Consider the following 54,409-nt stretch of genomic DNA (forward strand, 5'->3'; position numbering starts at 1 on the left):
GGAGACCACCACGGTGTGGGACACCCCAGGGGTGTTGTCCACGAAGTTGGTGATCAACCAGTTCAGGTTCTGTGCCGCCTGGCTCATCGAGCTCAACTATCGCTCCTGCTGGTAAGTGGGGTCGATGTGGTAACTGCCGGTCGCCGGGCCGCTGTTGCCCGCCTGACGACCCTGCTGGATACCGCGTCGGAGGTTGGTCAGCCGGCCGCGGACGTCGTCCGGCGCACGCGAGACCTGAGGACCGGCCTGGGCCTCGGACTGCTGCTGCGCGGTGCCGGCCACGAGGTTCGCCCGCGGGACCCGGCGGGGCAGCCCCGAGGTCGTGATACCGCCGGCGGCGGGCTGGCGCACGCGCTCGGCCTGCCGCATGAGCTCGTCGTTCGGCGAGGACCGCCAGCTGACGGTCGGCATGCTTCCGGTCGCCGCCGGGGCGGGCTCGGCCGCACGCTCCTGACCGCGCTGCTGCGCGGCCGGGGCGGACTGCTGCGGCTGCTGGGGTACGGCCAGTCCGTTCGCGGGAGGCTGCTGCCCCTCCTCGCGGAACCAGTTCGACTCCAGCGTGTCGAAGATCGGGCTGCGGCCGTCGCCGGAGCCGGGCGCCGCGGGCAGTGCCTCGGGCCGGTGGGCCTGCGGCAGCCGGGGAGCCTCGGGACGCGAAGGCGGTACGGGTGCGTAGTCGCCGCCCGGCTGCGGAGCCTGGGGCTGATGAGCGAAGCCGCCGACCCCGGGACCGCCGGGACGCTGCGCCTGGGAACCCGGGCGGGCGAACTGTCCGGTCGAGGACGGGTCCGCGGGTCCGCGCAGCTCCGGACGCTCGTACTGTCCCCCGGACGCGCTGTTGCCGCCGTCCGCCTGGGGCAGCGGGGCGTTGAAGTCCGGACGGGCGAACTCGGCCGTCGAACCCGGGCCCGACAGCTCGTCGTGGCCGCGCGCCTGGTCGGCGCCCCAGCTGGTGGTCTGCGGGCCCGGAAGCTCCGGGCGGGTGGGGGCGGCGCCGGCGCGCGGCGGCAGCTGCGGCCGGGAGCCGCGCGAAGCGGGAGCCGAGGGAGCGGCGCCCTGCTGCGACTGCGGCTGCGGCCGCTCGAAGCCGTTGCCCTGCGGGAAACCGGCCTGACCGGACGTGGTCGGCGCGGAGGGCGCCGACGCCGGACGGGCCTGCGGACCACCGGCGGGACCACCCGCCGGACCACGGCCCGGCAGCGGCGCGCCGGAGCCGAAGGCACCCGGACCGCCCTGGGCGCCCGGACCGGCGGTCGGCGCACCCTGCTGCGGGCGGGCACCGGTGGCACCGGGGCCGCCCTGCTGCTGGGGCCGACCGCCCTGCGGTCCCTGCGGTCCCTGCGGACGCTGCTGACCTGTGGCGCCGTCGCGCCCGGGCAGAGCGGCCCGCTGGGCGCCACCGGCGACCTGGCCGCGCTGCGGGCCCGTGCCCACGGGCGGACGTCCGCCCGCACCGGCCATGGAGGCCTGCCCACCGGGAGCACCCTGGCCGCCCGTCGGGCCGCCCTGGCCACCCGGACCGCCCTGGCCCGCCGTCGGAGCCGGCTTCTTGCCGCCCTGGGCGACGTCCACCGGCAGCATGACGAGGGCCGTCGTACCGCCCGAGTCGGAGGGGCGCAGCTGGATGCGGATGCCGTGTCGCAGGGACAGGCGGCCGACCACGAACAGGCCCATGCGGCGGGAGACGGAGACGTCTACGGTCGGCGGCGAGGCGAGCCGCTCGTTGATCGCGGCGAGGTCCTCGGGGGAGAGGCCGATACCGGTGTCGTGGATCTCGACGAGCACACGGCCGTCGGGCAGCGCGTGACCGGTGACCTTGACCTTGGTCTGCGGGGAGGAGAACGAGGTGGCGTTCTCCAACAGCTCGGCGAGGAGGTGCACGAGGTCGTTGACGACGCGGCCGGCGACATCGGTGCCGGGCACGGAGGACAGTTCGATGCGCTCGTACTGCTCCACCTCGGACGCGGCGGCACGGAGCACGTCGACGAGCGGGACGGGGCGGGTCCACCTGCGGCCCGGCTCCTCGCCCGCGAGGACGAGGAGGTTTTCGCCGTTACGGCGCATGCGGGTCGCGAGGTGGTCGAGCTTGAAGAGCGAGGACAGCTGGTCGGGGTCCGCCTCGCGCGACTCCAGCTCGGAGATGAGCGAGAGCTGGCGCTGGATCAGACCCTGCGAGCGGCGCGAGAGGTTGGTGAACATCGCGTTGACGTTGCCCCGGAGGAGGGCCTGCTCGGCGGCGAGGCGAACGGCCTCGCGATGCACGTCGTCGAAGGCCGCGGCCACCTGGCCGATCTCGTCGCGGGTGTGCAGGCCGACCGACTCCACGGTCGTGTCGACTTCCTGCGGGTCGGACTCGGACAGCTGCTTGACGAGCTCGGGCAGCCGGTCCTGGGCCACGCGCGTCGCGGTGTCCTGCAGGCGGCGCAGCGAGCGGATCATCGAGCGGGCCATGACGAAGGCACCGACGAGGGAGACACCGAGGACGAGGAGGATCAGGGCACCGTTGATGATGGCGTCCTGCTGCGACTCGCTCTTGAGCTCGCGGGCCTTCTGCTCCATCTCCTCGAGCAGGGAGCGCTCGATGCGCGTCATGGTCTGGAGCTTGGTGCCGTCGGCGTCGTACCAGTCCATCCAGGACCGGTTCTTCTCCTTGGCGAACTGCCCCTCGGTGCTCAGGACGCGGCGCGCGTAGTGGTTGGCGGCGCTGATCTCCGAGTTGCCCTCGCCGAGCGCTGCGAGGAGTTCCTCGGGCCGGCCCTGGTAGACGAGCTCGAAGGTCGTCTTCGCCTGTGCCTCGCCCTTGAACGCGGAGAGCGCGTACAGGCGGTCGTTCTCCTTCAGGAGGCCCTGCTCGGTGTTGCTCGCAGGGAGCGAGGCGGCGATGATCGCGCGCTGGATGGAGGCGTACTCCTTGGCGGAGGAGAAGGCCGCGAGGGCGCGCGTGCGCTTGATCATCTCAGGGTTGGAGGTGGCCTGGGCCATGTCCTGGGAGAGCGAGAGCAGTCCGACGATCAGAGAGTTGTACTCGGTGACGGTCTGCTGGGCGCCGCTGGCGTACGCCTTCCTGCGGATGTCCTCGATGCCGGTGAGCTGGCGACCGATCTGCAGGATGTTGTTGCGGATCGACTTGAGGGTCTCGTCCTTGTCCTGCGCGCTGTCGACCTTGTCGGTCGCCGCGGCGAAGGCGGTGACGGCCTGGTCGGTCTGCTCGCGGACGTCCTGTACGAGGCTGTTGGCCTTGCCCGACTTGTCGACCGACAACGGACCCGCGGACTTGTCCCGCTCCTCCTGGAGCATGGCCGCGAGGTTGGTCGCCTGCCGGGTCATCGTCGTCAGGAGCTGCATGTGCTCCATCTGCGAGATGTCGTTCAGCGAGTCGTTGATGCGGAAGCCACCGAGCGTGGTGGCGGCGACGACCGGCAGGGTCAGCAGCGACACCAGTCGCGTGCTGATGCGCCAGTTCTGCATGGCGAGGCGAGAGCCGGACCCACTGGGGGCCTTGGGTATCGCCACGTCCTGCTCGACCGGGCCCGCTTTGGCCCTGGCCTTGACGGACTTCCCGCGGCCCTGCGCCTTCAGCGCGGAGGAGGAGTCGCGGCCTGCGCCTTCGACAGCCGGCCCGCGGTTCTGGGCGTGCTGGGGCGAGGAGCCACGGTCGGTCCCGCCACGCGGCTCCTGCTCGGACGCAGCGTCCCCTCGGCCCTGGCGGGCCTGGGGAGACCCCATTCCATCCCTCTTGAATCGTCCCTGCACTAGCGTCGCAACCTCTGGACCAGGCGTCCCGCCGGGCGACCGGTGGGACGGTGTCGAGTCGTGGGGCACTACCGGCCCCATGGTGGTCGTCGGTGACCGGCGCGTCTCCCTCTCCTTGCCGCCGCGCTCGGCGCTGAGTCGCGCCACCTGCGCGCCGGCTGATTCCCGCGGCGGTCCCGCGAATTCCAGCACAGAGGAGGATCTCCAACAAGGTGCGCGTGTCGGCCCGGAGGGTCCGTGACGGCTTGTGACGGTCGCGCTACAGCACGTGGTTCTGTTTCGGGATGAATCGGACTTACACCGCCCAAACATCGCGCCTGTCAAGGTGTCCCAGTCGAGATGATCAGGAGCGGAATGACGCATTCAGTGGCGCAATGTCCGTTTCGGCATGCGGAGTTGACTGTCCGTTATGCCGCTAATGCCTGGCCGTGGGTGAGCAAACTCACATAGCCGTGGCCATTACTTCCCGGTTCGACGGGGGATTCAGATGTTTAGCCTTGCCTCTTAAAGGGTTGGCGCCAGGGTTGGCGCGTGCCACAACCGACATCCACAGATCAGACCGAGGGCCCCAGACTCAGATGAAGACGACGACGATGTTCCGCAACATAGCCAACCCGCGCCGCACCACCCTCGCGCACCTCAAGGACGCCGAGGAGATGCAGGCCCCGCCGGCGCCGGAGCACGCCGTCGAGCTGCCCACCCAGACCGCCAACCCGCGCCGCACCATCCTGATGGACGCGCCCGTCGCCGCCTCCGCGCTGTAGCCACGCGCACAAGGAGCGCGAAGCGCCCCTGCCCGCCGCGTTAGCCTGGGGACCACAGACTCCAGCCAGCGGAAATACAGAGGGGCAGACGCAACACGTGCGCATCGCCAGGTTCTCGATCGACGGTAACGTCGCGTTCGGCGCGGTCGAGGGCAGCACTGCCCCCGGCGACGCGGGGGAGCTCGTCCTCGACATCATCAAGGGCATCCCGTTCGCGGACTTCGAGCTCTCCGGTACGAAGGTCCCGCTCAGCAAGGTCCGGCTGCTGCCGCCCGTGCTCCCGAACAAGGTCGTGGCCGTCGGTCGCAACTACGCGGAGCACGCGGCGGAGCTCGGCAACGCCATCTTCGACGATCAAGGCCGTCTGGACGCCCCCATCATCTTCTTCAAGCCCTCCACCTCGGTGGTCGGCTCGGGCGACCCGATCACTTACCCCTCCTTCTCCCAGGACCTCCACCACGAGGCGGAGCTCGCCGTGGTCATCGGCCGTATGTGCCGCGAGGTCCCCAAGGAGCGCGTCAAGGACGTCATCCTCGGCTACACCTGCGCCAACGACGTCACCGCGCGCGACGTCCAGCAGCGCGAAAAGCAGTGGGCCCGTGCCAAGGGCTTCGACAGCTCCTGCCCCCTGGGCCCCTGGATCGAGACCGATCTGGACCCGAGCGACCTGACCATCCAGTGCACGGTCAACGGCGAACAGCGCCAGCTCGGCCGCACCAGCGACATGGTCCGCTCCATCGAGGACCTGATCGTCCACATCAGCGAGGCCATGACGCTGCTCCCCGGCGACGTCATCCTCACGGGGACCCCGGCCGGAGTCGGCCCCCTCAACGTCGGCGACGAGGTCGCCGTCACCATCGAAGGCATCGGCACTCTCACCAACAAGGTGATCAAGCGTGGTTAACGGACCCTCCCCCAAGCTCTCGGCTCCGCTCGAGCAGGGGGTACCCCCTCGCGTACGTTTCTGTCCCTCCCCGACCGGCAACCCCCACGTGGGCCTGGTCCGCACCGCCCTCTTCAACTGGGCGTTCGCCCGCCACCACGGCGGTACGTTCGTCTTCCGCATCGAGGACACGGACGCGGCCCGCGACTCCGAGGAGTCGTACGACCAGCTGCTCGACTCGCTGCGCTGGCTCGGCTTCACCTGGGACGAGGGCCCCGAGGTGGGCGGTCCGCACGCCCCGTACCGCCAGTCCCAGCGCATGGACATCTACGCGGACGTCGCGAAGAAGCTGATCGACGGCGGCTACGCGTACAGCTGCTACTGCACCACCGAGGAGCTCGACGCCCGCCGCGCGGCCGCCCGGGCGGCCGGCAAGCCCTCCGGTTACGACGGCCACTGCCGCGAGCTGACCACCGTGCAGGTCGAGGCGTACCAGGGCGAGCACCGCGCCTCCATCGTCCGCTTCCGGATGCCCGACGAGCCGATCACCTTCACCGACCTCGTGCGCGGCGAGCTGACCTTCACCCCGGAGAACGTGCCGGACTTCGGCATCCTCCGGGCCAACGGCGCCCCGCTGTACACGCTGGTCAACCCGGTCGACGACGCGCTCATGGAGATCACCCACGTGCTGCGCGGCGAGGACCTCCTCTCGTCGACCCCGCGCCAGATCGCCCTCTACAAGGCGCTGATCGAACTGGGCGTCGCGCAGCGGATCCCGTCCTTCGGCCACCTGCCGTACGTGATGGGCGAGGGCAACAAGAAGCTCTCCAAGCGCGACCCCGAGTCCTCGCTCAACCTGTACCGCGAGCGCGGCTTCCTCCCCCAGGGCCTGCTGAACTACCTCTCGCTCCTCGGCTGGTCCTTCTCCAAGGACCAGGACGTCTTCTCGATCGAGGAGATGGTGGCGAAGTTCGACATCGACGGGGTGAACGCCAACCCGGCGCGCTTCGACATCAAGAAGGCCGAAGCGATCAACGCCGACCACATCCGCATGCTGGACCCGAAGGACTTCGCGGACGCCTGCGCCCCGTGGCTCCGGGCCCCGCACGCCAACTGGGCGCCCGAGGACTTCGACGCCGAGGCCTGGGCGCGCATCGCGCCGTACGCCCAGACCCGCGTGACCGTCCTGTCGGACATCACGGCCAATGTCGACTTCCTCTTCCTGAAGGAGCCGGTCTTCGACCAGCCCTCCTGGGACAAGGCGATGAAGGGTGAGCCGGCCGCGCTGCTCACGACGGCGCGCGAGAACCTGTCGAGCGCCGACTGGTCGGACCCGGAATCCCTCAAGCAGGCCGTCCTGACCGCCGGCGAGGCTCACGGTCTCAAGCTCGGCAAGGCCCAGGCCCCGGTCCGCGTGGCCGTCACCGGCCGCACGGTCGGCCTGCCGCTCTTCGAGTCCCTTGAGATCCTGGGCAAGGACAGGTCCCTGGCCCGCATCGACGCGGCCCTGGCCAGGCTCACGGCCTGAGGCCTCCCGTACGTCCCGCAGGGGGGCGGCGGCCGGATCCCGGCCGCCGCCCCCCTGCGGCATGTCCGGGGTGCCGGCCGCCGGGCGGCCGCCCGCCCGCCGGCTCCTTCCGCATCACCGCACATGAGAGCCCCGCGGTGTCGTAGCGTCGGAGGCATGCAGATCCGCGCCGTGCTCTGGGACATCGACGACACGCTGTTCGACTACACGGGCGCGGATACGGCCGGGCTCGCGCGGCACCTCGCCCAGGAGGGGCTGGGGGAGCGGTACGCGTCCCCGGGCGCGGCCCTCGCGCTGTGGCGGGAGACCACCGACCGGCACTGGGCGCGCTTCGCCGCCGGTGAGGTCACCTTCCAGGGGCAGCGCCGGGACCGGGTGCGGGACTTCCTCGGGGCGCCCGCGATGACCGACGAGGAGAGCGACACCTGGTTCGACCGGTACGTCGAGCACTACAAGGCCGCTTGGGCGGTGTTCCCCGACGTGGTGCCCGTACTGGACGCCCTGGCGGCCGGCTACCGGCACGGGGTGCTCTCCAACTCCTCCACCGCGAACCAGGACCCCAAACTGCGTCACCTCGGGCTGCGCGAGCGTTTCGAGGTGCTGGTCTGCGCCGCCGAGCTGGGAGTGAGCAAGCCCGAGGCCGCGGCCTTCCTCGCCGCGTGCGAGGCGCTCGGACTGCGTCCGGCAGAGGTGGCGTACGTGGGGGACCAGCCGGAGATCGACGCGCGCGGCGCCCGTGACGCCGGGCTCGTGGCGGTCTGGCTCGACCGTGACGGCGGGCGCGGACCGGGGCCCGACGGCGTGCACCGGATTGCCGGGCTCGACCTGCTCCCGGAGCTGCTGGCACGGGATACCCGTTTTGGAGCACGGTCAGGCATCCGGTAATGTTCTTTCTGCGCCGCCGGAGCGGGCCGAAAGGCCGGACGGAGGCGCCACCCGAATGAAAGCCCTCGCAAGGGTTGACTTTTGGTGGGGTATGGTGTAATTGGCAACACGAGGGTTTCTGGTTCCCTTATTCTAGGTTCGAGTCCTGGTACCCCAGCGCAGTGCAGTAGCAGTGCTTAGCCCCCGTTGTGTAGCGGCCTAGCACGCCGCCCTCTCAAGGCGGTAGCGCCGGTTCGAATCCGGTCGGGGGTACAGATCCTTCCCGCGAGATCTCCTGGGTCGCACCCGGACGTCTTGACGCAGGATCGCTAGGGCCCCCGTTGTGTAGCGGCCTAGCACGCCGCCCTCTCAAGGCGGTAGCGCCGGTTCGAATCCGGTCGGGGGTACGTTGGTCTGGTCTAGACCACTTTGGGCTATAGTGTAATTGGCAACACGAGGGTTTCTGGTTCCCTTATTCTAGGTTCGAGTCCTGGTAGCCCAGCGCAGTAACAGCAGCACCAGCTAGCCCCCGTTGTGTAGCGGCCTAGCACGCCGCCCTCTCAAGGCGGTAGCGCCGGTTCGAATCCGGTCGGGGGTACGCACGGAAGAGGCCTTTCGCGATCATCGCGGAGGGTCTCTTCGCTGTTCCCGGCACAGACGCGGCGGACGCAAGTACGGGCCTGGAGGCGCGTGTTCGGACGTGTGCGGCGTCGTACGCGCCCCCGGACCCGGGGGGAGTGGAGGTGGGTCGGCGGACCGGGAGGGGATCAGCCGGAGCGGCGCAGGGCCTCCGTGAGGCGGGCGGCCGCGTCGATGACGGCCTGGGCGTGCATCCGGCCCGGGTGCCGGGTCAGGCGCTCGATCGGCCCGGAGACCGACACCGAGGCCACCACGCGGTTCGACGGCCCGCGCACCGGAGCCGAGACGGACGCCACGCCGGGCTCCCGCTCGCCGATCGACTGCGCCCAGCCGCGGCGCCGTACGCCCGAGAGCGCGGTCGCCGTGAAGCGCGCACCCTGAAGGCCGCGGTGGAGCCGCTCGGGCTCCTCCCACGCCATCAGGATCTGCGCGGCCGAGCCGGCCTTCATCGGGAGCGTGGAGCCGACCGGGACGGTGTCCCGCAGGCCTGACAGCCGCTCCGCGGCCGCCACGCAGATGCGCATGTCTCCCTGACGGCGGTAGAGCTGCGCGCTCTCCCCCGTCACGTCCCGGAGGTGGGTGAGTACCGGTCCCGCCGTGGCCAGCAGGCGGTCCTCGCCGGCCGCGGCGGCGAGCTCCGCCAGCCGCGGGCCGAGGATGAACCGGCCCTGCATGTCCCTCGCCACCATCCGGTGGTGTTCCAGTGCCACGGCAAGGCGATGTGCCGTGGGTCGTGCGAGCCCTGTCGCCGCGACCAGCCCGGCGAGGGTGGCCGGACCGGACTCCAGTGCGCTCAATACCAGAGCTGCCTTGTCGAGAACGCCGACGCCGCTAGAGTTGTCCATGAAACGATATTCGCGTCTCACACTGTGAAACGCAAGTTCAATTTTTCCAAGAACGAGCGAGTCTGTATGTGCGGGTCCACGAACCACTGGGTCCGAGCCGTCGCCCGGCACGTGGGGTACGGGCGATCAGGCGCACCACATCTCTAAGAAGCGCCGGCACAACCGGCCGGCCGGAGGGAAAGCGATGGGTAGGACACTCGCGGAGAAGGTCTGGGACGACCATGTCGTCCGGCGCGCCGAAGGCGAGCCCGATCTCCTCTTCATCGATCTGCACCTGCTGCACGAGGTGACCAGCCCCCAGGCCTTCGACGGCCTGCGCCAGGCCGGCCGTCCGGTCCGGCGCCTCGACCTCACCATCGCGACCGAGGACCACAACACCCCCACGCTCGACATCGACAAGCCGATCGCGGACCCGGTCTCCCGGGCCCAGCTGGAGACGCTGCGCAAGAACTGCGCCGAGTTCGGCGTGCGCCTGCACTCGCTGGGTGATGTCGAGCAGGGCGTCGTCCACGTCGTGGGACCGCAGCTGGGCCTGACCCAGCCCGGCACCACCGTGGTCTGCGGCGACTCGCACACCTCCACGCACGGCGCCTTCGGCGCGCTGGCCTTCGGCATCGGCACCAGCCAGGTGGAGCACGTGCTGGCCACCCAGACGCTGCCGCTGGCCCGCCCGAAGACGATGGCGATCACCGTCACCGGCGCGCTGGCCGACGACGTCACCGCGAAGGACCTGATCCTGGCGATCATCGCCAAGATCGGCACCGGTGGCGGCCAGGGGTACATCCTGGAGTACCGCGGCGAGGCCATCGAGCGGCTGTCGATGGAAGCCCGCATGACCATCTGCAACATGTCGATCGAGGCCGGCGCCCGCGCGGGCATGATCGCTCCCGACCAGACCACCTTCGACTACCTGCGGGGACGCGACCACGCGCCCGCGGGCGAGGACTGGGACGCGGCGGTCGCGTACTGGAAGACCCTGCGCACCGACGACGACGCGGTCTTCGACGCCGAGGTCGTCATCGACGGCACGACGCTGGCCCCGTTCGTCACCTGGGGCACCAACCCGGGCCAGGGCGCGCCGCTGTCCGCCCGTGTCCCCGACCCGGCTTCGTACGAGGACGCTTCGGAGCGCATGGCCGCCGAAAAGGCCCTGGAGTACATGGGGTTGACCGCCGGGCAGCTGCTGCGCGACATCAAGGTCGACACCGTCTTCGTAGGTTCCTGCACCAATGGCCGCATCGAGGACCTGCGCGCCGTCGCCGGGATCATCGAGGGCCGCAAAGTCGCCGACGGCGTACGGATGCTGGTCGTCCCGGGCTCGGTCCGGGTCGCCCTGCAGGCCGTGGAAGAGGGCCTGGACAAGGTCTTCAAGGAGGCCGGCGCCGAATGGCGGCACGCGGGCTGCTCGATGTGTCTGGGCATGAACCCCGACCAACTCGCGCCCGGTGAGCGCTCCGCGTCCACCTCCAACCGCAACTTCGAGGGCCGGCAGGGCAAGGGCGGGCGTACCCACCTGGTCTCCCCGCAGGTGGCCGCCGCCACCGCGGTGCTGGGCCATCTGGCCTCGCCCGCCGACCTGTCCGACGCCAACGCGACCGCCGGAGTCTGAGAACCATGGAAGCCTTCACCACGCACACCGGCCGGGCCGTCCCGCTGCGCCGCAGCAATGTCGACACCGACCAGATCATCCCGGCCCACTGGCTGAAGAAGATCACTCGCGACGGGTTCGAGGACGGGCTCTTCGAGGCCTGGCGCAAGGACCCGCAGTTCATCACCAACCAGCCCGAGCGGGCCGGCGCGACCGTGCTGGTCGCCGGCCCCGACTTCGGTACCGGCTCCTCGCGCGAGCACGCCGTGTGGGCGCTGCAGAACTTCGGCTTCAAGACGGTCATCTCCTCCCGCTTCGCCGACATCTTCCGGGGGAACTCGCTGAAGAACGGTCTGCTGACCGTCGTGCTGCCCCAGGAGACCGTCGAGCGGCTGTGGCAGCTGACCGAGGCGGATCCTACCGCCGAGATCACGGTCGACCTGGTCGACCGCCAGGTGCGAGCGGAAGGCGTCGTCGCGGAGTTCGAACTCGACGACAACGCCCGCTGGCGACTGCTGGAGGGGCTGGACGACATCTCCATCACCCTTCAGAACGAAGCGGACATCTCCACGTACGAAAGCACCCGCCCGGTCTTCAAGCCGCGCACGATTAGGGTCTGATTCCAGCCTGATCAGCGCTTATTCGCCCTTGAGTGATCACATCGGCAACACCGTGCCCCCCGCCTTCCGGCGGGGGGCACAGGCGTTTGTTGAGGCCCCGTGAGGCGACAACTCGCCCCAGATGGCACAATCTGTGCATGGAACGCGACAGTCAACTCGAGCTCTACGAACTCGTCGCGGACCGGCTGAAAGAAGCACACACACGGGTGCGCTCACTGCAAGTCCCGGAGGGCGTAAGGATGGCGCTGTCCCGGAAGCTGTTGGTCGTCACGGCCGCGGCGAAGCATGATCTCGCCGATGCGGCAAGGCGCCTGGACAGGTTGATGAAGGACCTCGACGAGGGTCGATTCCCTGAAGGCGACTGATGCGAAGGAACTCCGTAACGGCCTACAGCGTTGCGGCACTAGGGTGATTAGCCCGTTTCGTGTTTGATTTGCGGTATATATCCGCCTAACGTGCGAAATAAGCTTGAACACATTCGTTCTGGCGAAGTCTCCGAAGGGGAAGACGTTGAACAAGGCGCAGCTCGTAGAAGCGATTGCCGACAAGCTGGGCGGCCGCCAGCAGGCCGCGGACGCTGTCGACGCGGTACTGGACGCGATCGTCCGCGCGACCGTCGCGGGCGACCGTGTCTCGGTCACGGGCTTCGGCTCGTTCGAGAAGGTCGACCGTCCGGCCCGCTACGCCCGCAACCCGCAGACGGGTGAGCGCGTCCGGGTCAAGAAGACCTCGGTCCCGCGCTTCCGTGCGGGCCAGGGCTTCAAGGACCTGGTCAGCGGCACCAAGAAGCTGCCCAAGGGCGGCGAGGTGTCGGTGAAGAAGGCGCCCAAGGGCAGCCTTTCCGGGCCGCCCCCCACCATCGCGAAGGCGGGCAAGAAGGCCGCCGCGAAGCGGACCACGGCGAAGGCGGCGGCCTCGAAGACCACGGCGGCGAAGAAGACCACCGCCAAGAAGGCCACGCCGGCCGCGAAGAAGACCACGGCCAAGACCGCCACGGCCAAGAAGACCACGCCGGCCGCGAAGACCGCCACGGCCAAGAAGGCGACCCCCGCCAAGAAGGCCACGGCGACCGCCAAGAAGACCGCTCCGGCGGCCAAGAAGGCCACCGCGACGAAGGCGCCCGCCAAGAAGACGGCGACGCGCAAGGCCACCGCGAAGAAGACCACCGCCCGCAGCAAGTAAGGGCACGAGTCACACACGCCGGGCCGGCTTCCCCCCGAGGGGAAGCCGGCCCGCGGTGCTGTCCGCGCCGGCCGGGCCGCCCCGGCCCCTACGTCAGAAGGTCTGCAGGGTCACCAGGGTGATCCGGAGGTCCGCGCCCTCGCCGTCGGTCTCGATCCGCACCCGCTGCCCCGGGCGCAGCATCAGCAGGCCGCCCGCGTCGAACGCCGCGGCCTCGAAGGGCACCGGAGTGCCGTCGTCCAGCAGCACACTGCCGCTGCGGGTCTGGGAGTCGTACGTGTACGCGGTCGCCTGCATACCGGCACTGTATCGGGCCGTGTGAAGGCCGACGCCGAGGGCGAGGGCCGTCCGTAGATCAGCCGCCGTGTCCACGTCCCGGCGCACGCTGTCGACGCCCGACAGCGCGATTTCCACAGCCCCCGACGCCGAATGCCGGGCCCGCGACGGGCCACCGAACGAGGGGGTCAATTCCTCGTCCGGAGCAGCGGAAAGCAGGGTCGTCCCGATTCCCTCCGCGTCCGCCAGAAATGCCCGCGGAAATGCCGAAGCGGTATCGAGCACGCGTAGCAATTCCGGCGGGCGCAGCGCGGGCAGATCCGCGTTCATCGCGGCCACCGCGGCCCGCGGCCGGGCCGTGCGTATCGCCCGCGCCCCGTGGGCCAGCGCCGCGTTGAGTCCGGCGCCCGGGGCGTCCGGCACGATGCGGGCGCCCAGCCGGGCCAGTTCCGTCCCGGCCAGCCCGTCGTCCGTGACGACCACCACATCCGCCACGGAGGCACAGGCCAGCGCCCCGGCGACGGTGTCCTGGGCGAAGGCCAGCGCGAGCCCCGGACGGGACGCGCCCACGGCCCCCGCGAGACGGCTCTTGGCCAGCGCCAGGGGCTTGAGCGGGACCACCAGACTCCAGACGGCGTTCGTGGCCGACCCCTTCCCTCCGGTGCGCCACGGCGCGCTCGCAGCCCGTGACCGGATCGCGGCCGGGCCGTGTGTCGGCCCATTGTCACCTCTGTCCCGGCAGCCCGGGAGTCCCGTGGTGTGAGCGGGGCGTACGGTGTTCTCGACAGAGACCGGGCCTGGAGCCACACTTGTCCGGCCGACGAGGTGCCCACACCGCGCACCGGTCCTAGAGGAAGGTGTCCGAGTGTCCCGCCGCAGAATCGGCTTCTGGTACCGCCTGGCGGCGGTCATCGCGAAACCGCCGCTGGTAGTGCTCTTCAAGCGGGACTGGCGGGGAATGGAGCACATTCCGGCCGAGGGTGGATTTATCACCGCCGTCAATCACAACTCGTATCTGGACCCGCTCTCCTACGCGCACTTCCAGTACAACACCGGCCGGGTGCCCCGATTGCTCGCGAAGGCGGCCCTCTTCAAGGTCCCCATTGTCGGCGCGATCCTGCGCGGCTCCGGACAGATCCCGGTCTACCGGGAGAGCACCAACGCCCTGGACGCATTCCGGGCCGCGGTGGACGCGATCGAGCGCGGTGAATGCGTGGCCTTTTACCCGGAAGGCACCCTCACCCGCGACCCGGACATGTGGCCGATGGCCGGCAAGACCGGCGCCGCCCGTGTCGCATTGATCACCAAGGCACCCGTCATTCCGGTGGCCCAGTGGGGCGCGAACCTCGCGATGCCGCCGTATGCCAGGAGGAACAGGGTCCGGCTCTTCCCGCGCAAGACCCTCCAGGTGCTCGCCGGACCGCCCGTGGACCTCACCGCCTTCTACGACCGGGAACCCACACCGGAAGTGCTCAAGGAGGCCACCGAGGTCATCATGGCGGCCATCACCGGGCTGCTGGAGGAAGTGCGGGGCGAAATCGCGCCCGGGCAGCTGTACGACCATCGCAAGGCCAGAGCGGAACAGCGGCGCAAGGCCGCAGGGGAGGGCATGAAGTGACACGTCCCGTGAAGGCAGCCGTCTACGGAACGGGCTCCTGGGGCACCGCCTTCGGCATGGTGCTCGCCGACGCCGGGTGCGAGGTGACCCTGTGGGGCCGCCGTCAGGAGCTGGTCGACGCCGTCAACACCGGCCGGACCAACCCGGACTACCTGCCCGGAGTGGAACTCCCCGCGAACATCCGCGCCACCACGGACCCGGCCGAGGCTGCGCGCGGCGCCGACTTCACCGTGCTCGCCATCCCCTCCCAGACCCTGCGCGGCAACCTCGCCGAATGGGCGCCCCTGCTGGCCCCCGACACCGTGCTCGTCTCCCTGATGAAGGGCATCGAACTCGGCACAGCGAAGCGGATGAGCGAGGTCATCGAGGAGGTGGCCAAGGTCCCGGCCGACCGCGTCGCCGTCGTCACCGGGCCCAACCTGGCCCGCGAGATCGCCGCCCGGCAGCCCGCGGCCTCCGTGGTCGCCTGCGTGGACGAGGCCGTGGCGCAGCGCCTCCAGGCCGCTTGCCACACCCCGTATTTCCGCCCGTACACCAACACCGACGTCGTCGGCTGCGAACTCGGCGGAGCCGTCAAGAACGTCATCGGCCTCGCCGTCGGCATCGCGGACGGCATGGGACTGGGCGACAACACCAAGGGCTCGCTCATCACCCGCGGCCTCGCCGAAACGACCCGTCTGGGCCTGGCGATGGGAGCCGACGCGCTCACCTTCTCCGGCCTCGCGGGCCTCGGCGACCTGGTCGCCACCTGCTCCTCGCCGCTCTCCCGGAACCACACCTTCGGCACCAACCTCGGCCGCGGGATGACCCTGGAGGAGACCATCGCGGTCACCAAGCAGACCGCCGAGGGAGTCAAGTCCTGCCAGTCCGTGGCCGATCTGGCGCGCCGGTACGGAGTGGACATGCCCATCACGGACACCGTGGTGGACATCGTCCACCACGGCAAGCCGACCCTGGTCGCTCTCAAGGAACTGATGGGACGCAGCGCCAAACCGGAACGCCGCTGACTCCGTTCCGGACGTCTGAGCGGGTACCCTCGTGGCGATATGAGCAGCGAGAACCTCCCCCAGACCCCTGAGCAGCAGGGCCGCAAGCCCCGCGTGGCCGTCGTGTTCGGCGGCCGCAGCTCGGAACACGCCATCTCGGTCGTCACGGCGGGCGCCGTGCTGCGCTCCATCGACCGGTCCAAGTACGAGGTGCTGCCGATCGGCATCACCACGGACGGCCGGTGGGCGCTGACCGCCGACGAGCCGGAGCGGATGGCCATCGCCGACCGCCGGCTTCCGAGCGTCGAGCAGCTCGCCGAGTCCGAGGAAGGCGCCGTCGTCCTCTCGGTCGACCCCGCCAACCGCGAGGTCGTCTACACCGAGCCGGGCGCCGTCCCCAAGGCCCTGGGCGAGGTCGACGTCGTCTTCCCCGTACTGCACGGCCCGTACGGCGAGGACGGCACCCTGCAGGGCCTCCTGGAGCTCTCCGGCATCCCGTACGTCGGCTCCGGTGTCCTCGCCTCGGCCGTCGGCCAGGACAAGGACTACATGAAGCGGGTGTTCACCTCCTTCGGGCTGCGCGTGGGCCCGTACGTGACCATCCGGCCCCGCGAGTGGGAGGCCGACCGGGACGCCGCCCGCGCCCGGATCCTGGACTTCGCCGGTGAGCACGGCTGGCCGCTGTTCATCAAGCCCGCCCGCGCCGGCTCGTCCATCGGCATCACCAAGGTCGACGACGCGTCCGGCCTCGACGACGCCGTCGAGGAAGCCCGCCGCCACGACCCGAAGATCATCGTGGAGGCGCTGCTGCGCGGCCGCGAGATCGAGTGCGGCGTCCTGGAGTTCGAGGACGGGCCGCGAGCGAGCGCGCCCGCCGAGATCCCGCCGGTCTCCAGCCACGACTTCTACGACTTCGAGGCGAAGTACATCGACTCCGCCTCCGGGATCGTGCCCGCCCCGCTCACCCCGGAGCAGACCGCCGAGGTGCAGCGGCTCGCGATCGAGGCCTTCGACGCCGCGTCCTGCGAGGGCCTGGTGCGCGCCGACTTCTTCCTCACCGAGGACGGCACCTTCGTCATCAACGAGATCAACACCATGCCGGGGTTCACGCCGATCTCCATGTACCCGCGGATGTGGCAGGAGTCGGGCATCGAGTACCAGGAGCTGGTGGACCGCCTGATCCAGGCCGCCCTGCGCCGCTCCACCGGGCTGCGCTAGCCGCCGCCGAGGGCCCCGTACAGCCGACCGCCCGCCGCCCGCCCTCACCAGCATGGCCGGCGGGCGGCGGTGTGCGGGGTCAGGGGTGTCGGGTCAGTACGAGGAGATGCCCTCGGGCACCGTCCCGGCCACGGCGGTGGAGAGCCCGACCAGCATCCCCGCATCCGTGGCATGCTCCTTGTCGACCCGGACCTCCGTGTACGCCAGCCGCATCCCGGTGGTGAAGCGGAAACCGCCCCCGGCGTCGGCGGGGAGTTCCTCCAGCAGCCAGGCCACACCGTTGACGTGGACGCCCTCCTGCTTCGGATCCGCCATCTCGGGGGGCTTGGGGATACCGCACCGCAGTACGATCGCCGAGCCGCCCCACGCGGCAGTCAGAGGGGACCGGGGTTCGACCGTGGTCCGCGCCAGGCCGGCCACCGTCTCCGGAAGCTCCGCGTGCAGTGCTGCACAGAGCTCCGCGACGTCGGCGGGCGGCGTGGGCGGCGGATCCACCCGGGCCTCGGCACCGCCCGGGGTACAGCCCGCGAGGGCCAGCAGGGCCATCAGGGCGGGTAGACGCAAGGGCCGGCGGTGGAGGGACATCACCGGCCAAGAGTAGACGGGGCTACAGATGGACCACCGGGCAGGTCAAGGTGCGGGTGATGCCCTCCACCTGCTGGACCTTGGCGACGACCATGCGGCCGAGGTCGTCCACGGTGTCGGCCTGGGCGCGCACGATCACGTCGTACGGGCCGGTCACGTCCTCGGCCTGGATCACCCCCGGGATCTCTGCGATGGACTCGGCGACGAACGACGCCTTGCCCACCTCGGTCTGGATGAGGATGTACGCCTGTACCACGGAACCTCCAAGGCGGCCACGAGGATCATTTCCCCTAACCTTCGGGTGGGCCCTGGCAGATCGGCCGGGCCCGGGGAAGAAGGGACGCCACGGTACCGCGTCACCGAGCGCCGCGGGGAGACCCGCGAGCCCGGCGCCGCGCACGGCGGGGCGTACGGAGAGCAGAAGTTGACGTATCTGTTGACGGTACCCAGAGCTGTGACGGCTCGCGACCGCAAGCGGACTGGGCAAGAAGGGGCACAGCGATGAAGGGCACTGTGGGCGAGCTGGGGGAGTTCGGGCTCATCAGAGAGCTCACCTCACGGCTCACCACCACCCCGGCGGTCCGGCTCGGACCGGGCGACGACGCCGCGGTCGTGTCGGCCCCCGACCGGCGGGTCGTGGCGAGCACCGACATCCTGCTGGAAGGCAGGCACTTCCGGCGCGACTGGTCCACGGCCTACGACGTCGGCCGCAAGGCCGCCGCGCAGAACCTCGCGGACATCGCGGCCATGGGCGCGGTCCCGACCGCGCTGCTCCTGGGCCTGGTCGTTCCGGCCGAGCTGCCGGTCACCTGGCCCACCGAACTGATGGACGGCATCCGCGACGAGTGCCAGGTCGCCGGCGCCGCCGTCGTGGGCGGGGACGTCGTACGCGGGGACACCATCACCGTGGCGATCACCGCCCTCGGCGACCTGCGCAACCACGAGCCCGTCCTGCGCTCCGGCGCCCAGCCCGGCGACGTCGTCGCCGTCACCGGCTGGCTGGGCTGGTCCGCCGCCGGGTTCGCCGTGCTCTCGCGCGGCTTCCGCTCCCCGCGGGCCTTCGTCGAGGCACACCGGCGCCCCGAGCCGCCGTACCACGCGGGCCCCGCCGCCGCCGGACTCGGAGCCACCGCCATGACCGACGTCAGCGACGGTCTGATCGCCGACCTCGGGCACATCGCCGAGGCCAGCAAGGTACGGATCGACCTGCGCTCGGGGGCCGTCGACATCCCGACCCAGATGCACGACATCGGGCAGGCCGTCGGCGTGGACCCGCTGCAGTGGGTGCTCACCGGGGGAGAGGACCACGCGATCGTGGCGACCTTCCCGCCCGACGTGAAACTCCCGGCCCGCTGGAAGGTCATCGGGGAGGTGCTCAACCGGTCCGCGCTGCCCCAGGTGACCGTGGACGGCGCGCCCTGGACGAGCACCGGCGGCTGGGACCACTTCGGGGCCGACCCCGCGGCCGAGGAGACCACGCGATGACGCGGCCGCCGCTGTGCCTGACCGTCGCCGGATCCGACTCCGGCGGTGGCGCGGGCATCCAGGCCGACCTCAAGACCATGCTGGCGCTCGGCGTGCACGGCATGAGCGTGGTCACCGCTGTGACCGCCCAGAACTCACTCGGGGTACGCGGAGCCTGGGAGCTGCCCGCCGAGGCCGTGAGGGCCCAGTACCGGGCCGTGGTGGACGACATCGGCGTGGACGCGGTGAAGACCGGGATGCTGTCCTCCACCGCACTCGTCGAAACGGTCGCGGAGCTGCTGGCCGGCACCCGGGCCCCGGTCGTCGTGGACCCGGTCGGGGTCTCCAAGCACGGGGACGCGCTGCTCGCCGCCTCGGCGCTGGACGCCGTACGCAAGGAGCTGCTGCCGCGGGCCACCGTGGCCACGCCCAACCTCGACGAGGTGGAGCAGCTGACGGGCCTGGTCGTGGAGACCGAGGACGACATGCGGCGGGCCGCCGACGCGATCCTCGGCTACGGGCCGAAGTGGGCGCTGATCAAGGGCGGGCACCTGACGGCCGGGCACGAGGCCGTCGACCTGCTGACCGACGGCGACCGGCACACCTGGCTGCGGGCCCCCCGGAACGGCAACCGGCACACCCACGGCACGGGCTGCACCCTCGCCAGTGCCATCGCCGCCGGACTGGCCAGGGGACGGGACGTGCCGCAGGCCGCCCTGGAGGCCAAGGAGTACGTCACCGGCGCCATCGCGGCCGGCTTCGCGCTCGGCGGCGGCATCGGCCCGGTGGATCACGCCTGGCAGTGGCGCTGAGCTTCCCCCCGGGCCCCGGACAAGGCAAAAGGCCGGTTCACCAGAGGTGAACCGGCCTTCTTGGCAACCGGAAGGGGCTGCGCTACGACGGGAGGCGTCAGCGCGAGACCTTGCCGGCCTTGATGCACGAGGTGCAGGCGTTGAGGCGCTTCGGCGTCCCATTGACCACGGCACGGACGCGCTGGATGTTCGGGTTCCAGCGACGGGACGTACGGCGGTGCGAGTGGGAGATGCTGTTGCCGAAGCTCGGCCCCTTGGCGCAAACGTCGCAGTTGGCAGCCACAGGTCACTCCAAAGACTTCAGATGCACTTACAGTGAAACCCGGCGCACCGGATCAGAGATCTGAAGTGGTTTGCCGGGGGGAAAGTCCCGACTCTCATCGGGCAACCGGAGCAGCATACAACGACTGCCTCGGTCCAAGAAAACTACCATGGCCGCCGCCGCCCCCGCCCCGCGGTCCCGACCCCCCGTCCGTCCTTGGTTACCCTGCGGTGAACCATGGCCCGCACAAGGAGGAACGCCCGGTGCCGCACGAGCCGCAGCCGCACACCCTCGACGCCGAAGCGGTGCGCACCTGGAGCTCGCTGACCGTGGCCGCACTGGGCCGGGCCCGCGAGGACATCGACGCGATCAACGTCTACCCGGTCGCGGACGCGGACACCGGCACCAACCTCTACCTGACCGCCAAATCGGCCGACCGCGCCCTGGAAGAGGCCTTCGGGAAGGCCGGTCCCGGGGTGACCGACGCCATAGCCCGGACCCCCGTGGCCGATACCTCCCTGGCGCGGGCCGTACGGGCCTACGCGCACGGCGCGCTGATTGGGGCCCGCGGGAACTCCGGGACGATCCTGGCGCAGTTGCTGCGCGGAGTGGCCGACGTACTGGGCGACGAGCCCGGGGGGCGGGGGCCCGGCCGGCTGCTGGCCCAGGCGCTGACCCGGGCCGCGGAGGAGGCGTACACGGCCGTCGCGCACCCGGTGGAGGGCACCATGCTCACCGTCGCCGCGGCCGCGGCCCGGGCCGGTGAGGCGGCGCAGGCCCAGGCCGGGACCGCCGCGGACGTGGCCCGGGCCGCCTACGACGGCGCCCGCGCCGCCCTGGCCGAGACCCCCGGGCAGCTGGCCGCGCTGCGCCGGGCCGGGGTGGTCGACGCGGGGGGCTGCGGGCTGGTCGCCGTACTGGGCGCCCTGTGGCAGGCGCTGTCCGGCCAGGAGCCCGCCGCCGAACCGGTGCGCGGCCGGGCCGTACCCGTACCGCAGCTGCCAGAGCCCTGTGCGCAGGAGCCGGAGGGACCGGCGTACGAGGTGATCTACCTGCTGGAGGCCTCCGAGGCGCAGGTCGGGGAACTGCGCGCACGGCTCGACGCGCTCGGTGACTCCCTCGTCGTCGTCGGCGGCGACGGGCTGTGGAACGTCCACGTCCACGTCGACGACCCCGGAGCCGCAGTGGAGGCCGGGGTGGTGGCCGGCCGGCCGTACCGGATCCGGATCACCCACTTCGGCGACGAGCGGCGCCGGGCGCGGGGCGAGCGCGCCCAGCGCGCCGTGGTCGCCGTGGTCCCGGGCGAGGGACTGGCCGTGCTGTGCGGCGAAGCGGGCGCGACCACCGTGCTCGCGCGGCCCGGGGACGTACCGGCCGTCTCCGAACTGGTCGCAGCCATCCGGCGCGCGCACGCCCGCGAGGTGGTGCTGCTGCCGGGCGGCACCGAGCTGCGCGCGGTCGCGGCCGCGGCGGCCGAGCAGGCCCGCGCCGACGGCGTACGGGTGGCCGTGATCCCCACCCGGTCCGCGGTCCAGGGCCTGGCTGCCCTCGCCGTGCACGACGGTGACGCCAGCTTCGACGAGGACGTGGTCGCCATGACCTCGGCGGCCGGGGCCACCCGGTACGGCGAACTGGCCGTCGCCGAACGGCAGTCCTTCACCTCCGCCGGCATCTGCCAGGCCGGCGACGTGCTCGGGCTCATCGACGGCGACGTCGCCGTCATCGGCACCGGCCTGCCCGAGACCGCGGAGGCCGTCCTGGAACGGATGCTCGGCTCCGGCGGTGAACTCGTCACCCTGGTCCTGGGACCCGAGGTGCCGGACGCCCTCGCGGAGCGCCTGGAGGCGTACGTCCAGCACGGGCACCTGGCGGTGGACACCGTCACCTACCGGGGTGGGCGGTACTCGGCGCCGCTGCTCATCGGCGTCGAATAGTCGAATAGCCGGCCCTCGTCCGCAGCGCCCTCGTCCGCAGGGCGTATGCCCCGGTTGTCGGTGCCATGGTGTGCAATGGAAAACGTGCCCGCGCTCGACGAAGACCTCAAGAAGACGCTCGGACCCGCCACCGCGAAGGTGCTGGCCGAGCAGCTCGGCCTGCATACGGCCCTGGACCTGCTCCACCACTACCCCCGGCGGTACGCCGAGCGCGGCGAGCTGACCCCCCTCGCCGGACTCGCCGACCAGATCGACGAGCACGTGACCGTCGTCGCCCAGGTCGCCGACGCCCGGATCCTGACCTTCAACGGCGGCCGCGGCAAGCGCCTGGAGGTCACCATCACCGACGGCAGCGGGCGGCTCCAGCTCGTCTTCTTCGGCGCGGGCGTCCACAAGCCGCACAAGGACCTGCTGCCCGGCAGCCGCGCGATGTTCGCGGGCAAGGTCTCGATGTTCAACCGCAAGCTCCAGCTGGCCCACCCCGCGTACGAGCCGCTCGGCACGGAAGCGGACGACGGCGGCGCGGACGCGGCGGCCGCCTTCGCCAACCAGCTCATCCCGATCTATCCGGCCTGCAAGCAGCTGGAGTCCTGGAAGATCTCCAAGGCGGTCGACGCGGTGCTGCCCGGCGTCCGGGAAGCCGTGGACCCGCTGCCTCCCTCCCTGCGCGAGGGCCGCGGGCTGATCCCGCTCACCGAGGCACTGGTGAAGATCCACCGGCCGGCCACCAAGGCCGACGTCGACGACGCCCGCCAGCGCCTGAAATGGGACGAGGCCTTCGTCCTCCAGGTCGCCCTGGCCCGCCGCCGCCACGCCGACTCCCAGCTCCCGGCCGTCCCCCGCCGCCCGGCGCCCGGCGGTCTGCTCGACTCCTTCGACGCCAAGCTGCCCTTCACCCTCACCGAGGGCCAGCGAAGCGTCTCGAAGGAGATCTTCGACGACCTGGCCACCAGCCACCCCATGCACCGCCTCCTCCAGGGCGAGGTCGGCAGCGGCAAGACGTTGGTCGCGCTGCGGGCGATGCTCGCCGTCGTCGACTCCGGGGGGCAGGCCGCGATGCTCGCGCCCACCGAGGTGCTCGCCCAGCAGCACCACCGCTCCATCACCGAGATGATGGGCGAGCTGGCCGAGGCGGGGATGCTCGGCGGCTCCGACCGGGGAACCAAGGTGGTGCTGCTCACCGGCTCGATGGGGGTGCCCGCGCGCCGGCAGGCGCTGCTCGACCTGGTCACCGGTGAGGCCGGGATCGTGATCGGCACGCACGCGCTGATCGAGGACAAGGTGCAGTTCCACGACCTCGGTCTGGTCGTGGTCGACGAACAGCACCGCTTCGGGGTGGAGCAGCGCGACGCGTTGCGGTCCAAGGGGAAGCAGCCCCCGCACCTGCTGGTGATGACCGCGACCCCGATCCCGCGCACGGTGGCGATGACCGTCTTCGGCGACCTGGAGACCTCCGTCCTGGACCAACTGCCTGCCGGGCGCTCGCCGATCGCCACCCATGTGGTGCCCGCCAAGGACAAGCCGCACTTCCTGAGCCGGGCCTGGGAACGGGTCCGCGAGGAGGTCGAGAAGGGCCACCAGGCGTATGTGGTCTGCCCGCGCATCGGCGACTCCCTCGACGAGGCGGCCGACGCCAAGAAGAAGAAGGCCGCCGAGGAGGAGGGCGACAAGCGCCCGCCGCTGGCCGTCCTGGACATCGCCGAGCAGCTGACGCGCGGCCCCCTGGCCGGACTGTCGGTCGAGGTGCTCCACGGCCGGATGGACCCGGCCGACAAGGACGACGTCATGCGGCGGTTCGCCGCGGGCGAGGTCAAGGTGCTGGTCGCCACGACCGTCATCGAGGTCGGTGTGAACGTGCCGAACTCCACCGTCATGGTGATCATGGACGCGGACCGGTTCGGCGTCTCCCAGCTGCACCAGCTGCGCGGCCGCGTCGGCCGCGGCTCCGCGCCGGGCCTGTGCCTGCTCGTCAGCGAGATGCACGAGGCGAGCCCCGCCCGTGCCCGCCTCGCCGCCGTCGCCGCCACCCTCGACGGATTCGAGCTCTCCCGGATCGACCTGGAGCAGCGCCGCGAGGGCGATGTCCTGGGCCAGGCCCAGTCGGGCGTGCGCTCCTCGCTGCGGATGCTCGCCGTCATCGAGGACGAGGAGGTCATCGCCCAGGCCCGGGAGGAGGCCACCCGCGTCGTGGCCGAGGACCCCGGGCTGGAGCGGCTGCCCGGCCTGAGGACCGCGCTGGACGCCCTCCTGGACACCGAGCGGGAGCAGTACCTGGAGAAGGGCTGAGCGGCACGACCTATCGTTGAAGCTCCGCGGGAGAACCGCGGGCCCCCGACCGCCGTACCGAAGGACCCCAGATGACCCGCGTGATCGCCGGCAGCGCCGGCGGGCGACGGCTGGCCGTGCCCCCCGGCACCGGCACCCGGCCGACCTCGGACCGGATGCGCGAAGGCCTCTTCTCGACCTGGGAGTCGCTCCACGGCGTCGAAGGGGCCCGGGTGCTCGATCTGTACGGGGGCTCCGGCGCCGTCGGCCTGGAAGCACTCTCCCGCGGCGCCGCCCACGCCCTGCTGGTCGAGGCCGACGCCAAGGCCGCCAAGGCCATCCGGGACAACATCCGGACGCTGGGCCTGCCGGGCGCCGAGTTCCGGGCGGGCAAAGCGGAGCAGATCGCGGCGACCCGGGCGGGCGGGGAGCCGTACGACATCGTCTTCCTGGACCCGCCGTACGCCGTCGACCATGACGATCTCCGGGAGATCCTCCTCACACTCCGGTCCAATGGCTGGCTCACGGACGACGCGCTCGTCACCGTGGAGCGCAGTACCAGGAGCGGCGCCTTCCCGTGGCCCGAAGGGTTCGAACCGCTCCGGTCCCGGAAGTACGGCGAGGGCACCCTTTGGTACGGTCGCGCCGCCTTCACCAGCGAAGATTCATGATGCCCGCACCGGAGAGCGAGGAACATCAGTTGCGCCGCGCCGTCTGTCCGGGGTCGTTCGACCCCATCACCAACGGACACCTCGACATCATCGGCCGAGCCTCCCGGCTCTACGACGTGGTCCACGTCGCCGTGATGATCAACCAGTCCAAGCAGGGACTGTTCACCGTCGAGGAGCGGATCGAGCTGATCCGCGAGGCGACCGCCGACTACGGGAACGTGGAGGTCGAGTCCTTCCACGGCCTGCTCGTCGACTTCTGCAAGCAGCGGGACATCCCGGCCATCGTCAAGGGCCTGCGCGCCGTCAGCGACTTCGACTACGAGCTCCAGATGGCCCAGATGAACATGGGCCTGTCGGGCGTCGAGACGCTGTTCGTCCCGACCAACCCCACGTACAGCTTCCTGTCCTCCTCGCTGGTCAAGGAGGTCGCGGCGTGGGGCGGCGACGTCGCCCACCTGTTGCCGGCGCACGTGCACACGGCGCTGCTGGCACGACTGCGCGACCGCTGACCGCCTGACGCCCCCTCAGTCAGTGTCGGGGGTCCGCCCGGTGGCCTTACAGTCGTCCCGTCCGTCTCAGGAACCGCCTGAGGCCGAGAGAGTGCGAGCCCCCATGGACGTGCAGAAGAAGCTCGACGAGATCGTCGCGGCCGTCGGCGGCGCCCGGTCCATGCCCATGTCGGCCTCCTGTGTGATCAACCGCGCCGAGCTGCTCGCCCAGCTCGAAGAGGTGCGGAGCGCGCTCCCCGGCTCGCTCGCACAGGCGCAGGAGCTCATCGGCGGCCGCGAGCAGCTGGTCGAGGAGGCCCGCCGGGAGGCGGAGCGGATCATCGAGTCCGCCCACCACCAGCGGGGCTCGCTGATCTCCGACACCGAGGTCGCCCGCCGTTCCCAGGCCGAGGCGGACCGGATCCTGGAGGAGGCCCGCCGCGAGGCCGAGGAGATCCGGGCCGAGGCCGACGACTACGTCGACAGCAAGCTCGCCAACTTCGAGGTCGTGCTCACCAAGACCATCGGTTCCGTGGACCGGGGCCGGGAGAAGCTCCTGGGCCGCGGCCCGGCCCTGGACGAGCAGGGCTACCCGGACCCGGAGGCACCCGAGCGCAGCCTCGACCCCGAGACGCAGCGGCGCCAGGCGGACGCCTACGTGGACACCAAGCTGGCGACCTTCGAGGCGGTGCTCGCGAAGACCCTGGAGGCGGTGGGCCGGGGCCGGCAGAAGCTGCTCGGCCGGGGCCCGTCCGACGACCTCGGCCTCCACATGGCCGCCCAGGACGCGGCAGGCGCGCAGTCGTCCCGCTCGGCGAGCGACGCGGACTTCCTGGCGGGCCTGGCCGAACCGGCGGCCGCGCCGGTGGCGGCGCCGGTCCCCGCGCAGGACCGGCCGGAACCGGCGTACGACGCGTACTCCTACCAGCAGCCCGCCGCCCAGCAGCAGGACGCGTACCCCGGCGCGAGCACCGGCTCCACCGGAGCGGCCTACGGCGCGCCCTACGTCGACCCGTACGGGGGCTACCAGCAGCAGCCCGACCCCTACGCCGCGTATCAGCAGCAGCCGCCGTCCGACCCCTATGCCGGCGCGGGCACCGGCTCCGCCGCAGCGGCCTACGCCCCGCACTATGACGCGCAGCAGCCGCAGGCCCAGCACGGCCGGCAGGCGCAGCAGCCCGCGCTCGACGAGACCAGCCTCTTCGACACGAGCATGATCAACCTGGATCAGCTGCGCCAGTACGAACAGGGGCGCTAGGACCGATTGGGCGCAGAGCGCGGCGGCGGGTATCCTGGCTCTTCGGTCGCGCGTATGCACCGCGATCCATGCTGCCCTTAAGCGGCGGGAACTTTGATCTTCAGCGATCTGTGAAAGCAGGAACGGCCCTGAATACCCACCTCGACCACCGCAACCCTCTCGTGTTCGATACGCACGAGCTGGGCCGGCGTCCTGGTGCCATGCAGCGGCTGTTCCGTGAGATCGCGGCACCGGCGGACCTCGGTCTCGCCGGCGTCATCGGAGTACCGGAAGGCACCCCGATGAAGCTCAAGCTCCGCCTGGAGTCGGTCATGGAAGGGGTGCTTGTCACAGGCACCGTCCGTGCATCGGCCGTGGGGGAGTGCGTAAGGTGTCTGGAGTCCGTGGAGCGCGAGCTCAAGGCGGATTTCCAGGAGATGTTCTCGTACCCTGACGCCGACGACCGGACCCGCTCCAAGGCGGAGCCGGCCGACGACGCCGAGGACGACGAGGACACGCTCCACCTAGAGGACGGCTTGTTCGACCTCGAACCCGTGCTGCGCGACGTGGTGGTGCTCGCACTGCCGCTGCAGCCGGTGTGCCGGGAGGACTGTCTCGGACTGTGCCCCGATTGCGGACTCAGTCTGAACGACGACCCGGACCACCACCATGACGCCGTCGACATCCGTTGGGCGGCATTGCAGGAACTCGTCGTGACCGATCAGGACGACGAGAAGGACAACATGAGCGGCACTGCATCTGACGACGTTCAGAGCGCCGCCGAGAAGCAGGAGAAGTAGCCGTGGCTGTTCCGAAGCGGAAGATGTCGCGCAGCAACACGCGCCACCGCCGGTCGCAGTGGAAGGCTGCGGTCCCCACCCTGGTTTCGTGTGAGCGTTGCCAGGAGCCGAAGCTCCAGCACATTGCGTGCCCGAGCTGCGGCACCTACAACAAGCGCCAGGTCCTCGAGGTCTGAGCGGCTGGTGAGAGGCGCAATGTCTGAGCTGTCCAACGCTGAGAAGCAGGCAGACAGTAAGAACGCGGCCTCGTCCCACACGCTTCTGGAAGGGCGGCTCGGGTACAAACTCGAGTCCGCCCTTCTGGTGCGTGCGCTGACGCACCGCTCGTACGCGTATGAGAACGGCGGTCTGCCCACCAACGAACGGCTGGAGTTCCTCGGGGACTCCGTGCTGGGCCTGGTGGTCACGGACACGCTGTACACGACCCACCCCGACCTGCCCGAAGGCCAGCTGGCCAAACTGCGGGCCGCGGTGGTCAACTCGCGCGCACTGGCGGAGGTCGGGCGCGGCCTCGAACTCGGTCTCTTCATCCGGCTCGGCCGGGGCGAAGAGGGCACGGGTGGCCGGGACAAGGCCTCCATCCTCGCCGACACCCTTGAAGCGGTGATCGGTGCGGTCTACCTCGATCAGGGCCTCGACGCGGCCTCGGAGCTGGTTCACCGGCTCTTCGACCCACTCATCGAGAAGTCCTCGAACCTCGGGGCCGGCCTGGACTGGAAGACCAGTCTCCAGGAGCTCACGGCGGCCGAAGGTCTTGGTGTACCGGAATACCTGGTCACCGAGACCGGTCCGGACCACGAGAAGACCTTCACAGCTGCCGCTCGCGTCGGTGGTGTCTCGTACGGCACCGGCACCGGCCGCAGCAAGAAGGAAGCGGAACAGCAGGCGGCGGAGTCCGCATGGCGCGGGATCCGCGCCGCGGCGGACGAGCGGATCGCGGCAGCGGCCGCGGGCGCACCGGCCCCTCCGGTAGGGGTGCGGGCAGCGGCACCGGCTCCGGCCGACGTCGATGCTCCGGCCGGTGCCGAAGCTCCGGCCGAGGCCGGCGGGTCGCCGACGCCCGCCGACCCGACGCCGAGCGTCTGACCCTTCCTTCCGGGTTTCCCCGCCCCGCCACCTGCCCCGCAGGTGGCGGGGCGGACCCGTTTCCGGGACCCGCGGACACGGCCGGTACGCTCGCCGGGAGCGACCGGATCCGTATCCCCACCGGAGGAACAGCGTGCCCGAACTGCCCGAAGTCGAAGTGGTGCGGCGGGGGCTGGAGCGGTGGGTGGCCGGGCGGACCGTCGAGGCCGTCGAGGTGCTGCATCCGAGGGCCGTACGGCGCCACCTCGCGGGCGCGGCGGACTTCGCGGCGCGGCTCGCGGGCCGGACGATCGGGGTGCCGCAGCGGCGCGGGAAGTACCTGTGGCTGCCCGTGGAGGGGCTCGACCTGTCCGTACTCGGGCATCTGGGCATGAGCGGGCAACTGCTCGTGCAGCCGCAGGAGGCCCCGGACGAGAAGCACCTGCGGATCCGCGTGCGCTTCGAGGACCGGCGGGGGACCGAGCTGCGCTTCGTCGACCAGCGGACCTTCGGTGGGCTCTCCCTGCACGAGAACACTCCGGACGGGCTGCCCGACGTCATCGCCCACATCGCGCGGGACCCCCTGGACCCGCTGTTCGACGAGGTCGCCTACCATCTCGCGCTGCGCGCCCGGCGGACCACCGTCAAGCGGGCGCTGCTGGACCAGTCCCTGATCAGCGGGGTCGGCAACATCTACGCCGACGAGGCCCTGTGGCGCGCGAAGCTCCACTACGAGCGCCCCGCGGCTGCCCTGACACGCCCCCGGAGCGCGGAACTCCTCGGCCACGTCCGGGACGTCATGAACGCCGCGCTGGCGGTCGGCGGTACGAGCTTCGACAGTCTCTACGTGAATGTGAACGGGGAGTCGGGATACTTCGACCGCTCGCTCGACGCCTACGGGCGCGAGGGCGAGCCCTGCCGGCGCTGCGGTACGCCGATGCGGCGCCGGCCCTGGATGAACAGGTCGAGCTACTTCTGCCCGCGCTGCCAGCGGCCGCCGCGGGTCCCGTCGTAGTTCAGAAAGCTCAGCGTGCGGGGCGTCCGTCAGAAGCCGAAGTCCTGCGTCCACCAGGGGCCGCCGGCGGCGAAGTGGGCGCCGACGCCCAGGGTGCGGAATTCACAGTTGAGGATGTTCGCCTTGTGGCCGGGGCTGTTCATCCAGGCCTTCATCACGGCGTCGGCGTCACCCTGGCCGCGGGCTATGTTCTCGCCGCCCATACCTGAGATGCCCGCCTGGGCCGCGCGGTCCCACGGGCTGTCCCCGTCGGGGTCGGTGTGGCTGAAGAAGCCCCGGGTGGCCATGTCCTTGCTGAAGGCGCCGGCCAGCGCGGCGAGCGGCGGGTTCGCCCGGACCGGACCGCAGCCGGCCTGAGCGCGCGCCTGGTTCACCAGGGTCACTACGGCGGCCTCCTCGGCGGAGTGACCGTCCACGGCGGTCGGCGCCGGCGGAGCGGACGGCGCCGGGGCGGCGGGCTTCGACGGCGCCGGGGCGGGACTCTTCCGCAGGGCCTTGGTGGAAGGGGCCGGCGCCGGCTTGGCCGAGGGAGAGGCGCTCGGCGAGGCCGAAGCGGACGGGCTCGGGGACGCCGAGGGCGAGGACGACGGGGAGGGGGAGGCAGACGGGGACGGAGCGGCCGACGGGGCGTCGGGGGTGCGGCCGGACAGGTTGGGCAGGCCGCGCTGCTGCCGCGGTGCGCCGTCGGGGCTCGGCGAGGCCTTGGCCTTCGCCTCCGCCGTGGCGCCGGCGCTCGAACCGCTGACTCCGACGTAGGGGAAGGACCCGCCGACCGGCACCATGCCCGTGGTGACGGCCGCCGTGCCGAGGGCCACCGCCACGGCGACGCCCAGCAGGCCGGTGCGCACGACGGCGGCGCGTCGGCCGTCGCGGGGCGAGGCGGCGTGGAGTCGGTGGCGTCCCATCGGCGTCGTGCCTTCCGTGCAAGGTCAAGATCATCCTTTACCCACCCGAATGGGTGAGCTCATTGGAGCGCGACTGTACGCCATGACGCCGGGGGCCGATGCGCGCCAAAAATGTTTGCCCGGTTAGCGTTCACACATGAATGAAGACGTCCGTCTGACCGCCTGGGTGCGCGGTCGTGTACAAGGAGTGGGCTTCCGTTGGTTCACCAGGGCCAATGCCCTGGAGATCGGCGGAGTCGTCGGCTTCGCGCTCAACCTGGACGACGGGCGAGTGCAGGTGGTGGCCGAAGGTCAACGTGAGAATTGCCACCGACTGCTGGAGTGGCTGCGGTCCGCCGACACGCCCGGGCGGGTCGACGGGGTGACGGAGATCTGGGGCACACCGAGGGGTGGCTACGACGGCTTCGCGATCCGGTGACGGATCGACCGATCATGGACTGATCACATCCCGTGGTGGTCCGCACACGGTCGGATCTGCGCATTCTCCGCCGACGCGTTGCCGCGGCGGGCGATCCGTGGAAGGCTCGGAGACGAGGATGATCTCCACGCACCCCACGCGGGGCCGGGATGCCCGCCGATACGGGGCGTGATCGTGTTGACCGTCAAACTTTTTGGTGAGACGCTGGAAGCCCCGCGCACCTGAGCTGTTTGGCAGTGCTGGCAGTAGTAAGCGCAGTGACTGACAGTCGCTGCCGGACATCCGCGGGTGCGATTCCCTCACGACCCACACCGCTTCGGTCGGTCACTCAGTGTGGAGGACCATCCATCATGGCAAAGGCGCTTCTCGGTTACGTCGGCGGTTCCGATCCGCGGCTCCTCGCCGAGATGCGACGGCTTCAGCAGCGCGTCCAGGACCTCGAGTCCGAGCTCGTACGGATTCAGTCTGAAAACGACGCGCTGAACGCGGCCGCCGCTCAGCACGGAGACTCGTTGCTGGACAGCATCGACATCGACGTACCCCAGGCGGAGCCTGCGCTCACCTGATCCGGCGATCACCTGTCGCTCAACTCCAGCCCGCATGATCTGCAAGGGACGCTTCGGCGTCCCTTCTTTCTTGGGCTTTCTCGGGCCGTCTCTCCTGGGGCCACGGGGGGAGGTGTTTCCTTTAACGTCTGTTGTGCCCTGCACCTTCATGGGTGAAACCGCCCGTGAAAGGTAGAGTCCGGCGGCGTGCACCTCAAGTCCCTGACCCTGCGCGGCTTCAAATCCTTTGCTTCCGCCACCACCCTGCGCTTCGAGCCCGGCATCACCTGTGTGGTGGGACCGAACGGCTCGGGCAAGTCCAATGTGGTGGACGCGCTGTCCTGGGTCATGGGTGAACAAGGCGCCAAATCCCTGCGCGGCGGGAAGATGGAAGACGTCATCTTCGCCGGGACCACGGGACGTCCGCCGCTCGGTCGCGCCGAGGTCTCGCTGACGATCGACAACTCCGACGGCGCGCTGCCCATCGACTACGCCGAAGTCACCATCACCCGGATCATGTTCCGCGGCGGCAGCAGCGAGTACCAGATCAACGGCGACACCTGCCGCCTGCTCGACATTCAGGAGCTGCTCTCCGACTCCGGCATCGGCCGCGAGATGCATGTCATCGTCGGACAGGGGCAGCTGGACTCCGTCCTGCACGCCGATCCCATGGGGCGCCGCGCCTTCATCGAGGAGGCGGCCGGCGTACTCAAGCACCGCAAGCGGAAAGAGAAGGCGCTGCGGAAGCTGGACGCGATGCAGGCCAACCTCGCCCGCGTACAGGACCTGAACGACGAGCTGCGACGGCAGCTGAAGCCCCTGGGACGGCAGGCCGCGGTGGCCCGGCGGGCGGCCGTGATCCAGGCGGACCTGCGGGACGCGCGGCTGCGGCTGCTCGCCGACGACCTCGTCGTGCTGCGGCGCGCGCTGGATGCGGAGATCGCGGACGAGGCGGCGCTGAAGGAGCGTAAGGAGGAGGCCGAGGCGCGGCTCGCGGACGCGCTGCGGCGCGAGGCCGAACTGGAGGAGGCGGTACGGGAGCTCGCGCCGCGGCTGGGGCGGGCGCAGCAGACCTGGTACGAGCTGTCGCAGCTCGCCGAACGCGTACGGGGCACCGCGTCCCTGGCTGACGCGCGGGTGAAGAGCGCCTCGGCTCCGGTGGAGGAGGAGCGGCGCGGCCGCGATCCCGACGATATGGAGCGGGAAGCCGCCCGGATCCGCGAGCAGGAGGCGGAACTGGCGGCCGCACTGGAGGCGGCCTCACGGGCGCTGGAGGACACGGCCGCGCACCGGGCGGAGCTGGAACGCTCGCTGGCCGATGAGGAACGGCGGCTGCGGGACGCGGCGCGCGCCATCGCCGACCGTCGGGAGGGGCTGGCCCGGCTGACGGGACGGCTGGGCGCGGCCCGGTCCCGGGCGGGGGCGGCGCAGGCCGAGATCGACCGGCTGGTCGCGGCGCGGGACGAGGCGCGGGCGCGGGCGGCCGCCGCGCAGCAGGAGTACGAGGTACTGGCGGCCGAGGTCGGGTCGCCGGACGACGATGCCGAGCAGGAGGCGGCGCTGGAAACGGCGCGGGGCGGGCTGGAGGCGGCAAAGGCCGCGCTGGCCGCAGCCCGGGACGCCGTGACGTCCGCGGAGCGATCGCGGGCGGCCGTTTCGGCGCGGCGGGACGCGCTGGCGCTGGGGCTGCGGCGCAAGGACGGTACGGGGTCGCTGCTCGCGGCGCGGGAGCGGCTCGCCGGGCTGCTGGGACCGGCGGCGGAGCGGCTGTCGGTGACCCCGGGGTACGAGGTGGCGGTGGCGGCGGCGCTGGGTGCGGCGGCGGATGCGGTGGCCGTGGCGTCGGCCGAGGCGGCGGCCGGGGCCATCCGGCACCTGCGGGATGCGGACGGGGGGCGGGCCACCTTCCTGATCACCCCGCCGTTGCCGCTCGGGGGGCGCGTACCGGCCGACGCCCGGCCGGGGAGCCCTGCGGCTCCCTCCGGGCCCGTCCCCGGGCAGGCCTCTGCGACCAGCGGACCCGTTCCCACCCGGCCCACGCCGGCTTCGGCCCCGGCCCCCACCGAGGCCCGGACCCCCACTGAGGCCCGGACCCCCACTGAGGCCCGGACCCCCGAGCCGGCCCCTGCCCAGGGCCCGACCCAGGCCCCCGCCCAGGCCCCGCCCCCGGGCGCGGCTCCGGGCGCCGGACCCGTGGTGCCGGGGCAGGCCTCGGCCGAGCCGGCCACCGGGCAGGGCCCCGTGGCTGCCGTGGACGGGCCGGGCGGAGTCGTCCCCCGCCCCGCCCACCGCCCGGTTGGCGATGTGCGGCTCCGTCACACGGGTGAATCCGCCCCGGAATCCGGCTCCGCCGGGGCGAGGGCGCTGGAAGGCGGCGCCGGGGCGGGCGGTGGCGGCGGTGTGCGGCGGTGGGTGAGCGCCGGGGAGCTGGTGCGGGGGGATGCCGCCGCGGCGCGGGCCGTCGGGTGGGTGCTGCGGGACTACGTCGTGGTGGGGACGCTCGACGAGGCGGAGGCGCTGGTCGCGGAGCGGCCCGACCTGGTGGCCGTGACCGAACTGGGTGATGTGCTCGGGGCGCACCTCGCGCAGGGTGGTTCCGCCGGCGCGCCGAGCCTGATCGAGGTGCGGGCCGCCGTCGACGAGGCGGAGGCGGAGCTGGCGCGGCTGGACGGGCAGTGCCGGGAGCTCGGCGCGGCCCAGGAGGCCGCCCGGGCGCGTCGGCAGGATGCCGCGGCCCTGGTCGAGGAGCTCGCCGAGCGGCGGCGGGCCGCCGAGCGGGCGAGGGCCGGGTTCGCGCAGCAGCTCGGACGGCTCGCCGGGCAGGCGAAGGGGGCCGCCGGCGAAGCCGAGCGCAGCGCCGCCGCCGCGGCCAAGGCGCAGGACGCGCTGGAGCAGGCGCTGGCCGAGGTGGAGGAGTGCGCGGAAAGGCTGGCGAGCGCCGAGGAGATGCCGGGGGAGGAGGAGCCGGACACCTCCCAGCGGGACCGGCTCGCCGCGGACGGGGCCAACGCCCGGCAGACCGAGATGGAAGCCAGGCTGCAGCTCAGAACGCACGAGGAGCGGGTCAAGGGGCTGGCCGGCAGGGCCGACTCGCTGGACCGCGCGGCCCGGTCGGAGCGTGAGGCCCGGGCGCGCGCCGAGCGGCGCCGGGCGCGGCTCCGGCACGAGGCGGAGGTGGCCCGGGCGGTGGCCGACGGGGCCCGCCAGTTGCTCGCGCACGTGGAGGTCTCGCTCCGCAGGGCCGACGAGGAGCGCGCTGCGGCCGAGTACGCCAAGGGCCTGCGCGAGCGGGAACTCGGCGAGGCCAGGAACCGCGGTCGCGACCTGAAGGATGAGCTCGACAAGCTCACCGACTCCGTCCACCGGGGTGAGGTGCTCGGTGCGGAGAAGCGGCTGCGGATCGAGCAGGTGGAGACGAAGGCGCTGGAGGAGTTCGGCATGGAGGCCGCCGGGCTCGTCGCCGAGTACGGCCCCGACCAGCCGGTGCCCCCGTCCCCGCTCGCCGAGGGGGAAGAGGCCTCCGAGGATCCGGACGATCCGCGCAACCGCCCCGGCCCCTTCGTCCGCGCCCAGCAGGAGAAGCGGCTCAAGTCGGCCGAGCGTGCCTACCAGCAGCTCGGCAAGGTCAACCCGCTGGCGCTGGAGGAGTTCGCGGCGCTGGAGGAGCGCCACCGGTTCCTCAGCGAGCAGCTTGAGGACTTGCGCAAGACCCGCGCCGATCTGCTTCACGTGGTGAAGGAGGTCGACGAGCGGGTCGAGCAGGTCTTCACCGAGGCGTACCGGGATACGGCCCGGGAGTTCGAAGGGGTCTTCTCCCGGTTGTTCCCCGGCGGTGAGGGCCGGCTGATCCTGACCGATCCCGGCAACATGCTGGCCACCGGCGTCGACGTGGAGGCCCGGCCGCCGGGCAAGAAGGTCAAGCGGCTGTCGCTGCTTTCCGGAGGGGAGCGCTCCTTGACCGCCGTGGCCCTGCTGGTGTCCATCTTCAAGGCCCGGCCCAGCCCGTTCTACGTGATGGACGAGGTGGAGGCCGCGCTCGACGACACCAACCTGCAACGGCTGATCCGGATCATGGAGGAGCTCCAGGAGAGCTCTCAGCTGATCGTCATCACGCACCAGAAGCGGACGATGGAGGTCGCCGACGCGCTCTACGGCGTCTCGATGCAGGGGGACGGCGTCTCGAAGGTCATCAGTCAGCGCCTCCGCTGACGCCGAGACGCGGCGACAGAGCAGCACCATTCAAGAGGTGAACCGATCATCGCCCGAGTGGACTCCTCACACGGTCTTGACTTCAGGAATTGAACACATAGGCTCGCTCCCGCGTCCTCTCCTTTCGGGTGGTGCCCGATCTTGAACTGTGCGCCACTGAGAGGAATCACCCCCACCCCCGCCCGCCACCGCAGCCGGGCAAGCAGGAGCAGACCTTGACCAGCACCGCGCAGGCATCCGCGTCAGGCGGCGGACGCGCAGCCCAGCCCGACCACCTCGGGCACGTCATCTTCATCACGGCGGCCGCCGCCATGGGCGGCTTCCTCTTCGGCTACGACAGCTCCGTCATCAACGGCGCCGTCGTCGCCATCCGCGACCGGTTCCAGGTCGGCTCCGAGACGCTCGCGCAGGTGATCGCCGCCGCGTTGATCGGATGCGCGCTCGGCGCCGCCACCGCCGGCCGCATCGCCGACCGGATCGGCCGTATCCGCTGTATGCAGATCGCCGCCGCCCTCTTCACGGCGAGCGCCATCGGCTCGGCCCTCCCCTTCGCCCTCTGGGACCTGGCCCTGTGGCGGGTGATCGGCGGCTTCGGCATCGGCATGGCGTCCGTGATCGGTCCCGCCTACATCGCCGAGGTGTCCCCGCCCGCCTACCGCGGCCGGCTCGCCTCCTTCCAGCAGGCGGCCATCGTCATCGGCATCGCGGTCTCCCAGCTCGTCAACTGGGGCATCCTGAACCTCGCCGACGGCGACCAGCGCGGCGAGATCGCCGGCCTGGAGGCCTGGCAGTGGATGCTCGGCGTCATGGTCGTCCCGGCCGTGCTCTACGGGCTGATGTCCTTCGTCATCCCGGAGTCCCCGCGCTTCCTGATCTCAGTCGGCCGCACCGAGCAGGCCAAGCAGGTGCTGCGCGAGGTCGAGGGCTCGAAGGCCGACCTCGACGCACGCGTCAGCGAGATCGAACTGGCCATGCGCTCCGAACACAAGTCCACCTTCAAGGACCTGCTCGGCGGCCGCTTCGGCCTGCTGCCCATCGTCTGGATCGGCATCGGCCTCTCGGTCTTCCAGCAGCTCGTCGGCATCAACGTGATCTTCTACTACAGCTCCTCGCTGTGGCAGTCCGTCGGCATCGACCCGACCAGCTCGTTCCTCTACTCCTTCACCACCTCGATCATCAACATCGTCGGCACGGTGATCGCGATGATCTTCGTCGACCGGATCGGCCGCAAGCCGCTCGCCCTCATCGGCTCGGTCGGCATGGCCGCCTCACTCGGCCTGGCCGCGTGGGCGTTCTCCTACAAGACCGGCACCGGCGAGAACATCTCCATGCCCGACACGCAGGGCACGGTCGCGCTGATCGCGGCGCACTCCTTCGTCCTCTTCTTCGCCCTCTCCTGGGGCGTGGTGGTCTGGGTGCTGCTCGGCGAGATGTTCCCGAACCGCATCCGGGCCGCCGCGCTCGGCGTCGCCGCGGCCGCCCAGTGGGTCGCCAACTGGGTCATCACCGTCTCGTTCCCGTCGCTGTCGGACTGGAACCTGTCCGGTGCGTACGTCATCTACACGGTCTTCGCCGTGCTCTCGATCCCGTTCATCCTCAAGTGGGTGCCGGAGACCAAGGGCAAGGCGTTGGAGGAGATGGGGTAACCACCCCCGCCAACACCCCCTCTCCTCTTCGACAGGTGCTGCCCCCGCTCAGTCCTTGAGCCGGGGCAGCACCTGTTCGCACAGCAGGTGCAGGCTGCGCCAGCCCTCGTCCACCGGCATCCCGCCGCACAGCGGGTGCAGGACCAGGTTTCCCGCCCCGCCCGCGGCCCGGCCGTACGCGACCGCCTCGTCCGGGGTGAGGACGCGGTACACGCCCTCCGCGCGGAGCTCCGCCACCGACCGCGCGGCCGACCGTACGGCGCTGCGGATGTCCTTCGACTGCCAGGACGCGTACGTGCCCGCCTCGTGCAGGAAGCACGCGCCGTGCTCGGCCCAGACCCGGTCCGGGTCCTGCGCGATGTGCAGCAGCGGGGTCTCGGCCGCGGGCATCATGCAGAAGCCCTCCGTGCCGTACTCCGCGCGCCGCGCGTGGTAGTACGCCTCCAGCTCCGGCAGGTGCGCGCTAGGGAAGAACGGCAGCCCCAGCCGGGCCGCGCGGCGGGCCGCCGCCTCGGAGCCGCCGCCGACCAGGAGCAGCGGGTGCGGCCGGGTGAAGGGCCGCGGGGTGACCCGTACCGTCCGGCCGCGGAACGCGAAGGGCTCGCCGGTCCACGCCTTCAGGAGGGTTTCCAGCAGCTCGTCCTGGAGCCTGCCGCGCCGGCCCCACTCCACGCCGTGCTGCTCGTACTCCTCGGGCCGGTAGCCGATGCCCGCGACGGTGACCAGGCGGCCACCGCTCAGCAGGTCGAGGACGGCGATGTCCTCGGCGGCCCTCAGGGGGTCGTACAGCGGGCCGATGATCGCCGAGACGGTGACCGCGATCCGGCGCGTGGCGCCGAGGACCGCGCCCGCGAAGGCGAGCGGCGAGGGCAGCCAGTTGTTGCCGGTGCCGTGGTGTTCCTCCGTCTGGACGGTGTCGACGCCGCGGTCGTCCGCGTACGCCGCCATCTCCAGGGCTGCCTTGTAGCGGGCGGAGAGGGACTCGGGAGTGCCGTTCGGGTCGACGAGATTGAACCGGGCCACGGTGACGGGCATGGAGGAGTCCCCTTCGCCGGATGCTGGGTGGGCGGGCGAAGGGGGACGTTAGCTGACGCTGCGTCAGTTGGACAGGGGTCCGGTGAGCGCGGGCTCCGCGGCCGGACCGGCCTGGGCGGGCGCGGCCGGGGCAGCCGTGCGCGGCAGTACGGCGTAGAGCACGCCCGAGGTCACGATGCCGGCCACCCAGCCGAGGCCGTTCTGCCCGATCCAGGTGCTGGCCAGCGGTCCGCTGAACCAGTCCACCTTGGTGAACAGCAGGCCCACGGCCAGGGCGGCGGCCCAGGCGGTCATCGCCTGCCAGGCGAAACCGCCCCTGTACCAGTAGGCACTGGTCCGCGTCGTGTCGAGCAGCGCGGCGCCGTCGTAGGTCTTCCTGCGCAGCATGTCCACGCCGAAGACGCCGATCCACGCCGAGAAGGCCACGGCCAGCAGGGTCAGGAAGGAGATGAAGGAGCCGAAGAAGCTGGTCGCGACCACCATCAGCAGGAAGCCGAAGACCAGGCTGATGACGGCGTTGACGCTGACCGCCCAGGTGCGCGGCACCTTGATGCCGAGGGTCTGCGCCGTGAAACCGGCCGAGTACATGGACATCGAGTTGATCAGCAGCATGCCGACGAGGGCGATGAGCAGGTACGGGACCGCGATCCAGGTCGGGAGCAGTTCGCCGATGAAGGAGACCGGGTCCTGCGCGGTGGCCAGGTCCGGGGTGCCTACGGCCATGACCGCGCCCATCAGGACCATCGGCAGCACGACGACGCCGGCGCCGCCGACCGTCGCGCCGACCATGCCCTTGGAGGAGGCGGTGCGCGGCAGGTAGCGGGTGAAGTCCGGACCCGAGGGGACCCAGCTGATGCCGCCGGCCGCGATGGTGCCGATGCCCGCGATCATCATCGCGGTGGAGCCGGCCGGCTTGCCGAAGACGGCGGACCAGTCGGTGGTGAAGACCAGGTAGCCGAGGACCAGCACGCTGAAGGCGCCGAAGAGGTACGTCGACCACGTCGAGCAGACGCGCAGCGCGTTGATGCCGAGGCCCGAGACCACGAAGGTGCAGCCCACGAAGAACAGCAGGGTGACGACGATCAGAGTGGTGTTGCTCTTAATGCCGAAGAGGAGGTCGAGCACGGTAAGGACGGCGTAGGCGCCGCTGACCGCGTTGATGGTCTCCCAGCCCCACCGGGCCACCCAGATCAGCGAGCCGGGGAAGAGGTTGCCGCGCTGCCCGAAGACGGCCCGCGAGAGGGCCATGCCGGGGGAGCCGCCGCGCTTGCCCGCGATGGAGATCAGGCCGACGATCCCGTACGAGACGATCGGCGCGGCGATCGCGACGACGAGCACCTGCCAGATGTTGAGCTTGTTGAAGATCACCAGGCCGGCGCCCATGGTCAGCAGCAGCACGCTGATGTTGGCGGCGACCCAGGTGGGGACGAGCTCGCGGACCCGGCCGCTGCGCTCGCTGTCCGGGACGGGTTCCAGACCGCGGGTCTCGATCGCGGTCTCTTTTCCGCCGTCGGCGGGCTCGGCAGGCATGCGGTACTCCGTGAGGGTGCGGGGCAAAGGGGGGAAGTCGCCCATCATCGTATATTCACGCTGAACGGGGGATTCCCGCCGACGGCAGCTGAGCGGCGGACCGGCCCGGCCGGCGGTCGGACACCCTCGCCCGGGAACGGGGGGTCGTCCACGAGGTCACGCATACTGGACGGGATATGGAAATCCTCATCCTTGCCGTAGTCATCGCCCTGGTCGCGGTCGGCGCGATCAGCGGGCTCGTGGTCAGCAGCCGCAAGAAGAAGCGGCTGCCGCCCCCGGCTCCGTCGAGCACGCCGACCATCACAGCCCCGCCCGCCGAACCCCAGGTGGGGGAGGACGCCGCACCGACGGCGGAAGAGCCGCGCCGCACCATCGAGGAGGTCGACCTCCCGGACGCGGAGACCGCCCTCGCCTCCCCGGTCGCGGTCGAGGACCCGGTCGTCGAGGCTCCGCCCGCGCCCGAGATCGAGATCCCCGAGCCCACCGCCGGCCGTCTGATCCGGCTGCGCGCCCGCCTCGCCCGGTCGCAGAACTCGCTCGGCAAGGGGCTGCTCACGCTCCTCTCCCGCGAGCATCTCGACGAGGACACCTGGGAGGAGATCGAGGAGACCCTCCTCATCGCCGACGTCGGCGTCGTACCCACCCAGGAGCTCGTCGACCGGCTCCGCGAGCGGGTCAAGGTGCTCGGCACCCGCACCCCGGCGGACCTGCGCGCGCTGCTGAAGGAGGAGCTGCTGACCCTGCTCGGCACCGACTTCGACCGCTCGGTGAAGACCGAGAGCGGCGTCGACACCCCCGCCGTCGTGATGGTCGTCGGCGTCAACGGCACCGGCAAGACCACCACCACCGGCAAGCTGGCCCGGGTACTCGTCGCCGACGGCCGCAGCGTGGTCCTCGGCGCGGCCGACACCTTCCGCGCCGCCGCCGCCGACCAGCTCCAGACCTGGGGCGAGCGGGTCGGTGCGCGCACCGTGCGCGGTCCCGAGGGCGGCGACCCGGCCTCGATCGCCTATGACGCGGTCAAGGAGGGCATCGCCGAGGGCGCCGACGTGGTGCTCATCGACACGGCCGGCCGCCTGCACACGAAGACCGGGCTCATGGACGAGCTCGGCAAGGTCAAGCGCGTGGTGGAGAAGCACGGCCCGCTGGACGAGATCCTGCTGGTCCTCGACGCCACCACCGGGCAGAACGGCCTGACCCAGGCCCGCGTCTTCGCCGAGGTCGTGGACATCACCGGCATCGTGCTGACCAAGCTCGACGGCACCGCCAAGGGCGGCATCGTCGTCGCCGTCCAGCGCGAGCTGGGCGTCCCGGTCAAGCTCATCGGACTCGGCGAGGGCCCGGACGACCTGGCCCCCTTCGAGCCGGAGGCGTTCGTGGACGCCCTGATCGGCGACTGAGCGCCGTCCGTACGCATGCCGGTGCCCCCGCGTTCCGTCCGGAACGCGGGGGCACCGGCATGCGCGGGGCTACCTGCGGAAGCGGTGGCAGAGATAGGCGAGGGTGCCCAGCAGCAGCCGTGCCTGCGGCGGGCCCCCGGCGGAATCGAGCGCGGGCGACCGCAGCCAGCTGACCGGGCCGAGCCCGGCCCGGTCGGACGGCGGGGCGGTCACGAAGGCGCCCTGGCCGAAGGCCCGCAGATCGAGGTCGGCGTCGTCCCAGCCCATCCGGTACAGCAACTGCGGCAGCTCGGCCGCCGCCCCCGGAGCCACGAAGAACTGGGCCCGGCCGTCCGGGGTCACGATGACCGGGCCGAGGGGCAGGCCCATCCGCTCCAGCCGGACGAGCGCGCGCCGCCCGGCCTCCTCGGAGACCTCGATGACGTCGAAGGAACGGCCCGCTACGAGGAGGACCGCCGCGCCCGGATACTCGCCCCACGTCGCCGTGGCCTCGTCGAGGGTGGCTCCGGCCGGAACCGTCGGGGCGAAGGCCAGCGGGTGCGCTCCTGGCGCACCGCACCGCGTGTCCCCGCAGGAGCAGTCGCGGGCGGGGGCCCCGGCGCGGGCCCCGGGGACCACGTCCCAGCCCCACAGCCCGGTGTACTCCGCCACCGCCGTGCACTCCGAGGTCCGGCCGCGGCGCCGGGTACCGGAACGGAACTCCCTGGTGCTGCGGCTGCCGCCGATCGTGAAGCCCATGCCCATGCCCCCTCCAACGGGTCGGACGCGCCGGTGGTTACGACGTCGGCGAGACCTGCTGCCGGACCCGCCGCCGGCTGTCCGCGCGGGGTTGCCCTGCGCTGCTGCCCGGCGCACTCCTCGCCGCGCACGCCCCGCTCGCACTCCCGTGCAACCGATCCTTTTCGGCTTGGTGTCAAGTGAATCGCGCCTGGCGGGTGGCGGGTTCATTCAAAGGGGTGGCGAATGGTGGCGATTCCGGGAACCGCCTCGCCGGACGGGTGATCGTAGGATTACTTTCGGTGCACGAACCCCGAAGGCGGACCCGTCCGTGGGTATGCCGGAGGCAATGCGTGGAGGACTTGTGAAGGTCCGTGGCGGCGCTCGCCGCCCCAGCCAGGGTTTCGTGAGGAAGAGGCTGAGCGGATGGGGGCGTTCCAGTGAGCGGCAGCGGCGCAAGCGGAACGAGTGACGAATCCGTCGACCGGAATGTCCAACTGACCTCGTGGTTCGTCTGCAGCGGATGGTCCAAGGGCGAACTCGCCCGCCAGGTCAACCGCCGAGCCCGCCAGATGGGCGCCCACCACATCAGTACGGACACCTCCCGGGTCCGCCGCTGGCTCGACGGCGAACAGCCGCGCGAGCCCGTCCCGCGCATCCTCTCCGAGCTGTTCTCCGAGCGCTTCGGCTCCGTCGTCGCCATCGAGCAGCTGGGCCTGCGCACCGCCCACCAGACACCCTCCGTCTCCGGCGTCGACCTGCCCTGGGCCGGCCCGCAGACCGTCGAGCTGCTCGGCGAGTTCTCCCGCAGCGACCTGATGCTGGCCCGCCGCGGCTTCCTCGGGACCTCGCTCGCCCTCGCCGCCGGCCCCGCCCTCATCGAGCCGATGCAGCGCTGGCTCGTCCCGGTCCCGGCCGCCGACCCGGGACCGCGGGCGGCGGGGCCGGCGGGCGCCCCGGGCGGCCACCGCCCGCCCCGGCTCTCCGAACCGGAACTCGACCTGCTCGACGCCACGACCGTCATGTTCCGCCAGTGGGACGCCCAGTGCGGAGGCGGCCTGCGCCGCAAGGCAGTCGTGGGCCAGCTCCACGAAGTCACCGACCTGCTCCAGGAGAACCACCCGGCGCCGGTCATGAAGCGGCTCTTCAAGGTCGCCGCCGAGCTCGCCGAGCTGGCCGGCTGGATGAGCTACGACATCGGCATGCACCCCACCGCGCAGAAGTACTTCGTGCTCGCGCTGCACGCCGCGAAGGAGGGCGGGGACAAAGCGCTCGGCTCGTACATCCTCTCCAGCATGAGCCGCCAGATGATCCACCTGGGCCGCCCCGAGGACGCCCTGGAGCTGGTCCACCTCGCGCAGTACGGCAGCCGCGACTGCGCCGGCCCGCGCACCCAGGCCATGCTGTATGCGATGGAGGCCCGCGCGTACGCCAACATGGGCCAGCCCAGCCGGTGCAAGCGGGCCGTGCGGATGGCCGAGGACACCTTCGGAGACGTCGGCTTCGGGGGCGAGCCCGAACCCGACTGGATCCGCTTCTTCTCCGAGGCGGAACTGAACGGCGAGAACTCCCACTCGTACCGTGATCTGGCCTACGTCGCCGGGCGCAGCCCCACGTACGCCTCCCTCGCCGAACCCCTCATGGAACGGGCCGTCGAGCTCTTCGAGAAGGACGAGGAGCACCAGCGCTCCTACGCCCTCAACCTCATCGGCATGGCCACCGTCCACCTGCTCCAGCGCGAGCCCGAGCAGGCCGCCGTGCTCGTCGGCCGGGCCCTCGACGTGGCGGGAAAGGTACGGTCCGAAAGGGTGAACACCCGGCTGCGCAAGACCGTCGACAGCGCCGCCCGTGAATACGGCGACGTCGCCGACGTGGTCCGGCTGACCGACCACCTCGCCTCCCGGCTCCCCGAAGCCGCGGAGGCCGTCTGACGGCCCGCGCGGCCGTCCCCGAGGCCCCCGGCCGCGGCAGTCACCCCGAAGCCCGATCAGGCTCCCCCAGCCAGGTCATCCGGGTACCGCCGCGGCCGGGTTCGTTCCGGCCCCTGTTCATGGACGCGTAACACGCCCGACCTCTTCGTCATCGGTTCGAAACACCTGGCGGCGCCGCCGGAAACCGGCCTGCGCGAATCTCAAGGCCAATAACCGGCCAGTCCCGACCGGCCCCCCACCCGGCCGGACACCCCTTAACGCCGCTCAGGTTTTCACGATCGCCCGCACGCGAACGTACCGACGACGAGGAGACGCCGATGGCATCAGCCATCACGACCCTCGCGGCAGACGCCCCGACGCTGTCTGCCGCGAACACCGGGTTCATGCTCATCTGCTCCGCCCTGGTCATGCTGATGACCCCGGGACTCGCCTTCTTCTACGGAGGCATGGTCCGCGTCAAGAGCAGCCTCAACATGCTGATGATGAGTTTCATCAGCCTTGGGATCGTCACGATCCTCTGGGTGCTCTACGGCTTCAGCCTCGCCTTCGGCGCCGATTCCGGCGGCCTCATCGGCTGGTCCTCCGACTACGTGGGCCTCAGCGGCATCGGCATCACCGAGCTGTGGGACGGCTACACCATCCCGGTCTACGTCTTCGCCGTCTTCCAGCTGATGTTCGCCGTCATCACCCCCGCCCTGATCAGCGGAGCCCTCGCCGACCGCGTCAAGTTCAGCGCCTGGGCCCTCTTCACCGCCCTGTGGGTCACCGTCGTCTACTTCCCCGTCGCCCACTGGGTGTGGGGCGCCGGCGGCTGGCTCTTCGAGCTCGGCGTCATCGACTTCGCGGGCGGCACCGCCGTCCACATCAACGCCGGCGCCGCCGCCCTCGGCGTGATCCTGGTCATCGGCAAGCGCGTCGGCTTCAAGAAGGACCCGATGCGCCCGCACAGCCTCCCGCTCGTGATGCTCGGCGCCGGTCTGCTCTGGTTCGGCTGGTTCGGCTTCAACGCGGGCTCCTGGCTCGGCAACGACGACGGCGTCGGCGCGGTCATGTTCCTCAACACCCAGGTCGCCACCGCCGCCGCCATGCTCGCCTGGCTCGCGTACGAGAAGCTGCGCCACGGCTCCTTCACCACCCTCGGCGCCGCCTCCGGCGCGGTCGCCGGCCTCGTCGCCATCACCCCCGCCGGCGGCGCGGTGAGCCCGCTCGGCGCGATCGCCGTCGGCGCCATCGCCGGTGTGCTGTGCGCCATGGCGGTGGGCCTGAAGTACAAGTTCGGCTTCGACGACTCCCTCGACGTGGTCGGCGTCCACCTCGTCGGCGGCATCGCCGGCTCCCTCCTCGTCGGCCTCTTCGCCACCGGCGGCGTCCAGTCCGACGTGGCCGGCCTCTTCTACGGCGGCGGCCTGGAGCAGCTGGGCAAGCAGGCCATCGGAGTCTTCTCCGTCCTCGCCTACTCTCTCGTGGCGTCCGCGCTGCTCGCCTTCCTGCTCGACAGGACGATCGGGATGCGGGTCAGCGAGGACGTCGAGGTCTCGGGCATCGACCAGGTCGAGCACGCCGAGACCGCCTACGACTTCAGCGGAGCCGGCGGCGGCTCCTCCTCACGGAGCACCGCCGTACCGACCCCCGTTGCCGCCGCGAGCAAGAAGGTTGACGCATGAAGCTCATCACCGCGATCGTGAAGCCGCACCGGCTGGACGAGATCAAAGAGGCACTGCACAGCTTCGGGGTCCAGGGCCTCACGGTCTCCGAGGCCAGCGGGTACGGCCGCCAGCGCGGCCACACCGAGGTCTACCGCGGCGCCGAATACACCGTGGACCTCGTACCGAAGATCCGTATCGAGGTGGTCGTCGACGACGGCGACGCCGAGGACGTGATGCGGGTCGTCGTGGAAGCCGCCAAGACCGGCAAGATCGGTGACGGCAAGGTGTGGAGCGTCCCCGTGGACTCGATCATCCGGGTCCGCACCGGCGAGCGCGGCGCTGACGCGCTTTAGGACAGGTCCTAACTGACGGGAGCTTCTGGGTGACGAGCGTCGAAGAGACCACGGACCACACGGCCGACTCGGGACCCAGCGGTTACGCCGCGGCCCGGCTGCGACTCCTCCAGGAGGAGTCGCGGTCCGGGCCCTCGCGGCGTTCCGCCCTGGCCGGGCTGACCGACGACTGGCTGAACTCCCTGTTCACGACCGCCGTACGGGAAACCGGCGTACGGGGCGCCACCCTGGTGGCCGTCGGCGGCTACGGGCGGGGCGAACTCTCCCCCCGCAGCGACCTCGACCTGGTGCTGCTGCACGACGGCAAGGCGGAGCCGCGGGCGCTCAGCGCGCTGGCCGACCGGATCTGGTACCCGGTGTGGGACCTGGGCGTCGCCCTCGACCACTCGGTACGGACCCCCGGCGAGGCCCGCAAGACCGCCGCCGAGGACCTCAAGGTGCACCTGGGACTGCTGGACGCCCGGCCCGTCGCGGGCGACGTCGGACTCCTCGCCGGACTGCGGACCTCCGTACTGGCCGACTGGCGCAACCAGGCGCCCAAACGGCTCCCGCAGCTGCACTCCCTGTGCCGTGAACGGGCTGAGCGCGCCGGAGAACTGCGCTTCCTGCTCGAACCCGACCTCAAGGAGTCCCGCGGCGGGCTCCGGGACGTCACCGCGCTGCGGGCGGTGGCGGCGTCCTGGCTGGCCGACGCCCCGCGCGAAGGCCTCGCCGAAGCCCGGCGGCGGCTGCTGGACGCCCGGGACGCCCTGCACCTGGTGACGGGCCGGGCCACCGACCGGCTCTCCCTCCAGGAACAGGACCAGGTCGCGGCGCAGCTCGGGCTGCTGGACGCGGACGCGCTGCTGCGCGAGGTGTACGAGGCCGCGCGGGTCGTCGCGTACGCCGGTGACGTGACCTGGCGAGAGGTCGGGCGGGTGCTGCGGGCGCGCTCGTCCCGGCCGCGGCTGCGGGGTCTGCTCGGGACCCGGGGCGCCGCGGCGGCCCCGCGGGCGCCGCTGGCCGAGGGGGTCGTGGAGTGCGATGGCGAGGCCGTACTGGCGCTGGCCGCGCGGCCGGACCGGGACCCGGTCCTGACGCTGCGACTGGGAGCGGCCGCCGCGCAGGCGGGTCTTCCCGTATCGCTGCACGCCGTACGCAGGCTCGCGGCCCAGTCGAAACCGCTGCCGGTGCCGTGGCCGGCGCAGGCGCGCGAGCAGCTGCTGACGCTGCTCGGCGCGGGGGAGCCGACGGTGGCCGTGTGGGAGGCGCTGGAGGCGGAAGGCCTGATCACACGGCTGCTGCCCGACTGGGAGCGGGTGCGGTGCCGCCCCCAGCGCAACCCCGTGCACACCTGGACGGTGGACCGGCACCTGATCGAGACGGCGGTCCGGGCCTCGGCCCTCACCCGCCGGGTCGGCCGCCCCGACCTGCTGCTGATGGCGGCCCTCCTGCACGACATCGGCAAGGGCTGGCCGGGGGACCACTCGGTGGCGGGCGAGACGATCGCGCGCGACGTCGCCGTACGGGTGGGCTTCGACGCGCAGGACGTCGCCGTACTGGGCGTGCTCGTACGGCACCACCTGCTGCTGATCGACACCGCGACCCGGCGCGACCTGGACGACCCGGCCACGGTCCACTCCGTCGCCCGGGCGGTGGGATCCCTCGGCACGCTGGAGATCCTGCACGCCCTGACCGAGGCCGACGCCCTGGCCACCGGACCGGCGGCGTGGAGCGCCTGGCGGGGATCCCTCGTGGCGGACCTGGTCGCGCGGGTCGCCGCCGTCCTGCGAGGGGCGGCCCCGGCGGCGACGGAGCTGGAGATCCCGACGACGGAACAGGAACGCCTGGCGGTGGAGGCGCTGCGCACCCGGGAACCGGTGCTGGCGCTGCACGCCCGCCAGGAGGAGGACGCGGTCGGCGTGGAACTCGTCGTCGCGGTCCCCGACCAGCCGGGGGTCCTGCCCGCGGTGGCCGGCGTACTCGCCCTGCACCGCCTCACCGTCCGTGCGGCGGACCTGCGCTCCATGGAGCTCCCGGACCAGCTGGGCGAGGTCCTGGTGCTCCGCTGGCGGGTGGCGGCGCAATACGGCTCACTGCCGCAGGCGGCCCGGCTGCGGACCGACCTGGTCCGCGCGCTGGACGGCTCGCTGGACATCCCGGCGAAGCTGGCGGACCGCGAGGCGGCGTACCCGCGCCGCCGCGGGGTGGTACCCCCGCCGCCCCTGGTCACGGTGGTCCCGGACGTCTCCTCGGTGGCCACGGTCCTGGAGGTGCGCGCCCCGGATGCGGTCGGTCTGCTGCACCGGATCGGACGGGCGCTGGAGGCGGCGGGGGTCCGGGTGCGCAGCGCGCACGTCTCGACGCTCGGCGCCAATGCGGTGGACACGCTGTACGTGACCACCCTGGACGGCAAGCCCCTGGACCCGCGGGCAGCGGCCGCCCTGGCCGGGTCGGTGACGTCGGCCTTGGCATAGCCGGGGGGCCGACGCCGCTCCGAGCCTTCCCCGCCGCGCCGCGCCGCGCCGCGCCCGGCCCGGCCCCTTCGCCGTTTCCCGGGGCTCCGCCGCTCCATGGACAGCGCCGGGTCCGGGGACGGGGCCGGGAAGGGAAAACCGCCCGCAGGGGCAGGCCGGTGGCGCGGCCCGATACCCTGGGGGACGACCACACCGCCCCCGACCCGAGGAATCGCGACCACCGTGTTCGATACGCTCTCCGACCGCTTGGCGAATACCTTCAAGGGCCTGCGCGGCAAAGGCCGGCTGTCCGAGGCTGACATCGACTCGGCGGCCCGGGAAATCCGTATCGCGCTCCTTGAGGCCGACGTCGCCCTCCCGGTCGTCCGCTCCTTCATCGCGAACGTCAAGGAACGCGCGCGCGGCGAAGAGGTCAGCAAGGCGCTGAATCCGGGCCAGCAGGTGCTCAAGATCGTGAACGACGAGCTCGTCACGATCCTCGGCGGCGAGACCCGGCGCCTGCGCTTCGCCAAGACCGCCCCCACCGTGATCATGCTGGCCGGTCTCCAGGGTGCCGGTAAGACCACCCTCGCCGGAAAGCTCGGCCTCTGGCTGAAGGGGCAGGGCCACGCCCCGCTCCTCGTGGCGTGCGACCTCCAGCGTCCGAACGCCGTCAACCAGCTCTCCGTCGTCGCCGAGCGCGCGGGCGTCGCGGTCTACGCGCCCCAGCCCGGCAACGGCGTCGGCGACCCGGTCCAGGTCGCGAAGGACTCCATCGAGTACGCGCGCACCAAGCAGTACGACATCGTGATCGTCGACACCGCCGGCCGCCTCGGCATCGACGAAGAGCTGATGCGGCAGGCCGCGGACATCCGCGACGCCGTCAGCCCCGACGAGATCCTCTTCGTCGTCGACGCCATGATCGGCCAGGACGCGGTCAACACGGCCGAGGCCTTCCGCGACGGCGTCGGCTTCGACGGCGTCGTGCTCTCCAAGCTCGACGGCGACGCCCGCGGCGGCGCCGCGCTCTCCATCGCGCACGTCACCGGCAAGCAGATCATGTTCGCCTCGAACGGCGAGAAGCTCGACGAGTTCGACGCGTTCCACCCGGACCGCATGGCGGGCCGGATCCTCGACATGGGTGACATGCTCACCCTCATCGAGCAGGCCGAGAAGACCTTCAGCCAGGCCGAAGCCGAGAAGATGGCGGCCAAGCTGGCGAAGGGTCCCAAGGAGTTCACGCTCGACGACTTCCTGGCCCAGATGGAGCAGGTCCGGAAGATGGGCTCCATCTCCAAGCTGCTCGGCATGCTCCCCGGCATGGGTCAGATCAAGGACCAGATCAACAACATCGACGAGCGCGACGTGGACCGCACCGCCGCGATCATCAAGTCGATGACCCCGGCCGAGCGCCACGACCCGACGATCATCAACGGCTCGCGCCGTGCCCGTATCGCCAAGGGTTCCGGCACCGAGGTCAGCGCCGTCAAATCGCTCGTCGAGCGTTTCTTCGACGCCCGCAAGATGATGTCCCGCATGGCCCAGGGCGGCGGCATGCCCGGGATGCCGGGCATGCCGGGCATGGGTGGCGGCCCCGGCCGGCAGAAGAAGCAGGTCAAGCAGGCCAAGGGCAAGCGCAAGAGCGGCAACCCGATGAAGCGCCGGGAAGAGGAGGCCGCGGCCGCTCTCCGCAAGGAGCAGGGCCCGCAGGCGATCGAGCCCGCCGACGGCGGCAGCCCCTTCGGCCTTCCGGCGGCCGGTCAGCCCGGCCAGGACTTCGACCTTCCGGACGAGTTCAAGAAGTTCATGAAGTAGTGGTCATGAAGTAGGAGTGCGCACGCAGCCGTGCGAGGAGGGCCCCGGTCGTGTTCCCACGGCCGGGGCCCCTGCGTTTCTGCCGGAGCGAGTGCCCTGTTTATCCCTTATGGTCGGCCGGGAGGATGGCAGAAGGAGGCGCCCCGTGCCCAGCCCCGCTCCCGTACCGCCCCGCGACCGGGCCGATACGCCCTGGCGCTCGGAAGGCGCACCGCCAACGCCTCCGCCGAAGAAAGGGATGCCGGGCGGCTGGCGGGGACTGATCCTCGCCGCCCTGTTCGTCTTCCTGGTGACCAACGTCGTGTTGTCGTTCTTCAACGACGGCGACGAGCCGACCATCTCGTACACCGAGTTCAGCAAGCAGGTCGCCAACGGCAACGTCTCCAAGATCTACTCCAAGGGCGACGCCATCCAGGGCCAGCTCAAGGCCGAACAGCCGGTGCCCGACGGCGGCAAGGGCGACTACACCAAATTCGTCACCCAGCGCCCGGCCTTCGCCGACGACGACCTGTGGGCCGACCTCACCAAGCAGAACGTGAACGTGACGGCCTCCCCGGTCGTCGAACAGCGCAGCTTCCTGGCCAATCTGCTCCTCTCCCTCGCCCCGATGCTCCTGCTGGTCCTCCTGTGGGTGTTGATCGCCCGCCGGATGGGCTCGGCGATGGGCGGCGGCATGGGCGGGCTGGGCCGCAAGGCGCCGCCCAAGCCGGTGGAACTGGAAGGCGCCAAGCGCACCACCTTCGAGGACGTGGCGGGCATCGACGAGGTCGAGGGCGAGCTCAACGACGTCGTCGACTTCCTCAAGAACCCTCAGGCTTACCGGAAGATGGGCGCCCGGATGCCCGGCGGCGTGCTCCTGGCCGGCCCGCCCGGCACCGGCAAGACCCTGCTCGCGCGGGCGGTCGCGGGCGAGGCCGGAGTGCCCTTCTTCTCCGCCTCCGCCTCCGAGTTCATCGAGATGATCGTCGGCGTCGGCGCCTCCCGGGTGCGCGAGCTCTTCACCGAGGCGCGCAAGGTGGCTCCCTCGATCATCTTCATCGACGAGATCGACACCATCGGACGGGTGCGGGGCGGTGGCGCGGGCATGGGGGGCCACGACGAACGCGAGCAGACCCTGAACCAGATCCTCACGGAGATGGACGGCTTCTCCGGCTCGGAGGGCGTGGTCGTGCTGGCCGCGACCAACCGGGCGGCCGTCCTGGACCCCGCCCTGACCCGCCCCGGCCGCTTCGACCGCACCGTGCAGGTCTCCCCGCCCGACCGGGGCGGGCGCGAAGCCATCCTGCGCATCCACACCCGGGACATCCCGCTCGCCAAGGACGTCGACCTGGCCCAAGTGGCCCGTACGACCCCCGGCATGACCGGAGCGGAGCTCGCCAACCTGGCCAACGAGGCCGCGCTGCTGGCGGTCAAGCGCCAGCAGCGGGAGGTCACCCAGTCCGACCTGTCGGACGCCCTGGAGAAGGTCCAGCTGGGCGCGGAGAGGTCGCTGGTCATGCCGGAGGGCGAGCGTCGCCGTACGGCGTACCACGAGAGCGGTCACGCCCTGCTGGGCATGCTCCAGCCGGGCGCCGACCCCGTCCGGAAGATCACGATCGTCCCCCGCGGCCGCGCGCTGGGCGTCACCCTCTCGACGCCGGACGCGGACCGGTACGCGTACACGGAGGAATACCTCCGCGGCCGCATCATCGGAGCGCTGGGCGGTATGGCGGCCGAGCAGATCGTCTACGACGTCATCACCACCGGTGCGGAGAACGACCTCGAACAGGTCACCAACCTCGTCCGCGGCATGGTCGGCCGCTGGGGCATGAGCGAGCGCGTGGGCCGCCTCACCGCGATCCCGTCCGACGGCCAGAGCCCGTACGGCCTGTCCGCCGCCCCGGCCACCCTCGACGCGGTGGACCACGAGATGCGGCGGATCGTCGACGAGTGCTACGAGAAGGCCTGTCGGCTCCTGCGCGAGAACCGTCCGAAACTCGACGCCCTGGCCGAAGCCCTCCTGGCCAACGAGACCCTGGACGAGCCCGCCGCCTACGCCGCCGCCGGCATCGCCCGCCTCACCAAGTGAAGGGGACGCGCGCGGCGGCGGACGCACCGCGGCCGGTTACCGCAGACGGGCGATGACGTAGCGGAAGATGTTCGGCAGCCATACGGCGCCGTCGGCCCGCTCGTACGGGTGAAGCGCCTCGGCCAGTTCCTTCTCCGCCAGCGCGGGATCGGCCATCCCGCCGGGCGCGCCGCCGGCCGCTCCCGCGGGGCCGGTTCCCGCGACGGGATACAGCCCCGTCGACAGCAGCCCGCGCACCGCGCTGTCCACATCCGCGTACCCGAACGGGCAGAACACCCGCCCCGAGCCCTCCGGCCGCAGCCCGGCCCGCTCCACCACCGCGTCCAGGTCCCGGGGCGAGGGCCCGCCGCCCAGCACCGCGGGCACCGTGCACCGCTCCGCCGGACCCCAGTCGGCCAGCACCACGGCCCCGCCCCGCCGGACCGCAGGCAGGGCCGCGGCCAGGGCCGCCGGATCCGGCGAGAAGGCCAGCAGGGCGTCGTACGGGCAGGGCGGCGACGGCGGAGCCGCCACGACCTCCAGCAGCCGCTCACGGGCCAGGGCCCGGCGCGCCGGATCCGCCTCCACACCCGTGGCCACGGCTCCCCGTCCGGCTGCCAGCAGCAGGGCCAGCCCCGCCCCGCAGTCGAGGCCGAGCAGCCGGTCTCCCGGCCCGACCTCCAGCCGGTCGTAGACCGCTTCGTACAGCGGTACCAGCATCCGTTCCTGGATCTCCGCCCAGTCCCGGGCGACGAGCGTGGCCGTCGGCGTCGGTGTCATCGAAAGAGCGCTCCTGATTCCATGTCGCCCCCTTGCCCCCGTTGCCAGGGAACTCCCCATTCGCGCCCGCGTCCAGAGGAGTGCGCCACCCGATTCACGCTCGGCGCGCGCGGCGCCGTACCATTCGCGCCATGGCAAAGGCTCCCGTTCTCACCCCCCAGGCGGAGGATTTCCCCCGCTGGTACCAGGATCTGATCAACAAGGCCGAGCTGGCCGACAACGGCCCAGTGCGCGGCACCATGGTCATCCGGCCGTACGGCTACGGCCTGTGGGAGCGGATGCAGCAGGAGATGGACGCGCGCATCAAGGACGCGGGCGCCCAGAACGCGTACTTCCCGCTCTTCATCCCGCAGTCGTACCTGACGCGGGAAGCGGAGCACGTCGAGGGCTTCGCCCCCGAGCTCGCGGTCGTCACGCACGGCGGCGGCAAGGAGCTGGAAGAGCCGGTCGTCGTCCGGCCCACCTCCGAGACGATCATCAACGACTACTTCTCCAAGTGGGTCCAGAGCTACCGCGACCTGCCCCTGCTGATCAACCAGTGGGCGAACGTGGTCCGCTGGGAGATGCGTCCGCGCGTGTTCCTCCGTACGAGTGAGTTCCTGTGGCAGGAGGGCCACACGGCCCACTCCACGTACGAGGAGGCCCGCGACTACGCCGCCCGGATCCACCGCGACGTCTACGGCGACTTCATGACGAACGTGCTCGGCATCGACGTCGTGCTCGGCCGCAAGACCGCCAAGGAGCGCTTCGCCGGCGCCATCAACACCCTCACCCTCGAAGGCATGATGGGCGACGGCAAGGCGCTGCAGCTGGGCACGAGCCACGAGCTCGGCACCAACTTCGCCAAGGCCTTCAACACCCAGTACCTCTCGAAGGAAGGCAAGCAGGAGCTCGTCTGGCAGACCTCGTGGGGCGTCTCGACCCGCATGGTCGGCGGGCTGATCATGTCCCACGGCGACGACAACGGCCTGCGGGTCCCGCCGCGCCTCGCGCACGTCCAGGTCGTCGTCATGGCGATCAAGGGCGACGAGGCCGTCGCCAAGGTCCGCGAACTCGGCGCCCAGCTCAAGGCCGCCGGCATCCGCGTCCACGTCGACGACCGCGTCGACACGCCCTTCGGCCGCCGCGCCGTGGACTGGGAGCTCAAGGGCGTACCGGTCCGCATCGAGATCGGTCCCCGCGACCTGGAGGCCGGCACCGCGATGCTGGCCCGCCGGATCCCGGGCGGCAAGACCGCGGTGCAGATCGACGCACTGCTCGACCTGCTGCCGAAGGTGCTGGAGGAGGACCAGGCGCAGCTGCTGCGCGAGTCCCGTGAGCGCCGTGAGGCCCGTACGTCCGACGTCTCCACCATCGAGGAGGCCGCCGAGGCCGCCATCGCCGGCGGCTGGGCGCGGATCCCGTGGGCGGACCTCGGTCCGGAGGGCGAGGCGAAGCTGGCCGAGCAGGCCGTCTCCGTGCGCTGCCTGATCGCCGCGGACGGGTCGGTTCCGGAGTCGGACGACGCCCCCGGCACCCTCGCGATCGTCGCGCGCTCGTACTAGTGTCCTGAGTCGGAGATTCGTCGTTGGTCTGGTGTGAGTCGTCCTGGACCGAAGATTCCGCCGGTGGTGCTGTCCGATGCCGAGCGGGCGA

General features: G+C 71.4%; 44 protein-coding genes, 5 tRNA genes and 2 pseudogenes. 39 read left to right on the forward strand and 12 right to left on the reverse strand.

Going from position 1 to position 54,409, the window contains the following annotated elements; translation table 11 throughout:
• Positions 1–96, reverse strand: a pseudogene (locus ABZX75_RS30025) (roadblock/LC7 domain-containing protein); the annotation flags it as partial.
• Positions 97–3,726 carry a nitrate- and nitrite sensing domain-containing protein gene (locus tag ABZX75_RS30030; RefSeq protein ID WP_355416023.1) on the reverse strand — a complete coding sequence of 1,210 codons (3,630 nt, stop codon included), beginning with the start codon at positions 3,724–3,726 and terminating at the stop codon, positions 97–99.
• A 605-nt stretch (positions 3,727–4,331) separates the two neighbouring features.
• Between ABZX75_RS30030 and ABZX75_RS30035 the strand changes: the two genes are divergently transcribed.
• The 9 genes from ABZX75_RS30035 (at position 4,332) to ABZX75_RS30075 (ending at position 8,390) form a co-directional block, all read left to right on the forward strand.
• Positions 4,332–4,517, forward strand: coding sequence for a hypothetical protein (locus tag ABZX75_RS30035; protein ID WP_355416025.1), 186 nt, complete (start codon positions 4,332–4,334; stop codon positions 4,515–4,517).
• A gap of 97 nt (positions 4,518–4,614) precedes the next feature.
• The gene (locus ABZX75_RS30040) at positions 4,615–5,421 is read left to right on the forward strand and encodes a fumarylacetoacetate hydrolase family protein (protein ID WP_355416027.1); all 807 of its coding nucleotides are present in this window, start codon (positions 4,615–4,617) and stop codon (positions 5,419–5,421) included.
• Complete coding sequence (gene gltX / locus ABZX75_RS30045) at positions 5,414–6,928, forward strand: glutamate--tRNA ligase (RefSeq protein WP_355416029.1); 1,515 nt, start codon at positions 5,414–5,416, stop codon at positions 6,926–6,928. The genes ABZX75_RS30040 and gltX overlap by 8 nt, the downstream gene beginning before the upstream one ends.
• A gap of 156 nt (positions 6,929–7,084) precedes the next feature.
• A complete protein-coding gene (locus ABZX75_RS30050) occupies positions 7,085–7,813 on the forward strand; it encodes an HAD family hydrolase (protein WP_355416031.1) in 729 nt (242 codons plus the stop codon).
• An 85-nt stretch (positions 7,814–7,898) separates the two neighbouring features.
• Positions 7,899–7,970: transfer RNA gene (locus ABZX75_RS30055), tRNA-Gln, on the forward strand.
• A 22-nt stretch (positions 7,971–7,992) separates the two neighbouring features.
• Positions 7,993–8,065, forward strand: a tRNA-Glu gene (locus tag ABZX75_RS30060).
• Between the two features lie 61 nt (positions 8,066–8,126).
• Positions 8,127–8,199: transfer RNA gene (locus ABZX75_RS30065), tRNA-Glu, on the forward strand.
• A gap of 23 nt (positions 8,200–8,222) precedes the next feature.
• A tRNA-Gln gene (locus ABZX75_RS30070) sits at positions 8,223–8,294 on the forward strand.
• A 23-nt stretch (positions 8,295–8,317) separates the two neighbouring features.
• Positions 8,318–8,390 (forward strand) — tRNA-Glu (locus tag ABZX75_RS30075).
• A gap of 169 nt (positions 8,391–8,559) precedes the next feature.
• Here ABZX75_RS30075 and ndgR read toward each other — a convergent pair.
• Positions 8,560–9,276, reverse strand: a complete 717-nt coding sequence (gene ndgR, locus ABZX75_RS30080) for an IclR family transcriptional regulator NdgR (protein ID WP_007266782.1) — start codon at positions 9,274–9,276, stop codon at positions 8,560–8,562.
• A gap of 184 nt (positions 9,277–9,460) precedes the next feature.
• Here ndgR and leuC point away from each other — a divergent pair, with 184 nt between their 5' ends.
• The 4 genes from leuC to ABZX75_RS30100 all read left to right on the forward strand — a co-directional run bounded on the left by leuC (position 9,461) and on the right by ABZX75_RS30100 (position 12,666).
• The gene (gene leuC / locus ABZX75_RS30085) at positions 9,461–10,885 is read left to right on the forward strand and encodes a 3-isopropylmalate dehydratase large subunit (protein ID WP_355416033.1); all 1,425 of its coding nucleotides are present in this window, start codon (positions 9,461–9,463) and stop codon (positions 10,883–10,885) included.
• 5 nt (positions 10,886–10,890) lie between these two features.
• A complete protein-coding gene (gene leuD / locus ABZX75_RS30090; protein ID WP_355416035.1) occupies positions 10,891–11,484 on the forward strand; it encodes a 3-isopropylmalate dehydratase small subunit in 594 nt (197 codons plus the stop codon).
• Between the two features lie 137 nt (positions 11,485–11,621).
• Complete coding sequence (locus tag ABZX75_RS30095) at positions 11,622–11,849, forward strand: hypothetical protein (protein WP_030009267.1); 228 nt, start codon at positions 11,622–11,624, stop codon at positions 11,847–11,849.
• 145 nt (positions 11,850–11,994) lie between these two features.
• A complete protein-coding gene (locus ABZX75_RS30100; RefSeq protein WP_355416037.1) occupies positions 11,995–12,666 on the forward strand; it encodes an HU family DNA-binding protein in 672 nt (223 codons plus the stop codon).
• A gap of 300 nt (positions 12,667–12,966) precedes the next feature.
• Here ABZX75_RS30100 and cofC read toward each other — a convergent pair.
• Positions 12,967–13,566: pseudogene (gene cofC / locus ABZX75_RS30105) on the reverse strand (2-phospho-L-lactate guanylyltransferase); the annotation flags it as partial.
• A gap of 241 nt (positions 13,567–13,807) precedes the next feature.
• On the opposite strand from cofC, the gene ABZX75_RS30110 reads away from it, so the two are divergent.
• Genes ABZX75_RS30110 through ABZX75_RS30120 form a run of 3 tightly spaced genes read left to right on the forward strand, consistent with a single transcriptional unit; the run spans position 13,808 to position 16,764 of the window.
• A complete protein-coding gene (locus ABZX75_RS30110; protein WP_355416039.1) occupies positions 13,808–14,560 on the forward strand; it encodes a lysophospholipid acyltransferase family protein in 753 nt (250 codons plus the stop codon).
• The gene (locus ABZX75_RS30115; protein WP_355416041.1) at positions 14,557–15,567 is read left to right on the forward strand and encodes an NAD(P)H-dependent glycerol-3-phosphate dehydrogenase; all 1,011 of its coding nucleotides are present in this window, start codon (positions 14,557–14,559) and stop codon (positions 15,565–15,567) included. Before ABZX75_RS30110 ends, ABZX75_RS30115 begins: the two co-directional genes overlap by 4 nt.
• A 39-nt stretch (positions 15,568–15,606) precedes the next feature.
• Positions 15,607–16,764: a D-alanine--D-alanine ligase family protein gene (locus ABZX75_RS30120; RefSeq protein ID WP_355416043.1), complete on the forward strand. Its 1,158-nt coding sequence runs from the start codon at positions 15,607–15,609 to the stop codon at positions 16,762–16,764.
• Positions 16,765–16,857: 93 nt separating this feature from the next.
• On the opposite strand, the gene ABZX75_RS30125 is transcribed toward ABZX75_RS30120, so the two are convergent.
• Complete coding sequence (locus ABZX75_RS30125) at positions 16,858–17,349, reverse strand: DUF3515 domain-containing protein (protein WP_355416045.1); 492 nt, start codon at positions 17,347–17,349, stop codon at positions 16,858–16,860.
• 22 nt (positions 17,350–17,371) lie between these two features.
• Positions 17,372–17,605: an Lrp/AsnC ligand binding domain-containing protein gene (locus ABZX75_RS30130; RefSeq protein WP_355416047.1), complete on the reverse strand. Its 234-nt coding sequence runs from the start codon at positions 17,603–17,605 to the stop codon at positions 17,372–17,374.
• Positions 17,606–17,850: 245 nt separating this feature from the next.
• Here ABZX75_RS30130 and ABZX75_RS30135 point away from each other — a divergent pair, with 245 nt between their 5' ends.
• On the forward strand, positions 17,851–18,834 hold the full coding sequence (locus ABZX75_RS30135; protein WP_355416049.1) for a thiamine-phosphate kinase: 984 nt from the start codon (positions 17,851–17,853) through the stop codon (positions 18,832–18,834).
• Complete coding sequence (gene thiD, locus ABZX75_RS30140) at positions 18,831–19,625, forward strand: bifunctional hydroxymethylpyrimidine kinase/phosphomethylpyrimidine kinase (protein ID WP_355416051.1); 795 nt, start codon at positions 18,831–18,833, stop codon at positions 19,623–19,625. Before ABZX75_RS30135 ends, thiD begins: the two co-directional genes overlap by 4 nt.
• Positions 19,626–19,722: 97 nt before the next feature.
• On the opposite strand, the gene rpmB is transcribed toward thiD, so the two are convergent.
• Positions 19,723–19,908 carry a 50S ribosomal protein L28 gene (gene rpmB / locus ABZX75_RS30145; RefSeq protein ID WP_073911113.1) on the reverse strand — a complete coding sequence of 62 codons (186 nt, stop codon included), beginning with the start codon at positions 19,906–19,908 and terminating at the stop codon, positions 19,723–19,725.
• A 242-nt stretch (positions 19,909–20,150) separates the two neighbouring features.
• Here rpmB and ABZX75_RS30150 point away from each other — a divergent pair, with 242 nt between their 5' ends.
• The 9 genes from ABZX75_RS30150 (at position 20,151) to mutM (ending at position 29,362) form a co-directional block, all read left to right on the forward strand.
• A complete protein-coding gene (locus ABZX75_RS30150; RefSeq protein ID WP_355416053.1) occupies positions 20,151–21,821 on the forward strand; it encodes a DAK2 domain-containing protein in 1,671 nt (556 codons plus the stop codon).
• 75 nt (positions 21,822–21,896) lie between these two features.
• Positions 21,897–24,107, forward strand: coding sequence for an ATP-dependent DNA helicase RecG (gene recG, locus ABZX75_RS30155; RefSeq protein WP_355416055.1), 2,211 nt, complete (start codon positions 21,897–21,899; stop codon positions 24,105–24,107).
• A gap of 71 nt (positions 24,108–24,178) precedes the next feature.
• On the forward strand, positions 24,179–24,757 hold the full coding sequence (gene rsmD, locus ABZX75_RS30160; RefSeq protein WP_355416057.1) for a 16S rRNA (guanine(966)-N(2))-methyltransferase RsmD: 579 nt from the start codon (positions 24,179–24,181) through the stop codon (positions 24,755–24,757).
• A 29-nt stretch (positions 24,758–24,786) separates the two neighbouring features.
• Positions 24,787–25,266 (forward strand): pantetheine-phosphate adenylyltransferase, encoded by a 480-nt coding sequence (coaD, locus tag ABZX75_RS30165; protein ID WP_355416099.1) that lies wholly within the window; start codon positions 24,787–24,789, stop codon positions 25,264–25,266.
• Positions 25,267–25,369: 103 nt separating this feature from the next.
• Entirely contained in the window at positions 25,370–26,503 is a 1,134-nt protein-coding gene (locus ABZX75_RS30170; RefSeq protein WP_355416059.1) for a cell division initiation protein, read from the forward strand.
• A gap of 68 nt (positions 26,504–26,571) precedes the next feature.
• Entirely contained in the window at positions 26,572–27,282 is a 711-nt protein-coding gene (locus ABZX75_RS30175; RefSeq protein WP_355416061.1) for a DUF177 domain-containing protein, read from the forward strand.
• 2 nt (positions 27,283–27,284) lie between these two features.
• Complete coding sequence (rpmF, locus tag ABZX75_RS30180; RefSeq protein WP_003965982.1) at positions 27,285–27,458, forward strand: 50S ribosomal protein L32; 174 nt, start codon at positions 27,285–27,287, stop codon at positions 27,456–27,458.
• Between the two features lie 19 nt (positions 27,459–27,477).
• Positions 27,478–28,368, forward strand: a complete 891-nt coding sequence (gene rnc, locus ABZX75_RS30185) for a ribonuclease III (protein WP_355416063.1) — start codon at positions 27,478–27,480, stop codon at positions 28,366–28,368.
• A gap of 133 nt (positions 28,369–28,501) precedes the next feature.
• Complete coding sequence (gene mutM / locus ABZX75_RS30190; RefSeq protein ID WP_355416065.1) at positions 28,502–29,362, forward strand: bifunctional DNA-formamidopyrimidine glycosylase/DNA-(apurinic or apyrimidinic site) lyase; 861 nt, start codon at positions 28,502–28,504, stop codon at positions 29,360–29,362.
• A 29-nt stretch (positions 29,363–29,391) separates the two neighbouring features.
• On the opposite strand, the gene ABZX75_RS30195 is transcribed toward mutM, so the two are convergent.
• Positions 29,392–30,267, reverse strand: a complete 876-nt coding sequence (locus ABZX75_RS30195) for a CAP domain-containing protein (protein WP_355416067.1) — start codon at positions 30,265–30,267, stop codon at positions 29,392–29,394.
• A 136-nt stretch (positions 30,268–30,403) separates the two neighbouring features.
• Between ABZX75_RS30195 and ABZX75_RS30200 the strand changes: the two genes are divergently transcribed.
• The 4 genes from ABZX75_RS30200 to ABZX75_RS30215 all read left to right on the forward strand — a co-directional run bounded on the left by ABZX75_RS30200 (position 30,404) and on the right by ABZX75_RS30215 (position 37,085).
• Complete coding sequence (locus ABZX75_RS30200) at positions 30,404–30,685, forward strand: acylphosphatase (RefSeq protein ID WP_355416069.1); 282 nt, start codon at positions 30,404–30,406, stop codon at positions 30,683–30,685.
• Between the two features lie 350 nt (positions 30,686–31,035).
• The gene (locus ABZX75_RS30205; RefSeq protein WP_031144198.1) at positions 31,036–31,251 is read left to right on the forward strand and encodes a hypothetical protein; all 216 of its coding nucleotides are present in this window, start codon (positions 31,036–31,038) and stop codon (positions 31,249–31,251) included.
• A gap of 186 nt (positions 31,252–31,437) precedes the next feature.
• Entirely contained in the window at positions 31,438–35,439 is a 4,002-nt protein-coding gene (locus tag ABZX75_RS30210; protein ID WP_355416071.1) for an AAA family ATPase, read from the forward strand.
• Positions 35,440–35,654: 215 nt separating this feature from the next.
• Positions 35,655–37,085, forward strand: a complete 1,431-nt coding sequence (locus ABZX75_RS30215) for a sugar porter family MFS transporter (protein WP_355416073.1) — start codon at positions 35,655–35,657, stop codon at positions 37,083–37,085.
• Between the two features lie 48 nt (positions 37,086–37,133).
• On the opposite strand, the gene ABZX75_RS30220 is transcribed toward ABZX75_RS30215, so the two are convergent.
• Together ABZX75_RS30220 and ABZX75_RS30225 are read right to left on the reverse strand one after the other, a co-directional pair.
• The gene (locus tag ABZX75_RS30220) at positions 37,134–38,120 is read right to left on the reverse strand and encodes an LLM class flavin-dependent oxidoreductase (protein WP_355416075.1); all 987 of its coding nucleotides are present in this window, start codon (positions 38,118–38,120) and stop codon (positions 37,134–37,136) included.
• A 63-nt stretch (positions 38,121–38,183) separates the two neighbouring features.
• The gene (locus ABZX75_RS30225) at positions 38,184–39,650 is read right to left on the reverse strand and encodes a cytosine permease (RefSeq protein WP_355416077.1); all 1,467 of its coding nucleotides are present in this window, start codon (positions 39,648–39,650) and stop codon (positions 38,184–38,186) included.
• A 176-nt stretch (positions 39,651–39,826) separates the two neighbouring features.
• On the opposite strand from ABZX75_RS30225, the gene ftsY reads away from it, so the two are divergent.
• The gene (ftsY, locus tag ABZX75_RS30230) at positions 39,827–41,050 is read left to right on the forward strand and encodes a signal recognition particle-docking protein FtsY (protein WP_355416079.1); all 1,224 of its coding nucleotides are present in this window, start codon (positions 39,827–39,829) and stop codon (positions 41,048–41,050) included.
• A 69-nt stretch (positions 41,051–41,119) separates the two neighbouring features.
• On the opposite strand, the gene ABZX75_RS30235 is transcribed toward ftsY, so the two are convergent.
• Positions 41,120–41,788 carry a bifunctional DNA primase/polymerase gene (locus ABZX75_RS30235; protein ID WP_355416081.1) on the reverse strand — a complete coding sequence of 223 codons (669 nt, stop codon included), beginning with the start codon at positions 41,786–41,788 and terminating at the stop codon, positions 41,120–41,122.
• 419 nt (positions 41,789–42,207) lie between these two features.
• Between ABZX75_RS30235 and ABZX75_RS30240 the strand changes: the two genes are divergently transcribed.
• From ABZX75_RS30240 to ftsH, 6 genes are all read left to right on the forward strand, one after another.
• Complete coding sequence (locus ABZX75_RS30240; protein WP_355416083.1) at positions 42,208–43,698, forward strand: hypothetical protein; 1,491 nt, start codon at positions 42,208–42,210, stop codon at positions 43,696–43,698.
• 317 nt (positions 43,699–44,015) lie between these two features.
• Positions 44,016–45,362, forward strand: coding sequence for an ammonium transporter (locus ABZX75_RS30245; protein WP_355416085.1), 1,347 nt, complete (start codon positions 44,016–44,018; stop codon positions 45,360–45,362).
• Positions 45,359–45,697: a P-II family nitrogen regulator gene (locus ABZX75_RS30250; protein ID WP_355416087.1), complete on the forward strand. Its 339-nt coding sequence runs from the start codon at positions 45,359–45,361 to the stop codon at positions 45,695–45,697. Before ABZX75_RS30245 ends, ABZX75_RS30250 begins: the two co-directional genes overlap by 4 nt.
• 29 nt (positions 45,698–45,726) lie before the next feature.
• On the forward strand, positions 45,727–48,153 hold the full coding sequence (locus ABZX75_RS30255) for a [protein-PII] uridylyltransferase (RefSeq protein ID WP_355416089.1): 2,427 nt from the start codon (positions 45,727–45,729) through the stop codon (positions 48,151–48,153).
• Positions 48,154–48,375: 222 nt separating this feature from the next.
• Entirely contained in the window at positions 48,376–49,947 is a 1,572-nt protein-coding gene (gene ffh / locus ABZX75_RS30260; protein WP_355416091.1) for a signal recognition particle protein, read from the forward strand.
• A gap of 109 nt (positions 49,948–50,056) precedes the next feature.
• Positions 50,057–52,015, forward strand: a complete 1,959-nt coding sequence (ftsH, locus tag ABZX75_RS30265; RefSeq protein ID WP_355416093.1) for an ATP-dependent zinc metalloprotease FtsH — start codon at positions 50,057–50,059, stop codon at positions 52,013–52,015.
• Between the two features lie 36 nt (positions 52,016–52,051).
• Here the strand turns inward: ftsH and ABZX75_RS30270 are convergent, their stop codons facing one another.
• Positions 52,052–52,774 (reverse strand): methyltransferase type 11, encoded by a 723-nt coding sequence (locus ABZX75_RS30270; RefSeq protein ID WP_355416095.1) that lies wholly within the window; start codon positions 52,772–52,774, stop codon positions 52,052–52,054.
• 131 nt (positions 52,775–52,905) lie between these two features.
• Here ABZX75_RS30270 and proS point away from each other — a divergent pair, with 131 nt between their 5' ends.
• A complete protein-coding gene (gene proS / locus ABZX75_RS30275) occupies positions 52,906–54,318 on the forward strand; it encodes a proline--tRNA ligase (RefSeq protein ID WP_355416097.1) in 1,413 nt (470 codons plus the stop codon).
• The last annotated feature ends 91 nt before the right edge of the window (positions 54,319–54,409 follow it).

The organism is Streptomyces sp. NPDC003038, from assembly GCF_040611115.1.
GTDB lineage: Bacteria > Actinomycetota > Actinomycetes > Streptomycetales > Streptomycetaceae > Streptomyces.

Coding starts and splice junctions, on each gene's coding strand:
- ABZX75_RS30245 (WP_355416085.1), top strand. CDS start 44,016: ATGGCATCAGCCATCACGACCCTCGCGGCAGACGCCCCGACGCTGTCT.
- ftsY (WP_355416079.1), top strand. CDS start 39,827: ATGGAAATCCTCATCCTTGCCGTAGTCATCGCCCTGGTCGCGGTCGGC.
- leuD (WP_355416035.1), top strand. CDS start 10,891: ATGGAAGCCTTCACCACGCACACCGGCCGGGCCGTCCCGCTGCGCCGC.
- ABZX75_RS30030 (WP_355416023.1), bottom strand. CDS start 3,726: ATGGGGTCTCCCCAGGCCCGCCAGGGCCGAGGGGACGCTGCGTCCGAG.
- ABZX75_RS30250 (WP_355416087.1), top strand. CDS start 45,359: ATGAAGCTCATCACCGCGATCGTGAAGCCGCACCGGCTGGACGAGATC.
- rsmD (WP_355416057.1), top strand. CDS start 24,179: ATGACCCGCGTGATCGCCGGCAGCGCCGGCGGGCGACGGCTGGCCGTG.
- ABZX75_RS30035 (WP_355416025.1), top strand. CDS start 4,332: ATGAAGACGACGACGATGTTCCGCAACATAGCCAACCCGCGCCGCACC.
- ABZX75_RS30270 (WP_355416095.1), bottom strand. CDS start 52,774: ATGACACCGACGCCGACGGCCACGCTCGTCGCCCGGGACTGGGCGGAG.
- ABZX75_RS30050 (WP_355416031.1), top strand. CDS start 7,085: ATGCAGATCCGCGCCGTGCTCTGGGACATCGACGACACGCTGTTCGAC.
- ABZX75_RS30220 (WP_355416075.1), bottom strand. CDS start 38,120: ATGCCCGTCACCGTGGCCCGGTTCAATCTCGTCGACCCGAACGGCACT.
- ABZX75_RS30205 (WP_031144198.1), top strand. CDS start 31,036: ATGGCAAAGGCGCTTCTCGGTTACGTCGGCGGTTCCGATCCGCGGCTC.
- ndgR (WP_007266782.1), bottom strand. CDS start 9,276: ATGGACAACTCTAGCGGCGTCGGCGTTCTCGACAAGGCAGCTCTGGTA.
- proS (WP_355416097.1), top strand. CDS start 52,906: ATGGCAAAGGCTCCCGTTCTCACCCCCCAGGCGGAGGATTTCCCCCGC.
- ABZX75_RS30135 (WP_355416049.1), top strand. CDS start 17,851: ATGAAGGGCACTGTGGGCGAGCTGGGGGAGTTCGGGCTCATCAGAGAG.
- ABZX75_RS30170 (WP_355416059.1), top strand. CDS start 25,370: ATGGACGTGCAGAAGAAGCTCGACGAGATCGTCGCGGCCGTCGGCGGC.
- recG (WP_355416055.1), top strand. CDS start 21,897: ATGGAAAACGTGCCCGCGCTCGACGAAGACCTCAAGAAGACGCTCGGA.
- ABZX75_RS30095 (WP_030009267.1), top strand. CDS start 11,622: ATGGAACGCGACAGTCAACTCGAGCTCTACGAACTCGTCGCGGACCGG.
- ABZX75_RS30125 (WP_355416045.1), bottom strand. CDS start 17,349: ATGTCCCTCCACCGCCGGCCCTTGCGTCTACCCGCCCTGATGGCCCTG.
- ABZX75_RS30235 (WP_355416081.1), bottom strand. CDS start 41,788: ATGGGCTTCACGATCGGCGGCAGCCGCAGCACCAGGGAGTTCCGTTCC.
- ABZX75_RS30200 (WP_355416069.1), top strand. CDS start 30,404: ATGAATGAAGACGTCCGTCTGACCGCCTGGGTGCGCGGTCGTGTACAA.
- leuC (WP_355416033.1), top strand. CDS start 9,461: ATGGGTAGGACACTCGCGGAGAAGGTCTGGGACGACCATGTCGTCCGG.
- ftsH (WP_355416093.1), top strand. CDS start 50,057: ATGGTCGGCCGGGAGGATGGCAGAAGGAGGCGCCCCGTGCCCAGCCCC.
- ABZX75_RS30120 (WP_355416043.1), top strand. CDS start 15,607: ATGAGCAGCGAGAACCTCCCCCAGACCCCTGAGCAGCAGGGCCGCAAG.
- ABZX75_RS30175 (WP_355416061.1), top strand. CDS start 26,572: ATGCTGCCCTTAAGCGGCGGGAACTTTGATCTTCAGCGATCTGTGAAA.
- thiD (WP_355416051.1), top strand. CDS start 18,831: ATGACGCGGCCGCCGCTGTGCCTGACCGTCGCCGGATCCGACTCCGGC.
- rnc (WP_355416063.1), top strand. CDS start 27,478: ATGTCTGAGCTGTCCAACGCTGAGAAGCAGGCAGACAGTAAGAACGCG.
- ABZX75_RS30195 (WP_355416067.1), bottom strand. CDS start 30,267: ATGGGACGCCACCGACTCCACGCCGCCTCGCCCCGCGACGGCCGACGC.
- ABZX75_RS30225 (WP_355416077.1), bottom strand. CDS start 39,650: ATGCCTGCCGAGCCCGCCGACGGCGGAAAAGAGACCGCGATCGAGACC.